The organism is Pradoshia sp., from assembly GCF_051873915.1.
Lineage (GTDB): Bacteria > Bacillota > Bacilli > Bacillales > Pradoshiaceae > Pradoshia.
In genome coordinates this window covers 1-41,730 of the sequence record NZ_JBJEFJ010000123.1, presented here as the reverse complement: position 1 = coordinate 41,730, position 41,730 = coordinate 1, and the positions used below count along the sequence as shown (strand labels likewise).

The following is a 41,730-nucleotide window of genomic DNA, read 5'->3' as shown; positions in this document are numbered from 1 at the left end:
GTTTTTTATTGTTTATGAGCAAGTATGTTTCAAATGGAATCATCAACCAATCTGGGTTTCAAATAGACGGTATGCCAAATGGAAACAAGATTGGCGCGAGATAAATAACCCCTAACAGCAGAATGAGCGAGAGCGATAGGAGGATAGAGAAAATCGATTGGGCAATTCTCCTTTTATTAGGGTTTTCAAAGGGAATTCCAATAACCCCTAAGATCAAGGTGACCAGCAGAAAAGGGATAAGGGAATAAATCCATGTCTGGCTGCTAAAGGCCGAGCCGAATATCATAAAGAAGATAAAGACGATAAAGGCGAGCAGTGTGAGGAGAAAGGACCATTGGTTGGCAAAGGTCTGAACCGCACTCTTTTTTTCTGATTTCATGTTCACCATTCCTTTGTGTAAATCTATAGACCATTATATAATGGTTCCGAATATTGGGAATGGGGTAAAAGTCTCTCCTTGCTGATTTATACATCTAGTATTAAAAACCATATGTGGGATTTATGGAAATAGATGAAGTGGTTGTTATTTACCTTGCATGAGGAAACACGTATAATAAATGGAAAGACGAAGAAATATGAGGGATTATTGATGAATGATAAAATGGATTTTATAGAGAATATTGGGTTAAATGAAAGGCTGAATCTTCACGAAATTCCAGAGATTGACCTTTATATGGATCAAGTCATTCAATTATTCGAGAATAAGTTTAAAGAAACAAAGCGGACTGATGATGAGAAGATTCTTACGAAAACGATGATTAATAATTATGCGAAGGCTAAAGTGTTCTTCCCAATCAAGAATAAGAAATACACGAAAAGGCACTTAATCTTGCTCAGTCTTATCTATCAGCTAAAAGGAAGCCTGTCCATCAATGAAATCAAAGGGATTCTTGACCCGCTCAATGAAAGAATTATGAAGGATGATCTCTCAATTGACTGGCTGTATGAGGCCTTCTTGAAGCAAACGGATAAGAATGCCGCCATTTTCACGGAAAGTATCGAAACAAGCATGAAGGAGCTTAAGGAGACAGCAGGAGCTAGTCAGGAGGAGGATGCGGAATATTTTGAGGAACTATTGGCCGTAGCATCGCTTGCTCATATGAGTCAATTGTATAAGCGGGCTGCTGAGAGCTTAGCCGCCAAGATTGAAGATAGACAGCCGAAAAAGGGGTAAATAAAAACCCCTTTTTCAGAAACCTGAATAAAGGGGATTGTCCGCGTTTTGTGTGTGAGTTGATGCGCTTTTGACAGCATCGGCTCTTTTTATTTGGATTTGATCTTTCCAGTCCATTTCTTGAAGCCGCCATCAAGCTGGTAAAGGTCGCGGTAGCCGTTTTTGTATAACATTTGAGCTGCTCTTGTGCTTCTCATACCACTTTGGCAGTATAAGTAGACAGGCTTGTCCTTGCGCAATTCCTTCATGCGCATCTTTAATTGAGTGGATGGAATGTTGCGGGCTCCCAAAATATGTCCGCCGTCAAATTCATTTTGTTCACGAACGTCAATCAGCTGGGCTTTCCGGTATCCAGCTTTGAACTCTTCTTGGGATAAGGTCTTAACCATTTTTTTTGTAGAGAAATAGCTGTAAATTGAATACGCAATGATCAGCACAGCCAGGCCAATCAGAATATATGTCGTTGGTGTCAATGAAATCCCCACTTTCTCGTTTGTTCCCTCATTTATTATACAGGGAGATATTTTGTCTGGCAAAATTTTTTTATGGCAATCCCTCTAAAAAGAATGCTTTAATCTTTACGACCCCTCCTTCGGACCGATATAATTTATATTCTGGCATTCGACATCAGTCTTCATCAAAAGGGGTTCATAAGCCAGAATAAGGACGAATATTGTAGAATGTAAGGCAAAAGTCCTAAATCCTAGTTATTGTTTGATTTTGTTCAAAATGGGTAGAAAAATGTTCATAATCGCAGATTCTCTTAAAATTCTGCCCATAGAGGAAGATTGACAATTCATTCGATAAATGCACAAATACAATATATAGTATGCGTTGAAAAAATAGGGACACAATATGTAGTTGAATTTCAAAAAGACGTATGATAACGTTATTTATATTAAAACAAACTGCATCAGAGAAAGAAAAACATTCATGAAGAATACTTAAGAGGTTGGGAGAGATCATATTGTATACTGCTGTTAATCATAAGCTGTCTGTAAATGTCGAAAGGTTGAATAAGGATATTGCCAATTTTCCACAGGTGTTTCCAATAACACCCGACATGAATAAGACTTATAAAGGTGTATCAAGACTTGTTATGATCGATCGCTATTCGTTTAAGGATACGGAGAAGCTTACGCTTGCCAATGGGGACTTCGTTGTCTTGACGATCAAGGAAGATCCAAAATTCCCAGCCCGCGGACTAGGATATATTCAAGAAATTGATTGGGAAAAGAAAACAGCCCATGTGCTTGTAGAAGAAGAATACAGAGCTTCGTTGGACAAGCATGATGAAATGAAAACAGGTTTGATTTGCAAGTCGCTTGATGTCATTGAAAAGCCGCTTGAGATTTACTATGAGCAAATCGCGAAACGCAATGCGCGCGGTTTGGCACAAGTGGAGAAGACAGAAGAGAAGCGTCAGGAATCCTTTGAGAGATTCTATCAGCAATTGGTTCAAACAAACTTTATCCCTGCTGGCCGTGTGCTGTATGGAGCTGGATCGGAGACAGAGGTGACATATTTTAACTGTTACGTTATGCCGTTCATCAAGGACAGCCGTGAGGGTATCTCTGAACACCGCAAGCAAGTTATGGAAATTATGAGCAGAGGCGGCGGAGTAGGTACAAACGGTTCTACCTTGCGTCCACGAAACACCCTTGCCCGTGGTGTTAACGGCAAATCCTCGGGAGCGGTTTCCTGGCTTGATGATATCGCGAAGCTGACTCATTTGGTCGAACAAGGCGGTTCACGTCGCGGTGCGCAAATGATTATGCTTGCTGACTGGCATCCCGATATTGTTGAGTTCATCATCTCTAAGATGCAAAATCCGAAAATCCTGCGCTTCTTGATGGAAGTATCAGAAGATGAGACGATTCAAAGGCTGGCTGCAGAGAAATTAAAATTCACACCTCTTTCCATTCAGGAACAAGCCATGTATCAGGGAATCGTGAACTATAAGACCATTCCAGGACTAGGCGGTTTCAGTGAAGCCATCATTCAAGAAGCAGAGGAAAAACTGGCGCACGGCGGCAATGACGCTGTCCATAATCCAGACTTCCTAACAGGTGCAAACATCTCTGTCTGCTTGACAAAGGAGTTCATGGATGCTGTTGAGAATGATGCTGAATATGAATTGCGCTTCCCTGATGTAGAATCCTACAGCCCAGAGGAAATGGAAATCTATAATAATGAATGGGCGGATTGCGGAGACGTACGGGAGTGGGAAAAACGCGGCTATGGTGTGCGTGTTTACCGTAAAGTGAGAGCGAAGGAATTATGGAATTTAATTAATATTTGTGCTACTTACTCTGCGGAGCCTGGTATTTTCTTTATCGATAATGCCAATGACATGACTAATGCAAAGAGCTATGGACAAAAGGTCGTTGCGACAAACCCATGCGGTGAGCAGCCTTTAGCTCCTTATTCCGTATGTAACCTGGCAGCCGTGAACTTAGCGGAAATGACAGATAAGGACGCAAAAACGGTCAATTTCGATAAGCTGAAGGAAACGGTTAAAGTCGGTGTTCGCATGCAGGATAATGTCATTGATGCGACTCCATATTTCCTTGAAGAGAATAAACGCCAAGCCTTGGGCGAAAGACGTGTCGGCCTTGGAGTTATGGGTCTTCATGATATGCTCATCTACTGTGAGAAAGAATACGGCTCAAAAGACGGCAATGAGCTTGTTGACCGTGTATTTGAAACAATTGCGACTGCAGCCTATGAGGAATCCATTGAACTCGCTAAGGAGAAGGGAAGCTTCCCATTCTTGGTTGGAGATACTGAGGAAGAAACAAAAGCATTGCGTGAAGCCTTTATTCAATCCGGCTTCATGAAGAAAATGCCGGAGCATATCCGTCAAGATATTCTCAAATATGGAATTCGCAACTCTCACCTGCTTACTGTTGCACCGACAGGAAGCACGGGAACGATGGTAGGAGTATCGACAGGACTTGAGCCATACTTCTCCTTCACTTACTTCAGAAGCGGACGACTCGGTAAATTCATTGAAGTAAAAGCGGATATCGTAGAGGACTACTTGGCGCGCAATCCTGAGGCAGATCCTCATAACCTTCCGGAATGGTTTGTATCTGCGATGGATCTCACTCCTGAGAAACATGCGGATGTACAGTGCATTATCCAGCGCTGGATCGACAGCTCCATCAGTAAGACGGTTAATGCTCCGAAGGGCTACTCTGTCGAACAGGTTGAGAAAGTGTACGAGCGTCTTTATAGAGGCGGAGCAAAAGGCGGTACCGTGTATGTGGACGGAAGCCGTGACACGCAAGTCTTGACTTTGAAGAAGGAAGAGAGTACCGAGACAGCTGAAATGCCAAAGGAAAGAACGGAACAGCATGTCGTGCTAGTTGACACCATCAATGCGCTTGAATCAACGAGCGTCACTATTGGAAGCGAAGTCGGCAACACTTGTCCGGTTTGCCGAAAAGGCAAGGTTGAGGAGCTTGGCGGCTGCAATACCTGCACGAACTGCGGCGCGCAGCTGAAATGCGGATTGTAATCCAATAAGGCTAAGGCAATGATTTCAAAAGGATGGCAAACTTTCTTGCCATCCTTTTTTTGTGTCTTGAACATACTACCTGTAAGGTAGGTGAGATGATTGAAACCATTCATTCCTCAACTGGTCTATTTTGAGCCTAAGGCTTTAGACTATCCATTAGGTCAAGAACTATGGGAGAAATTCCGGACAATGCCGAATGTTGAGATCCGCCAGACAACCTCCCATAATCAAATTAGGGACCTTCCTGGAGAAACGGAACTGCAGAAATATCGAATAGCCAAATCGACGATGGTGGTAGGCTTGAGGAAAACCTTGAAATTCGATACCTCCAAGCCATCAGCAGAATATGCTATCCCGCTTGCGACAGGCTGTATGGGTCATTGTCATTACTGTTATTTGCAGACGACACTTGGGAGCAAACCGTATATACGCGTGTATGTTAATCTGGAGGAGATTTTTGACAAAGCACTCACCTATATAGGTGAACGTGCACCAGAGATTACCCGCTTTGAGGCAGCCTGTACGTCAGACATTGTCGGTATTGATCATTTAACCCATTCATTGAAAAAGGCAATAAATTTTTTCGGGGAAACTGAGCTTGGACGCTTACGTTTTGTGACGAAATTTCATCATGTCGATCATTTGCTTGATGCACGGCATAATGGACATACGAGCTTCCGATTCTCCATTAATTCCCGCTATGTCATCAAGAATTTCGAACCGGGTACGTCCTCGTTTGATGAAAGGCTGGAGGCGGCCAGAAAGGTAGCAGCAGCCGGTTATCATTTAGGATTTATCGTAGCCCCCATCTATATGCATGATGAGTGGGAGGAGGGCTATGCGGAGCTGTTTGACCGGCTCAAAAAGGCGCTGGGGGAATATGCGGATCTTCCGCTTTATTTTGAACTCATCCAGCACCGTTTCACAAAGCCGGCCAAAAAGGTTATTGAGGCCAGATATCCGAAATCAAAACTTGAGATGGATGAAACGAAACGAAAATATAAATGGGGCAAGTACGGGATTGGAAAATATGTTTACCCGGATGATGAGGCTGCCCGTTTAAGAAGTCATATTGAAGAATCTATCCAAGCTCACTTTCCGCAGGCAGAAATTAAATACTTTACCTAAACCGTTCTAAAATGCACTCCTACTGCTTAAAGATGATAAGTAAGCGAGAACATCTTGGGAGGGAGTGCATCGGTTTGTACATAGATGGTGTTTTCTGCGGCGGGGGAATCAAAGGATTTGCCCTTATCGGTGCCGTGATGGAGCTGGAGCAGCAGGGATACACGTTTAAACGTGTAGCGGGAACAAGTGCAGGCTCCATTATTGCTGGATTTCTCGCGGCTGGATACAGTGGTGCTGAGATTAAGCTCTTAATGGAGGATGTTGAGCTCAGCCGGTTATTGGAATCGAAGAAACGGATCCAATTTCCTTTTGCCCGCTGGTTGAAATTATATTGGACGATGGGTTTATATAAAGGAGATGCCCTAGAGTGCTGGATCAAGGAAATTCTTGAGAAAAAAGGGATTCATACTTTCGGAGATCTTTCAGATAAGCAGCTGCGTATCATTGCCTCCGACCTATCAAATGGGCGTATGCTTATATTGCCTGATGATCTTGCTGCCTATAATATTGAACCGAAACAGTTCCCTGTCGCAAAAGCGATTCGGATGAGCTGCTCCATTCCCTTTTTCTTTGAGCCGATCAAGCTGAAAACAGTCGGGGAAAAATACATTGTCGTCGATGGCGGGGTGTTGAGTAATTTTCCGATGTGGTTATTTGATCAGGATAATATTAATCCTATCAGACCAGTACTTGGTCTTAATTTAGTTCATGAGAAGACAGAGAAGAGCAAAGAGGAAATCACGAATGCGATTGGTCTTTTTTCTTCTCTTTTTGAAACGATGCGTAATGCACATGATTCTCGTTATATCTCACGTAAGTTTGTCAAAAATATTATTTTTATCCCAGTGAAGGATGCAGGTTTTATTGAGTTCTCGCTGACAGATGAGCAAAGGACAGGACTGGTTGAAAGCGGACGGAGGGCTGCGGCTCAGTTCGTCAAACATTGGACGCATCGAATAAAGAAGAAAATGAATTAAGAAAAAAGGTTCAAGCACAATGCTTGAACCTTTTTAGCTTGTTTAAAACAGGGCGCGATTTTTTTTGCGGGCCTTTTTGCCTTCGATGACAGTCAACTGAATGTTTGATTTCTTTTTTGGCTTGTTAATTAAGGTTTCTTTTGAAATCACGGTTAGTCCATGTGTATTATGGTGCTTGCTTCTTTTGGGTTTCATCGTATCTTGTTTATGTTTCTTAGCTGAGATTCGGGCTGCCTTCCGGTATGCTTGACGCTCTTTGCCTGTTTTGCCTGAGCTACCTTTCAGCATGAATCGTTTGTACACAAGATAGATTACCCCAATGATTGCCGCTCCGATAAGCACACTTCGTATGAATGATGCAGCGTTGTACTGCAATGTATAAATCAAGCCCACTACCGCTAATCCCAGAAGAACATAAATGATGATAGTTGATTTGTTACGATTCATAGAAAGCACCTCCTTAAGAGCATCATTAGCGTATTTATGGGAATTTAAACAGCTATACCAATAAATTTTTCTCTTAATTTTAATTTACACAATTTTCTCTCCGTTCAAACCTTGTCCAGCCCTCTTTTCGGCTTCAAGCATGTTATTGAAGGAAATGATGGCGGTTTGAATCTGGTCATCATTCGGTTCCTTCGTTGTCAGAAGCTGCAGCCATAGACCTGGGTAGCCAAGAAAACGGAGCACTGGTACATCGCGCAGCTTATTGGTCAGCTGTAAAACCTCGAAGGAGAGGCCCAGAACAACCGGAATGAGAGCCAACCGGTTTAGAATCCGTGCATATAACGGATCGGTCGGGACGAACATATACAGGAACAATCCAACAACGACAGTAAAGAGAATGAAACTGCTGCCGCAGCGGTAATGAAGCCGGGATGCATGTCGTACGTTTTCAACAGTCAATTCCTTATTTGCCTCAAAGGCGTTAATGACTTTATGTTCAGCACCATGATATTGGAACACGCGCTTAACGAGAGGTGTCATGGAAACAAAGTATATATACAAAAGTAATAATGTTAATTTGAAGAATCCTTCTATTAATATTTGAGCTCCCTTTGCCGGTGCGACACCTTGGAAGATTGCCGCCAAGAATACGGGGATGAGGGTGAACAAAACTTTCCCAAGAATGAACGATAGAATGCCGACAGCTGCGACACCGAGAATCATGCCTAGCTTTGAGCTTTCCTCTTCCTGTACGATTTGGTCGTCATCCTTCGGGTCAACATCAAAGCGGTCAGTAGAAAAGGATAGATGCTTTGAGCCGACGGCGCTTGATTCGATAATAGCCACGATGCCTCTGAGAAAAGGGATTTTCTTAAGTTTTTGAATGGTTGGATGGCTCTTTCGCGGCATCGAAAAGGAATCGTATGTTCCATCCTTCCGTTTGATCGTTGTCACGGTGCAATGTTTGCCGCCGAACATGACTCCTTCTACGACAGCCTGCCCGCCGTAGACTGGTTTATTTTCCACTGTATTCACCACTCCATGTTATTTATAGTATGAATGTTTATCTTCTTATTTTACCGAATCTTGAGGGATATCTCTACTATTGGATTCATTCATCATGAAGTTTGCTTAAACGGTACATACTAGTCTATGAGGTGAAGATGAATGGAAGAGAATGTAACAGAAGTAAAAGAGCCATTAAGCTATGGAGCTACAGTGACAGCGATTGGTTTGTTCGCTGGTGTGTTTTGGGGGGCAATCTTTCAATTATTTGTGTATTTTAACTTTACGGAAATTGGCCCTGCCTTTGTGATACGGTCTTGGATTAAGGCTGATTTCGCCAAGGGATGGGTGGGTGTCATTCTCTCACTTGTTTGTCTATCCGTGATATCCTTGCTGTTTGCCTATTTGTATTCCGTTGTTTTTCGCAAAATATACTCCTACTGGCTTGGTGTTGGTTATGGTCTTGTTATTTGGGCATTGATTTTCCTTGTGTTAAGGCCTCTGTTCCCAGGCATGAAGACCGTAATGGAATTGTCCTTCCATACAATCCTTACAACCGTATGCTTATTTCTCCTTTATGGGCTATTCGTCGGTTACTCCATCAGTTTTGAGTATAACGAAAGACAGCTGGAAAAAAAGGGGCAGACAGAAAATAACGAAGCTCAGGTATAAATATATAGTGGTCCCTTTCCTGCATATGATAAAATGATTAATATCCATTAAAGGCTTACTTTAGCGGTTGGTCATACATATATACAGGGGCTTTAAGCCTGGCTCCGGAACAGGCAGCAGCTATTATATTAGATAAGGGAGAGAATGTATAATGGAAAAATTACAAAGATTTCGTGAAAATCTTGCCGCAGAAAAAATAGATGCCATGATTATCACAAATCCTTACAACCGAAGATATATCTCAAATTTCACAGGTACATCAGGCATAGTTGTCATTTCTGAAAAGGAAGCAAAATTTATTACAGACTTTCGTTATACGGAACAAGCGGCCAAGCAGGCGGTTGGATTTGAGATTGTTAAGCATACCGGTCCGATTGAGAATGAGGTGGCGGCACAGCTTAAAGCAATGGGCGCCAAGAAAGTTGGCTTTGAGCAGGATGACCTTACATTTGCCCTATACAAAACCTATGAAGGCGTGGTAGAGGGGGAGCTTGTTCCTTTATCCGGCTTTGTAGAAAAATTGCGCTTGATTAAGACTCCTGAAGAGATTAAGATATTAAAGGATGCGGCAGACATTGCAGATGCTGCCTTTGAGCATATTTTAGGGTTTATCCGTCCAGGTTTGACGGAAATGGAAGTTTCCAATGAGCTTGAATTCTTCATGCGTAAAGCGGGTGCTACCTCTTCTTCCTTTGATACAATTGTGGCTTCCGGCGCGCGTTCGGCGCTTCCGCATGGTGTCGCAAGTGATAAGGTGATTGAGAAGGGTGATTTTGTCACTCTGGATTACGGCGCACTCTACAAAGGGTATATATCTGATATTACCCGTACAGTTGCTGTTGGTGAACCAAGTGATGAGCTGAAGAAGATCTATGGGATAACGCTTGAAGCGCAGGTTTATGCGATGGAAAATATTAAACCTGGCTTAACAGGCAAACAAGCAGATGCACTTGCACGGGATATCATCGCCGCAAAAGGCTATGGTGAATATTTCGGACATTCCCTTGGTCATGGAATCGGCCTTGAAGTCCATGAAGGCCCTGGCTTGTCCTTTAAATCAGATATAGTCTTAGAGAAGGGCATGACCGTGACATGTGAACCAGGCATTTATTTACCGGGAGTCGGCGGCGTGCGAATCGAGGATGATTTATTGCTGACAGAAGGCGGCAATGAAAGATTGACCCATTCAACAAAAGAATTAATTATTTTATAAGGCAGTAGGAGGCTATTATCACATGATTTCTGTTAATGATTTCAAAACAGGCTTAACAATCGAAGTAGACGGCGGTATTTGGCAGGTTATCGAATTCCAGCACGTAAAACCAGGTAAAGGTGCGGCATTCGTGCGCTCTAAATTACGTAACCTTCGTACAGGCGCGATTCAAGAGAAAACATTCCGTGCCGGTGAAAAAGTATCGAAAGCGCATATCGACAACCGCAAAATGCAATACCTTTATGCAAGCGGCGATAACCATGTATTCATGGATAACGAAACATATGATCAAATCGAATTGCCTACTGCGCAAATCGAATATGAATTGAAATTCTTGAAAGAAAACATGGAAGTGTCCATCATGATGTTCCAAACAGAAACACTTGGCGTTCAGCTTCCAACAACTGTTACATTAGAAGTAACTGAAACTGAACCAGGCATCAAAGGGGATACAGCATCCGGCGGTACGAAGCCGGCAACTGTTGAAACCGGTCTTGTTGTTCAAGTTCCATTCTTCGTAAATGAAGGAGACAAGCTTATCATCAATACATCTGACGGTTCATACGTTTCCCGCGGATAATCGATTGTCTTATAAGAAAAAGCTGCAGAGCACGCCAATCATTCTTTTGGCAGCCTGCAGCTTTTTTTTGCACCCAGGAGAGCGCTCCTGGGTGTTTTTAGTACCTGGAACACTTGTCTAATCTTTTTCTGGGTTGAAGGGACATAAAATACTTGTCCATGAATACATTTTAAGTAAATGACACATATAGCGAGGGAGATGTATGGAAGGAGTATTGGAAATGCTGCCCAAGGCTATTCTCGCTGACATGACGGGAATGACCTTGAATGAAGAGGATGTGGAGGAAATCCGTATCCGTGTCGGAAGGCCGCTCGAAGTCATGGCAGGCAGACAGGTTCATTACGGGAGACGGCCCGTCGGACGGGAGGAGGCTGAGATCTTCATGAACAAAATCAGTCAATTTTCTTTCTATATGCTCGATGAAGAATTGAAGAGGGGCTATATCACCATTAAGGGAGGACATCGAATTGGCATCGCGGGGAAGGTGATTCTTGAAAATGGCAGTGTGAAGGGGATACGGGAGGTCACCTTTTTTAATATTCGAATTGCCAGACAGAAGAAAGGACTTTCAGAGGGGTGGATACCCTACTTGTACCAAGGGCGGTGGTTATCCACTTTAGTCATCGGTCCGCCTCAATCAGGAAAGACAACCTTTCTGCGAGATTTAGCCCGGATTGCCTCGACAGGAGATGAAAGGCACCGGATTTCGCCTAAGAAGGTTGGGATCATAGATGAACGTTCGGAAATAGCGGGATGTGTTCACGGGGTGCCGCAGATGGAATTCGGTATCCGAGTAGACGTGCTTGATGCCTGTCCAAAGGCGGAAGGAATGATGATGATGATTCGATCCATGAGTCCAGACATTCTCGTAGCAGATGAAATAGGAAGAAGAGAGGACAGAGATGCTGTCATGGAAGCGGTCAATGCAGGTACCGCTCTCTTTATCACAGCTCATGGTCATAGTTTAGAGGATATTCTGTCAAGACCCAGTATGAAAGCAATTATTACAGAGGCGCAGTTTGAACGGTTTATCGAACTTGCGCGGATAGACAAGCCGGGGTGTGTGGTCAAGGTCAGAGATGGAACAGGAAAAATCTTATATGACGGAGAAAGAGTGAGGACATGATTAAACTACTTGGTGCCGTGCTGATCGTTTTTTCAACCTCCTGGATAGGGTGGGATTTCTCGAAACGGCTGATTGCCCGACCTAAGCAAATACGGGATTTGAGGGCTGCATTGCAAATCTTGGAGGCAGAAATCATGTATGGTCACATGCCGCTAAGGGAAGCTGTTTTGAAATTGGCCAAGCAAATTCCCGAGCCGGTTGCAAGAGGCTTTACCTTGTTTGCAGATTACTTGAACGAAGAAAATCAGACGGTCACGAATGCCTGGCGTCAAAGTATCGAGGAAATGATGAAATGGACTGAGCTTGAGGATAAAGAGGCCGAAATCCTTCTTCAGTTTGGAGAGACTCTTGGAAAGCATGATCGGGATACGCAGCGGAAACAAATTCAACTGGCATTGACACATCTCGAGCGGGAGGAAATGCTGGCACTCGATAAACAAATGAAATACGACAAGATGGTGAAAAGTCTTGGTTTCTTCTCAGGTCTTTTAATTGCCATCCTATTGTTGTGATGAATAGGGGGAAATGAGCGGAATGGGCATCGATATTGATATTATTTTTAAAATTGCGGGTGTTGGACTGATTGTCGCTTTCATTCATACGATTCTCGATCAAGTCGGCAAGAAGGAGTATTCACAATGGGTAATCTTGGTCAGCTTTATTTATATTTTGTTCAATGTTGCCCAAGTTGTCGGGCAGCTGATTGACCGGATTAAATCCGTATTCCTATTTCAATAGAAGCTTGGGGTGATGAGCCATCGAAATGCTGCAAATAACCGGTGTAGCCCTGATTGGGGCGTTCCTTGCCATGATTATAAAGGAGCAAAAGCCAAATCTCGCCTTTTTGCTTGTTGTCTTTGTTGGAAGCTCAATCTTTTTATTCCTAGTCGACAAGATTTACGAAATCATCCAAATGGTTCAACAATTGGCCGTAAACGCCAATGTGAACATGGTGTATTTATCAACTGTACTGAAAATTATCGGAATTGCCTATATCGCGGAGTTTACGTCTCAAATCACGAAGGATGCCGGGATGGGGGCGATTGCCTCCAAGATTGAGCTCGCAGGAAAAATTCTTATCCTGACGATGGCAATCCCAATCTTGAGCGTAATTATCGAGAGCATCATCCAGATGATCCCGAATTAACTCCCGGATTGGGAAGCAATTAAAGGGGCTGAATATTTATATGAAGCATTTTTTGCGGACAAGCATTCTACTCTTCATTCTTCTATTTCTTTGCAGCTATAGCCAGCAAGTGTTGGCTGCCCCGGGAACAACGACCGTAAACACGCAGCAAGAGGAGGCGGTTGAAACATTCGGTGTGGAGGACATTCCGCTTGATGACTTAAAACAGTTTTGGGATTCGGTCTATGACCAATATGGCGGTTTTCTACCGGAATCTCAAAAAGGGAGTTTCTTCGATTTCATCAGCGGAGAAAAAAAATTCTCCTTTAAGGAGTGGCTTTCTGGAATCATTCAGTTTATCTTTCATGAGTTAATCGCGAATGGAAAGCTGCTTGGAACGCTCATTCTGCTGACGGTGTTCAGTGTCTTTCTCCAATCTTTGCAAAGTACCTTTGAGAAGACATCTGTCAGCAAGGTGGCAAACTCGATTGTTTTTATGGTTTTAATGATTATTGCACTGAACAGTTTCTATGTGGCAGTCAATTATGTCACCTCGACAATTTCACAGATTACCGATTTTCTGATTGCACTAGTGCCGCTACTATTAGCTCTGATTGCAAGCTCAGGCGGCGTCCTCTCTGCGGCCTTCTTTCATCCGATGCTCTTATTCCTCATGAACACGAGCGGTGCCCTGATTGAGTACATCGTCCTGCCGCTGCTCTTCCTCTCAACCTTACTGAGCATTGTCAGCATGCTGTCAGAGCATTATAAGGTGACCCAGCTGGCCGGACTGTTACGAACATGGAGCGTTGGTCTTTTAGGAATTTTCATGACTGTTTTTCTTGGTGTGATCTCGGTTCAAGGAATTTCAACAGCGGTTGCTGATGGAATCGGCCTGCGTACGGCTAAATTCCTGGCAGGAAATTTCATCCCGGTCATCGGGCGGATGTTCACGGACGCTGCGGATACAGTCATAGGGGCATCTCTGCTCTTAAAGAACACAGTCGGAATTGCTGGTGTGGTCATGCTTTTGATTATGGCTGCATTCCCTGCTTTGAAGATCCTGTTGATTGCTCTCGTTTATAAATTTGCCGCTGCCATCTTACAGCCTCTTGGGGCAGGTCCCATTATTAAATGCTTAGATGTGATTGGCAAGAATATCATTTATGTCTTTGCTGCATTGGCCATTGTCAGTCTTATGTTCTTTCTGACGGTCACGGTAATTGTTGCTGCTGGAAATGTCACAATGATGGTTCGATAGGAGGGAGCTGTCCATGTCTTTTTTGACAACATGGGTGACCAATATTATTGTTTTCATCTTATTCGCTGTTGTGCTGGACATGCTCCTTCCCAATTCATCGATGCAGAAGTACACCAAGCTTGTGGTTGGGTTATTGCTGACAGCCATCTTTTTAACCCCGATTCTTACCTTGCTTAAGCAGGACTTCACCAGTGATATTCAGCATAAAATCATGTCCAACGGGGTTTGGGGCAATCAGGAAATGGAAAATTCGCTGGAATCGAAGAAAAAAGAAATAGAAGAGACGCAGCAAGCATATATATTGGAACAGATGGCTGTCCAACTGAAAAGTGAAGCAGAAAAGGAGCTGACAGAAAGGAGTGGGTACGAAATCCAAGATGTGGAGATCCGGCTCATCAATCCTAAAGGGGAGATGAAGGAGGAAAACATCGAGTCCATTCATGTCACCCTCGTAGAACAGAGCAAGGAAGAGGCAGAGGGTGTACAACCTGTAGAGAAGGTTGACATTGACTTAGAAGAACAGCAATCGCTTATAACCGCACCTTCACCCCAGATACAGGAAATTTTGTCGGAGAAATGGGGAGTTAGCAGCAGCAAATTAATAATCGAAATCAATGAAGGGGGTGATGGTCTTTGAATAAAGAAAAACTGAACAAACTCAAAGGGATGTTTATGAAACAGGATGGAGACGGAAAGAAACCGCCATATCGGAATATTGCCATCCTGCTTCTGGCCGGCATCCTGCTGATGGTCAGCAGCCTGTTTATCAATCGGGGGGATGAGACAAAGGACAAGACCAACGCGGTGTTTGAGGCGGCCAGCAAGGAAGTGAAGGAGGACGCAGCTGAAACATTCGGCTCCGGCAATTCCAAGAAAACCGGCACGATTGCTTCTATTGAGAAAGCTTATGAAAGCGAGCTGAAGGACACCCTTGAGACGATGAATGGAGTTTCTAATGTATCCGTGATTGTCAATGTCGACTCGACGGAGGAAAAAGTGTATGAGAAAAATGCCGTATCCCAGCATCAAATCACGGAGGAAACTGACCGTGACGGGGGAGAAAGAAAGGTAGAGGATTTCTCAACCGATGAGAAGGTTGTCATCATCCGGGAAGGTGACAAGGAGGTCCCGCTTGTTCAGCAAACAAAAAAACCCACCATCAGGGGAGTACTGATTGTTGCCAAGGGAGCAGATAATATCAGCATAAAAAAGGAAATAGTAGAAGCTGTCACACGCGTGCTTGATGTACCAAGCCATCGTGTTGCTGTTAGTGCCAAAAAATAACGAAATAAGAGGAGGAACTATCCGTGTTGCTAAGAAAACAAACAGTATGGTTGTTGACAATGTTAAGTTTGGTGGCGGTCTTGAGTGTCTACTATATTACTTCTCCGCAGGAAACTACTGTGAATCAGGAAGCACAGGAGGAGACGGAAAACGGAAAAGGCGGGGATAGCGGCAATGCTGAACAATCCACTGTCGTATCTAATGAGGCAAGTGATTCTGCGTTTGAGGCGATGCGCATGGACTTGAATGATGAGCGCAGCAAGGAGAAGGAACAGCTGACTGAAAAGGTAGCATCAAGCGATCTGTCAGAGGAAGAGCGGGTAGACGCGCATGAGCAGATTGAGCAGCTGGATGAATTGTCGACAAAAGAGGATATGCTTGAATCAATGATTGTCGCCTTAGGATATAAGGATGCGTTAGTGAGAGCAGACAACAACCAAATCCAAATCACTGTTAAAGCAGAGAAGCCTAATGCTGAGGCTGCTAACAAAATCATTCAAATGGTCACTAAGGAAATCGGCAAGACAAATGCTGTTGCAGTAGAATTTCAGCCGGAAAAATAAATCAATAAAACAGTTGAATGAACAGGTGGAAAGGCCGATTTGGTTTTTCAATCTGTTTTTTCTTTTTGGGGTAAAGGTTTCGACCGGCTGTGTTGAAGGAGCGTATAACAAACCTTGCAGGGAATTAGAGTATGTACCCTCCCGCTCAATCTTGGCCGTTATTACGTAAATAATCTTTATTAAATCTTTTCGAATAAGCTAATATTGCCGCCTAACTGTTTTTCTGCGAAAGAGTAAGGTGGCTAGGCAGTCATGAGAGGGTGAAAAAAATTATAAAAGTGTAGAGTTATGTGTCAAAAGTATTTTTTGACATTGACTATTTATATAACAATATTTTTTAATGATAATCATTATATTTATATATAAAATTTTGGCAGTTTTAAAGCAGAGAAGTTCCTGGGCTGCTGATATCAGTCTTTTAACCGTTCACTTTTCTGCCAAAAAATATTATGATAGGCTTATATGGTATTTTTTACATATTCATGCTTTTATGAATTATTTTGTAAATAACTAGGAGGGCTGAATCTTGATGAAGGTACAGGAAATACGTGAAATCATTAGATTAATCGATCAAACAAGTATTGATGAATTTGTCTTTGAACAAGAGGGAACCAGACTTGAAATCAAAAGAGGGGCAAAGGAAAAACTTGAAGCCGCCTCAGCTCCTGTTCCAGAAGTTGTGAAAGCTCCAGCTGCCCAAGCAGAAATGCCTAAGCCTGCCGAAGCACCGGCAGCAAGCCCGGCGCCAATACAGTCAGGTGAAGCATCCGTGCCAGCGGCCAAGGATGAGACAAGCTATCATAAGATTACGTCCCCAATGGTTGGAACCTTTTACAAGGCCTCCTCACCTGATGATGATCCATTTGTGAAGGTTGGAGACCGAGTAGGGAACGAATCCGTTGTCTGCATCGTTGAAGCAATGAAATTATTTAATGAAATTGAAGCGGAAGTATCCGGTGAAATCAAGGAAATTCTTGTAGAGGACGGCCAATTGGTTGAATACGGACAGCCTTTATTCTTGGTAAAACCCGAATAGGAGGAACAAGATGATTAAAAAAGTTCTAATTGCCAATCGGGGCGAAATAGCGGTCCGAATTATTCGGGCATGTAAAGAAATGGACATTGAAACAGTTGCGGTTTATTCAGAGGCAGACAAGACAGCCTTGCATGTACAATTAGCGGATGAAGCTTACTGTATTGGTCCGACCACATCAAAAGACAGCTACTTAAATACAACAAACATTATAAGCCTGGCGAAGCTGACAGACTGTGATGCCATTCATCCGGGATACGGATTTTTGGCAGAAAACGCTGATTTCGCTGATATGTGTGAAGAGTGTCATTTAACCTTTATCGGTCCATCCTCTGAGGCCATTTCAAAAATGGGGACGAAGGATGTAGCCCGTGAGACAATGCGAGCGGCTGGTGTTCCAATCGTTCCCGGCTCAAGAGGGATTGTTGAGGACGAGGAGGCAGCTGTTAAAACAGCTGAGAGCATTGGCTATCCGGTCATCATTAAAGCGACAGCCGGCGGCGGCGGCAAAGGGATCCGGGTGGCGAAGGATGTGGATGAACTTCGGAAGGGTTATCGAATCACAAGGCAGGAGGCAGCAACAGCCTTCGGCAATCCGGGTGTATATTTAGAGAAATTCATTGAGGATTTCAGACATGTGGAAATCCAGGTACTTGGTGATCATTATGGCAATGTCATTCATCTTGGAGAGCGTGATTGCTCTATTCAAAGACGGCTCCAGAAATTGCTTGAGGAAACTCCTTCACCAGCCATTGACAGCGAGATGCGTGATGAAATGGGACAGGCAGCCGTCACTGCTGCGAAGGCTGTACAATATTCCGGTGCCGGTACGGTTGAATTCATTTATGATCATGTAAACCGTAAGTTTTATTTCATGGAGATGAATACGCGTATCCAGGTTGAGCATCCTGTAACAGAAATGGTGACAGGGATTGACTTAATCAAGGAGCAGATTCTTGTTGCATCTGGCGAGAAATTAACCATTCAGCAAGAAGATGTACAAATGAATGGATGGGCGATCGAATGCCGTATAAATGCGGAGAATCCGGAGAAGAAATTCATGCCGTCAGCAGGCATGGTGGATATGTATCTTCCTCCTGGAGGCTTTGGCGTCCGGGTTGATTCGGCAGTGTATACCGGTTATTCTATCCCGCCGTTTTACGATTCTATGGTCGCTAAATTAATCGTCCATGCACCATCAAGGGAAGAAGCAATCAAGAAAATGAAAAGAGCCTTGGATGAGTTTGTCGTAAAAGGTATTGATACGACAATCCCTTTTCATTTAAAATTATTAAATCATGATGTTTTTGTTTCTGGTGATTTTAATACGAAATTCCTTGAAACTTACGACGTGATGAACTCATAATAGAGTAGATGATTTGGAGGTGTTAGACATGAGTGAAAATCATGCATTGGAAATGGATGGATATGATGGCGGTTTAGGCAAGGTTGAAATTGCCCCTGAAGTCATTGAAGTAATTGCTGGTTTAGCTGCTTCAGAAGTGGAAGGAATCGCACAAATGAGAGGGAATTTCGCTTCAGGCGTTGTCGAAAAGCTAGGAAAGAAAAACCACGGAAAAGGCGTCAAGGTTGAGCTTAGTGAAGATGGCATTAAAATAGATGTGTATTGCCTGGTGAAATTCGGAATCTCCATCCCGAAAGTTGCGCAGGAAGCACAGGATAATATCCGCCAAACGTTACTTAATATGACTGCGCTCGATGCGAATGAAGTAAACATTCACATTGTCGGCGTACAATTTGAGACAGCAAAAGCTGAACCTGAAGTAGAAGAACAGCATTAAGAACATCCATAAGAGACCATGGCCCTTTTTATAGGGTCCTGGTCTCTTATTGTATGTATACGGATGAACGGAGGCGGGAATACTTCATGCGGAGATTCTGTCGTCCATGAGAAAAGAATTTGATGCAGCAATTTCCAAAAAGATGACCGCACACTACCTTTCAAGGGCTTGATGTGTTATTATCTTCATATATGAAATGAAGTGCGAGCAGATGCTTCGTATTTTTAGACAAAGGAGTAATAGTAATTCATGAAACGCAGAGAGGCAAGAGAAAAGGCTCTTCAAGCTCTTTTTCAAATAGATGTAGGGAAAGTCGAAAAAGAAACAGCGCTGGAGCATGTAATTGAAGAATCTGAAGCAGATTCTTATCTAATGGAATTGGTAGACGGCGCAACAGACCATGCAGCTGAGGTTGATCGGATGATTGAGTCGAACCTGGAGAACTGGAAGCTGGACCGTTTATCGAATATTGACCGTAATATCCTTCGATTGACAACATATGAGCTTCTATACAGCAAGGATGTTCCGCAAAATGCTGCCATCAATGAAGCTATTGAATTGGCTAAGCTGTTTGGTGATGACCAATCGCCGAAATTCGTGAACGCTGTTTTATCTAAGATTAAGAATTCTTTATAAAGCTTTGCTATAAATAGAGAGTGAATTAAGGGGGAGCAGGAGTCATGCCAGCAAACATATTAGACGGAAAAGCCATATCGGCCTCTATTAGAGAGGACATTGCCAAGGAGGTTGAAATACTGAAGGGCAAAGGGGTAACCCCGGGGCTTGCAGTTATATTAGTTGGAGATGACCAAGCTTCTCATACATATGTCAGGAACAAGGAAAAGGCTTGTGAACAGCTTGGGATGTACTCGGAGCTTATCAAGCTTCCTGCCTCTGTCACGGAAGAGGAATTGCTTGGTCGTTTACGTGAATTAAATGCTGATCCAAGGATAAACGGCATATTGGTTCAATTGCCATTGCCAAAGCACATTGATGAAAAGCTCGTCATCGAAACCATTGACCCTGCAAAGGATGTCGATGGCTTCCATCCTATTAATATTGGGCGCATGATGACGAAACAAGAAGCTCTTCTTCCGTGTACGCCATTTGGCATTCTGAAGATGGTAAAGGAAACGGGAATTGACATTAAAGGAAAGCATGTCGTTGTTATCGGCCGAAGCAATATTGTCGGTAAGCCGGTTGGACAGCTTTTCCTTAATGAGGATGCAACAGTTACCTACTGTCATTCCAGAACGAAGGATTTGAGAGCCTTCACCACTCAAGCGGATATATTGATCGCCGCTGTCGGGGTCGCAAAAATGGTTAAAGCGGAGGATGTCAAAGAGGGAGCAATCGTCATTGATGTCGGCATGAACCGGGATGAGGAAAATAAGCTTTGCGGGGATGTTGATTACACGGATGTCGCCCCTAAGGCCTCCTACATTACCCCTGTGCCAGGCGGTGTAGGACCAATGACCATCACGATGCTGATGTACAATACTGTTCAGGCAGCAAAGATGGTCCAAAAGCAATCATAAATTTCAATGTTACCTGAAAGCTGCCGGAAATTGCTATAATGAGATTTGCGGCAGCTTTTTTTCTATGGATGAATATTATGCCAAGGAGGCCATGCCAATGGACAAAAATCAATATTTAACAGTGGCCGCCCTCACGAAATACATTAAGCGCAAGTTTGATGCAGACCCTAATTTAGATAATATTTATTTGAAAGGGGAAATCTCAAACTTCAAAAGGCATTCAAGCGGACATATGTATCTAACGTTAAAGGATGAGAAATCACGCATTAATGCTGTCATGTTCGCTCAATCGGCAAGAGGGCTTGCCTTTGACCCTGAGAATGGGATGAAGGTGCTTTTGCGAGGAGAGGTCCGTGTATACGAGCCGACAGGCGGCTATCAAATGTACATAAAAGAAATGATGCCTGATGGAATTGGAGAATTATTTATCGCTTATGAGCAATTGAAGAAAAAGCTCGAGCAGGAAGGTCTTTTCGACATTCGGCATAAACAGCCAATTCCAGCATTTCCAGCGAGAATCGGAGTCATTACCTCCCCGACTGGAGCAGCGATAAGAGACATCATCACGACCCTAAAGAGGCGTTACCCAATTGGAGAGGTCCTCATTTTCCCTGCACTCGTCCAAGGACAACAGGCAGCGCCGTCCATCGTTAACGCCATTGAGACGGCGAATCAGCATCCAATTGATGTCTTGATTGTCGGGCGCGGAGGCGGGTCTATCGAGGAGCTATGGGCCTTTAATGAGGAACCTGTCGCCCGAGCCATCTTTAATTCACAGATTCCGGTTATCTCAGCTGTCGGACATGAAACAGATACGACGATCAGTGACTTCGTTGCTGACCTGAGGGCACCGACACCAACAGGGGCAGCGGAAATGGCTGCACCAAAGGTGAGTGATATCGCTGAGAGAATCAAGATGATGGAAGCAAAAATCAGCCGCTATACAACGCAACGTATTGAAAGTGAAAAGAAACGACTCGTGTCAATAGAAAAATCTTATGCCTTTAAATACCCGCATCTGCTGTATCAGCAAAAGATGGAACAGCTGGACCGAGTGACGGAGCGGATTGCACGCAACAGTACACTTTACTTTGAACGTAAAGGAGACAAGCTCGAGCACTTGGCGAAGATGATTGAACGTCATAATCCGCTGAGCACAATCTCGAAGAAATCAGCGGATATCATACAGCTGCAGGGCCGAATGACAAGGGCAGAGGCAGCCATTATTCGGCGTAAGCAGCAGGCATACTTAAACAGGGTGTCTCTCTTAAAGGCTGTGAGTCCGCTCAAGATTATGGAGAAAGGCTTCGGCCTTGTTTATAATGAGCAGGATGAACTGATTAAGACAAGGGATTCGGTGAAGGCCGGCGATCGATTGACCGTTGTCATCCAGGACGGAAAGCTGGATTGTACCGTTAATGAGATTAGGGAGAGTGATTCCAATGACTAAGGAACAGTCAAACATTACTTTTGAGGAAGCGATGGAAAAGCTTGAAAAAATCGTAGGGCGTTTAGAGGATGGAGAGGTGCCGCTGGAGGAATCCATTAATCTTTATAAAGAGGGAATGGAATTATCCAAATGGTGCCATGATAAGCTAAAGACCGCCGAGGAGCAGCTTACGCTTATCATGAAAGACGATGCGTTAAAACCATTCTCTATTGAAGAGGAGGAATAAGCGTGGCAGAGCTGCTGGAGGCCTTTTCTCGAGAATATAAGCGAAAGATTGAAGAGAGAATGAAGGGTATTGTCTCTGATTTGAATACGCCTGAAAACCTAAGGTCTGCCATGAATTATTCATTGGAGGCAGGAGGGAAAAGACTTCGCCCGCTGCTTGTTCTTGCTGTATTGCGTGCATTTGGGAAAAATCCGCTGATTGGTCTTGATACGGCCTGTGCGATTGAAATGATTCATACGTATTCATTAATACATGACGATTTGCCGAGCATGGATGACGACGACCTGCGCCGAGGTAAGCCGACTAATCATAAGGTGTATGGCGAGGCAACAGCGATCCTTGCTGGCGATGGATTACTCACCCTAGCTTTTGGGGTGATTGCTAACCAAGAGCAAGCTCGGCAGAACCCGGCCGTTGCCCTTGAATTGGTTGCTGAGCTTTCCAAGGCTGCGGGTGCAGAAGGAATGGTCGGCGGGCAGGTTGCTGATATGGAAGGTGAAATGAGGAACTTGAGTTTATCAGAGCTTGAATACATCCATGTACATAAAACTGGTAAACTGTTATCCTACAGCATTCTTGCAGGGGCCATTTTAGCTGGTGCAGATGATTGGGAGAAGGAGCATTTGCAGACGTATGCCCATCATCTTGGACTTGCCTTTCAAATCAGGGACGATATCCTCGATATCGAAGGAAGCGAAAGCAAGATTGGCAAGCCGGTGGGAAGTGATGAAACGAATCATAAGAGCACCTATCCTTCTCTCCTTTCCATGGAGGGGGCTAAGGAGAAGCTGGGTTTCCATGTTAATATGGCAAATGAAGCGCTCGGAAATACTAATTTCCAAGCCGGCATATTAGCTGAAATGCTGGAATTAGTTGCAAAAAGAGACCATTGATTGCCCATCGTTTCCACTGACATCCACTTACGTCCATTTAAGTTGTGTGCTATACTAATTGTACATTTCGAGTGGTGCAGTATTCTAGTCGGTCTACCGTTCTGGAGGGTGAGGCTAAAAATTCACTAGAGGGCACATCGATGAAGTTCGTTGGATTGGCTCGGAGCGCCCAGCTTTGGGTCGGTCCAGGGAGTAAGGAATTAGGGCGATCCACAATGGCATGTGGGCGATGACCCTGATTCCGCGGAGGCTTTATTCTCCTTTTGCAAGGGGGATATTGAAAAACCTGCATATCAGGAAACTGCGTGCAGCGTAGCCTGCCTTGAGTGAAGTATGAGGGGATTGCGTACTAGGCATATACATCAGTTGGCCATTGATATATTTGCTGGTCTGTCATGCATGAAATCTGCTTTGCAAAAGAGGCTAAGGAATTGGTTAAAGGCCGCCGGGGAAATCCCCTAGACTGTTCGTTCAATGACATATATAGAGGATTAAGGTGCGGACTAAGTGGCAATCCAGTCCAGCTTTCGGAGACGGGGCTGAGTTGGCTTTAAAGGGAAACCGCCGAGATGGCGACATTCGGCAGCTGATTGGGAAATCCTACTGGACCTAAGCCGTAAAATTAACTCTATTTATGGCCACTCGTTTCTATACGAAAAGAACAAAGCTTGCGCTTAGCAAGCTTTATTTTACATACAGGATGTGTCTTACTTACAACATGAAGGAAACTCTAAAGAAGACAGCGAAATGGACAATTACGATCTCAATCATTACATTTATATTAGCAGCTATCTTTACCGTGGCCTCTACGCTTTCCTTAAAGGGGGTAAGCTTTAGTGTTGGTCTTGCGATTGTACTTGTCATTGTACTAATTGGCATATTCTTTGATATGATTGGAATTGCAGCAACCGCCGCAGATGAAACGCCCTTTCATGCAATGGCATCGAAGCGGATTCACGGCGCGAAGCATTCCATTCGGATTATACGGAATGCAGACCGATTCGCGAGCTTTTGCAATGATGTGATTGGTGATATCTCTGGGATTGTAAGCGGGACAGCGGCTGCCCTCGTTATTACGCAGCTGGCTCTTCGTTTCCAATGGGGCGAAGCGTCTCCATCAGAGAGTATCAGTTCCATCGTTCTGACGAGTACGATCGCAGCATTAACCGTCGGAGGCAAAGCGATGGGAAAGACATTTGCCATCCAGCATTCTAAAGATATTATCTTTGGAGTCGGAAAAATGTTATCCTTTCTTGAGCGAAACTTCCAAATTGTTATAATAAAAGAAAATAGGGGCAAAACGACTCAAAAGAATACGAAACGAAAGTGAGTGATCCTGTTGGATCTATTGTCTATAAAGGACCCATCTTTTTTAAAGAAGATGACAAACGCAGAACTTGAAGCGTTGTCACAGGAAATAAGAACATTTTTGATTGAGCAGCTGTCAAAGACCGGCGGGCATATCGGCCCAAACCTAGGGGTAGTTGAACTTACCATTGCCTTGCATAAGGAGTTTAACAGCCCAAAGGATAAATTGTTATGGGATGTCGGCCACCAAAGCTATGTACACAAAATATTGACCGGACGCGCAAGCCAATTTGATACACTCCGTCAATACAAAGGACTGTGCGGCTTTCCAAAGATGAACGAAAGCAAGCATGATGTATGGGAAACAGGTCATAGCTCAACCTCCTTGTCGGCGGCGATGGGAATGGCCATTGCCCGGGATTTAAAAAAGGAGAAAAGCTATATTGTGCCTATTATCGGAGATGGTGCCCTGACAGGCGGCATGGCGCTTGAAGCCCTTAATCATATCGGCCATGAGAAAAAGGATATGATTGTGGTCCTAAATGATAATGAAATGTCTATCGCACCGAATGTCGGTGCCCTGCACTCCATTCTTGGCCGGATGAGAACAGCCGGGAAGTATAATTATGTCAAAGACGAACTGGAGCTTCTTCTTAAGAAAATCCCTGCAGTCGGCGGTAAGCTTGCAACTACAGCTGAACGCGTGAAGGATTCCCTTAAGTATCTCTTAGTGAGCGGAATGTTTTTCGAGGAGCTTGGGTTTACGTATCTCGGACCTGTTGATGGACATAACTTTGATGAATTATCTGAAAACCTAAAATATGCTAAAAAGACGAAAGGCCCTGTTTTGCTTCATGTGATTACGAAGAAGGGCAAAGGCTATGATCCTGCTGAAACGGATGCCGTAGGAACTTGGCATGGGACGGGTCCATATAAGATGGAAACTGGGGACATTATTAAGGAAGTCAATGCTCCTCCAGCTTGGAGTGCACTCGTCAGTGAAACTGTCAGACGGCTTGCACGCGAGGATGACCGTATAGTTGCCATTACACCGGCGATGCCGGTAGGCTCTAAGCTTCTTGGGTTTGCTAGTGAATTCCCGGATAGAATGTTTGATGTCGGCATTGCGGAGCAGCATGCCACCACCGTTGCAGCCGGGCTTGCGACTCAAGGGATGAAGCCATTTTTAGCCATCTATTCTACGTTCCTTCAGCGTGCCTATGACCAAATGCTGCATGACATTTGCCGCCAGAAATTAAATGTCTTTGTCGGGATCGATCGTGCCGGCCTTGTCGGTGCTGATGGAGAGACACATCAAGGGGTATTTGATATATCCTTCCTGCGTTCAATGCCGAATCTAGTGCTGATGATGCCTAAAGATGAGAATGAAGGGCAGCATATGGTTAATACAGCTATTAAATATAATGATGGTCCAATCGCGATGCGCTTCCCAAGAGGAAATGGTCTTGGTGTTGAGATGGATGAAGAATTAGAAATTATTCCAATCGGCACATGGGAAGTCCTTCGAGAAGGGAAGGATGCTGTTATTTTAACATTTGGAACGACTATTCCAATGGCGCTTGAAGCGGCAGAGGCAATGGCTCAGAAAGGCGTACAAGTTAAGGTCGTCAATGCTCGTTTCATCAAACCGCTTGATGCAGCTATGCTCTCTGAAATCTTGGCATCCAATCTTCCAATTCTCACTATTGAGGAGGCTGTCCTTGAAGGCGGGTTTGGCAGTGCCGTTTTAGAATTCGCTGAGGAGCACAGCTTTTCCCAAGCATATATTAAACGGATGGGAATTCCTGATGAATTTGTTGAACATGGCAGCGTAAGCAGGCTTCTTGCAGATATTCACTTGACTACAGAAGCTGCCATTGAACATTTAACGAAAATGACCTATAAAGAAACGAAAAAGGCGTATTAAAAATGAAAAAAGAACGAATTGATGTTTTATTAGTAGAAAGAGGCCTTGCTGAGACAAGGGAAAAGGCAAAAAGGGCAGTGATGGCAGGCTTGGTTTATTCCAATGAACTTCGGATGGATAAGCCTGGTGAAAAGATTGCCCAGGATGCCCCTCTTACCATAAAAGGACAGGTCATGCCCTATGTATCAAGGGGCGGATACAAGCTTGAAAAAGCCTTGTCCGAATTTGATTTATCCGTAAAGGATAAATTAATGATTGATATTGGCTCCTCCACTGGCGGATTCACCGATTGCGCCCTGCAAAATGGGGCCAAGAAATCCTATGCGGTGGATGTAGGATATAATCAGCTTGCCTGGAAGCTTCGCAATGACGAGCGTGTTATTGTCATGGAAAGAACGAATTTCCGTCATTCTGTTCCGGAGGACTTTACCGAGGGAATGCCTGAATTTGCCTCTATTGATGTTTCGTTTATTTCTTTGCGGCTAATCCTTCCAGCCTTAAAAAGGATATTAGTACCTGGGGGAGATGTTGTCTGCCTTGTGAAACCACAGTTTGAGGCAGGACGCGAGCAAGTAGGAAAGAAAGGAATTGTTCGTGACAAGAAGGTGCATTTGCAGGTTGTAGAGGATATGCGTGACTTTGTGGTAAGTGAGGGTTATATTCTGAAGGAGGCAACCTACAGTCCTATTACGGGTGGAGACGGGAATATTGAATTCTTATTCCATCTATACTGGCCGGGTGAAGACAAAGAGCTGACAGCCGATTTGCCTCATATAGACTTGGCTGAAGTCGTCGAGGAAGCTCATCAGACCTTAAAAGCAAAGAACGAAGAATCCTAATATAGAGATATCTATTCCCCCGCCGGCGTTTGTGCCGCGGGGGTTTGCTTTGTATACATCCTATGCATAAAAATACATGTACATTTACGACAAAATCCGCTAACATTAAGGGAGACGAAAGATCAACGTATAATGAGGGGTGTCAAAACCATGAATAAGGGACAAAGACATATAAAAATCCGCGATATCATTGCGAATAACAATATAGAGACACAGGATGATTTAGTTGATATTTTACGTGCTGAAGGGGTAAATGTAACCCAAGCAACCGTTTCAAGGGATATCAAGGAATTACATTTAGCGAAGGTACCTATGCAGGATGGGCGTTATAAATACAGTCTGCCTGCAGATCAGCGCTTCAACCCTTTGCAGAAATTAAAGCGGTCATTAATGGATGCCTTCGTTCGGATCGATTCTGCTAATAATCTGTTAGTTATGAAAACTTTGCCTGGCAATGCACAAGCTATTGGTGCGCTCATTGACAATTTGGATTGGGAAGAGATTCTTGGAACCATCTGTGGAGATGATACATGCTTAATTATTTGCCGGGAAAAGGAACAGGCAGATATTATAACAGAACGTTTCTTAGACATGTTGTAGAAAGTGGGATGAAAATATGTTATTGGAGCTATCCATTCGTAATTTCGCCATCATAGAGAAGCAGACTCTCGCTCTTCATCAAGGGCTGACAGTCCTGACAGGGGAAACTGGCGCAGGGAAGTCGATTATTATCGATGCCATTCAATTGTTAGTGGGAGGAAGAGGGTCAGCAGAGTTCATCCGTCACGGAGAAGACAAAGCAGAAATTGAAGGTTTTTTCCAATTACCTGACAATTCGCACCCGGCAATTTTAAAAGCACAGGAATTTGGCATTGAGTCAGAAGACAATGCAATCATCATTCAGCGTGCCATGTATATGTCCGGTAAAAGTATATGCCGTATAAACGGCAAGATGGTTACGATTTCAACGTTGAGAGAAATAGGGCGTAAGCTGATTGATATTCATGGCCAGCATGAGCATCAGGAGCTAATGGACCCCGATTATCACCTGCCGCTTCTTGATGAGTTCGGTGGACATGAAATCAATGAGGCTCTTGGGGAATATAAGCACCATTACAAGCAATACCATGAAACAAGACAATCGCTTAATAAACTGAGCGAAAATGAGCAAACGATGGCCCATCGGCTTGATTTGATCCAATTCCAATACAATGAGATAAAGAATGCGGGTCTTGAGCCTGATGAAGAAGACAGGCTGCTTGAAGAAAGGCAGAAGCTCAGCAATTTCGAGAGAGTCCATCAGAGCTTGAATAATGCTTATGGCTCCCTCAACAACGAGAATACCGGCCTTGACTGGGTTGGAAATGCGATGACAGAGCTCGAGAGAATTGAAAGCTTGGATGAAGAGTACCGGCAATTATCAGAAACAGTCAAGAATGCCTTTTATTTGTTGGAGGATGCGAAAAGCTCGGTTCGTACGCAGCTCGATATGCTTGAGTATGAACCGGAACGGCTGCATGATATAGAAGCCCGTTTGAATGAAATCAATCACCTGAAACGGAAATATGGCAATACAATTGATAAGATTCTTGAATATGGTGCGGCCATTGAAGAAGAAATAGACACGATATTAAACAGGGAAAGCCATATTGAGAAGCTGTCTAAACAGCTGGATTCTATAAAGAAGGAAGTACTGCTTGCTGGTGCTGAATTGACGGATAGAAGGAAGAAATACGCCATGTCCTTGACAGATGCCATTCATCAAGAGCTCAAGGAGCTATATATGGATAAAGCTGTATTTGATGTTCGATTCCTTGAACTGAAGGAATATGATGATTCCATTCATGAAAACGGATTGGATACAGTTGAATTTTATATATCCGCCAACCCGGGTGAACCTTTGAAGCCGCTTTCGAAAACTGCTTCAGGCGGGGAGCTTTCAAGAATTATGCTTGCCTTGAAGAATATTTTCTCCAAGCATCAAGGAATTACATCCATTATCTTTGATGAGGTGGATACAGGTGTCAGCGGGAGAGTTGCGCAGGCGATTGCTGAAAAGATCTATCGAGTCTCGAACGGTTCGCAGGTCCTTTGCATCAGCCATTTACCGCAGGTCGCCGCTATGGCTGATACTCATTTGTTCATTTCCAAGGAAATTATTGAAGGAAGAACGAAAACAAGCGTGAAACCTCTTGAGAAAGCGGAGCGTGTGGAAGAAATCGGCCGCATGATTTCTGGGAAGGAGCTCACATCCTTGACTGAGGAGCATGTCCGGGAAATGCTTGATCAGGCGGAACATATTAAAGCTGCTATGGTATAAGAAAAGCTTATGGCGGAGAAACTGAATAGATAGGAATAATCACGGAAAACTGATGAATCCCTTCATCAGTTTTTTGTTATTCATGATGTTATTCCTATCCAGAATGGGCAGCTTTTTATTTGCAGGGAAGGTTATAAAGAAGCCCTCTCCCGGAAAAATTAAAGACGTAGCCAAAGAAACGAGGAGTGTGGATGGATGAAAAGAATACCATTAAGAAAAACAGCTGGTATAATCCTCCTTGTTTCATTGTTAGCGATTTTCTTTAGCCACCCATTACAACAATACTTTGCAATTCCCACCAATGTAACCCTTTTTGAAGGACAAGAAAAAGCTTTAACGAAGAGTGATCTGCTGAAGGCAGAAGTGGTCTCTGCCAGCAACAGCGTGTCGATTGCAAAAGAGTCAGATGCATTAAGCATCCATGCAGCAAAAAGTGGATACGATCAAGTTGTCCTGAATATTGCAGGTATCCCAGTCAAGAAAATGAATATCGAGGTTTTGAAGGATTTTAAGGTCATTCCAGGAGGCCAATCGATTGGCGTGAAATTAAATACGCTTGGCGTGCTGGTCGTCGGACATCACCAAATAACAACTGAAAAGGGCGCTCTGTCCCCGGGCGAAATTGCCGGGATTAAGGTCGGAGATATCATTATGGCCATAAACGGACAGAAAATCACGAAAATGCAGGATGTAGCCCCGTTCGTCAACGGATATCGAGGATCTGCAGAACCTTTGGTTGTAGATATATTTCGTGATAATGAAAAGATTACCAGGAAGATTGAGCCTTTAAAAGATAAAAACGAGGAAGTATATAAGCTTGGTCTCTATATTCGCGATTCTGCGGCAGGAATCGGAACGATGACCTTCTATCACCCGGAAACAAGGAAATACGGAGCATTGGGACATGTCATCTCTGATATGGATACAAAGAAACCGATTGTGGTGAAGGATGGGCAGATTGTGAAATCTACCGTCACCTCGATCGAAAAGGGAAGCAACGGAAATCCAGGTGAAAAGCTGGCCCGGTTCGCGGCTGATCGTGAAGTGATTGGGAATATCACTCGTAATTCCCCATTCGGTATTTTCGGCCGTTTGACAAAGCAGATGGAAAACGGCATTAAGAACACACCACTTCCAATCGCTTTATCCAATGAGGTAGAAGAAGGTCCGGCAGAGATTTATACAGTTGTGGAAGGAAATAAGGTTGAAAAGTTCGGGATTGAAATTATCAGTACTATACCTCAAAAGTTTCCTGCAACAAAGGGCATGGTTCTGAAGGTGACAGACAAAAGATTATTGAGCAAGACCGGAGGAATCGTCCAAGGAATGAGCGGAAGTCCAATCATTCAAAAGGGAAAAGTTGTTGGAGCGGTTACGCATGTATTCGTCAATGACCCGACAAGCGGGTACGGGGTTCATATTGAATGGATGCTCAACGAAGCAGGTATAGATATTTATCAAAAGGACTCGAAAGCAGGTTGATTAAAACCTGCTTTTTTTTAGTCGAAACAGAGCGTTTTCACAGTGGATTCGACAAATTTGGATGGAAGTTTGTAAAAAGATGTGAAAAAGGTCGAAAAAAGGAGTAAACAAAAGAGAAACTTGTTTAAATCATTCTTTTTAAGCATTTTTTGATTTTTAGGTACTTTTTATATTGCAATGTCGAATATCTCGGTTAGAATAAAGTATAGAAATACTAGTAAATATAGGAAAATGAGTTTTGAGGAGGATATCTGGTTGAAAAAAATAAAAGTATGTATTGTTGATGATAATCGTGAACTTGTTGCTTTATTGGAAGAGTATATTAGTGAACAGCCGGATATGGAAGTGATCGGGGTAGCCCATAATGGCCAGGATTGCCTGAGTATGCTTGAACAAGTAAGTCCAGACGTGTTGGTCCTTGATATCATTATGCCCCATTTAGATGGTTTGGCTGTTTTGGAAAGAATAAAGGACTCTCAAAAAGGCACTTCTATTCCTAATGTCATCATGCTGACTGCTTTTGGCCAGGAGGACGTGACAAAAAAAGCGGTAGAGCTTGGTGCTTCCTATTTCATCCTGAAGCCATTTGATATGGAAAACCTCGTCAATCATATTAGGCAATCCGGTGAAAAAGGCGCTGGAATTGCACGTTCAAACAGCTATGCCCCGAGGCAGCCTGTAGAGTCGAAACCAATTAACTTAGATGCGAGTATCACTAGTATTATCCATGAGATTGGTGTACCGGCACATATCAAGGGCTATCTGTACTTAAGAGAAGCTATTTCTATGGTATACAATGATATCGAGCTGTTAGGGTCCATCACAAAGGTCCTCTATCCTGATATTGCCAAGAAATACAATACAACTGCAAGCCGGGTGGAACGGGCTATCCGTCATGCAATTGAAGTGGCATGGAGCAGGGGGAATATTGAATCCATCTCTTCATTATTTGGCTATACAGTCAGCATGACAAAGGCGAAACCCACCAATTCAGAATTCATTGCGATGGTGGCTGATAAACTCCGCCTTGAGCATAAAGCCTCATAAGCCGTTATGCCTCGCATTTATGATGAATAAATACTTAAAACGCTATCAAACTTTATGCAAAAGCACCATTACTGCCGAATTGTGATATTATGCGGTAATAATGGTGTTTTTTATTGTATGCTAGAGAGGAATGAACTAGAGAGAACGGAGGTTTTTTCGTGACACTTATATTTGGACATAGGGGATATGCGGCCCTCTATCCCGAGAATACTATGATATCGTTTAAGGAGGCTCTAAATGCAGGTGCGGACGGAATTGAGCTTGATGTGCAGCTGAGTCTGGACGGTGAATTAGTCGTGATTCATGATCCAACAGTTGACCGTACGACAGATGGAACGGGCTCTGTCCGTGAGTTATCGCTTGAAGAGTTAAGGAAACTAAATGCAGCGAATAATTCCAAGACAGTGGAATTTGCGGGAATCCCGACATTAAGAGAAGTGATGGAATGGCTGTCTGGAACGAATCTCCTCCTGAATATTGAATTGAAGAATGCAATCTATCCATATGAGGGGATGGAGGAGAAAGTGATTGAGCTGATACGAGAATTTGGTTTGGAGGATAGGGTCATTCTTTCTTCCTTCAATCATTACAGTCTTGTTTATTGCTACCGGCTTGCACCCGATATTGAGACGGCCCCTTTATACTCAGATGGACTTTATATGCCATGGGTGTATGCGGAATCGATTCGGGCAAAATCGATCCACCCAAAATTTCGCGCAGCACCTGATGGAATAATCAAGCAATGCCAGGAAGCAGGAATAGCGGTGAGACCTTATACGGTAAACCGAAAAGGGGATATGAAACGCTTATTTAAGGCAGGCTGCTCTGCTTTTATCACGGATGACCCCGACCTCGCCATCCAGCTGCGGAAGGATTATGAATGACATAGGGGTTTGGAGGAATGTCAGTTTACCGTTTATTTTGCGGGCTTTCTTTCTTCTTGCCTTCCTTGTCGATTCCGTTTCGGATATCGTCGGAAGGTTTAAAAAAAGAAATCTGATAAACCGACATACATAGCGAGTGAACCCCTTTCCGACATATAGAGGCTTGCATGGCCAAGAAATATGTAGGGAATATAGGTATAATGGACTATTTCTTTTTCGGGATGGACGAAAATAAAACCCGGCAATTGAGGCTCGACCTCTTTGCCGGGTTTATTTTTGGACAGGGCGTCTTTTGAAGCGATCCTGCACATTATTTCGTTTGCGATCTCGATAAAAAATAAATCCTCCAATAAAGGCTAAGCCGCCAGCAAACAAGAAAAAACCTACTAAAAATTGTACCCATAAAGCGGGTAAGAGAGGACTTAATTTCCCAAAAAGCATATCTCTCATCCACTTGATACCAAGTGCCGTGCAAAAGCCCGGAATCAATAAAAGGATAAACGCAACCGCACGCTGCATTTCATTTCACCCTCACCTAATGAAAGTATCTTACTTATTCATCTTTATAAAATTCGGAAGTTATGTCAAGTTTTTTCAGGATAAATATGGTAGTATTAATGTGAAAAAAATTGCATGCCGAGAGAAGCTTGGGGGGAGTACATGGAAAGAACAGTGCTGATTATCGGAGCAGGGAATGGAGGAACAGCTATTCTCAACTTCCTGCTGATGGCGAAGGATTACCGCGTAATCGGCGTCATTGATTCTAACCCGGATGCAGAAGGAATGAAGCTCGCACGCATATATCAGATTGAAACAGCAAGCAGCTGGTCTCGTTTGATTAAGCATCCGCCTGATATCATTTTTGAAGTAACAGGCAATGATAACGTCTATCAAGAAATTGCTCGTGAGAAGGAAGAAGAGACCATCCTAGTTCAGGGACGGGTTGCCTTTATTCTGGCAAACCTCATCCAGGAAAAAGAGGAATTAATGAAGAAATCCCAGGAAGAGGCATACTTGCGCGAGCTCGTTTTTAACATCTCGGATAATGGAATGATTGTGATCAATAAAGATGAACAAGTTGTTTTCTTTAATCAAGAAGCGGAGAATTTAACAGGAATAAAGGCAGAGAACGCCGTTGGATATTCTATACAAGCGGTTATGCCCGCCTCTTCTCTCCCTCGCATTATCCGAACAGCAATGACAGAGAGCAATCAGCGGGCAAGGCTTGATAATGGACGGGACATTCTTACGACAAGGATGCCCATCAAGAATGAACAAGGGGAGATCTTAGGCGCATTTGCCATTTTCAAAGGTATTACAGAAATGACCCGTCTTGCAGAAGAAATCACGAATTTAAAGCATATCCAAAAAATGCTTGAAGCAATCATTCATTCAAGCGATGATGCTATTTCTGTTGTCGATGAAAAGGGTGCAGGGCTCTTGATAAACCCAGCATATTCAAGGATTACCGGTCTCGAGGAATCAGATGTAATCGGCAAGCCTGCGACAGCAGACATCGTTGAAGGCGAGAGCATGCATATGCAGGTACTAAAAACCCAGAAGCCGGTTCGTGGAGCACGGATGAAGGTTGGTCCGGCTAAGCGGGATGTGATCGTTAATGTGGCGCCGATCATGGTAAACGGCGAGCTGAAGGGCAGTGTCGGGGTCATCCATGATTTATCCGAGATCCAGAACTTAACGAAGGAACTGCAGCGCGCTCGTCAAATGATTCGCAAGATTGAAGCAAAGTATACCTTTGACGATATCATTGGTGAATCAAAGGAAATGAGCCTATGCCTTGAACAAGCCAGGCTGTATGCGCGAACCTCTGCAACTGTCTTATTAAGAGGGGAATCGGGGACGGGCAAGGAATTATTTGCCCATGCAATCCATAATGCCAGCGATCGTAAATATAACCAATTTGTTCGTGTGAATTGTGCAGCAATCGCAGAATCCCTGCTTGAAAGCGAGTTGTTTGGCTATGAGGAGGGAGCCTTCTCCGGGGCTAAAAGAGGCGGAAAGAAAGGCTTTTTCGAGGAGGCTCATAAAGGGAGTATTTTCTTAGATGAGATTGGCGAACTAACTCCCGGTACACAGGCGAAATTACTCCGTGTACTTCAGGAAGGAGAAATCCTGCGCGTAGGTGGAACGAAACCGATTCAAATTGATGTACGGGTTATTGCTGCAACCAATGTCAATTTGGAGAAAGCCATTGCAAATGGGACATTTCGGGAGGATTTGTATTACCGAATAAACCGGATGCCCATCTATATACCGCCGCTGAGGGAAAGACCAAGGGATATAGCCCCTCTCAGCATTCATCTGCTTAAGAAGCTGAACGAAGAATATGGCCGTGATATTAAGACAATCAGCCCGGATGCCATTCAGGTTCTTGAAGGGTATAGCTGGCCAGGGAATGTACGGGAGCTGGAGAATATCCTGGGCAGAGCTATTATTTTCATGGATATGCATGAACGAATGCTTCAGAAAACCCATTTACCCTCTTTGTTTTTGAAAAATGAACAATATGAGGAACGTAATCAAGAACATATCCGATTGGAAAACTCAGTGAGTCTGGCTGAACAGCTGGCAAATGTTGAAAAAGAAATCATCCAAAGGACGTTAAAAGAGCTGCATGGCAATAAAACGGCGACTGCCCGGCAATTGGGTCTTTCCATACGAAACCTATACTATAAATTAACGAAATATAATTCAGAATAATTTTGCGTGCAAAAATTTTCATTTTTGAAATAAATTGCACGATTATTATATTATCTATATTCTTTTATTGAAGCATGATGGTTTTGGCATGATTCTTGCATTATTTATTATTGGCTTTCCGGAAAAGTAATATTTTCTCAAAATACAAAAAAGAGAACCGGAGTCTGCTAGACTTTGAAGAAGATGAGAGGGGAAATGACAGATGGAGCTTTTCAAATATATGGAGCAATATGATTATGAGCAATTATTATTTGTACAGGATAGGCAATCTGGATTGAAGGCGATCATCGCTATTCATGATACAACGCTAGGGCCAGCTCTTGGCGGCACAAGAATGTGGACATATGAATCAGAGGATGCAGCTATTGAGGATGCCCTGCGTCTTGCTAAAGGGATGACGTATAAGAATGCTGCTGCAGGCCTAAACCTTGGAGGAGGGAAAACCGTCATAATTGGCGATCCGCGCAAGGACAAGAACGAAGAAATGTTTCGTGCGTTCGGCCGTTATATCCAAGGGCTTAATGGTCGTTATATCACGGCTGAGGATGTAGGCACGACAGTAGCTGATATGGATATTATCCATGAAGAGACGGATTATGTTACAGGTATCTCTCCGGCATTTGGTTCATCTGGCAATCCATCTCCAGTAACGGCATTTGGTGTTTACCGCGGGATGAAAGCAGCCGCTAAGGAAGCGTTTGGTACAGACTCTCTTGAAGGAAAAGTCATCGCGGTCCAAGGTGTAGGCAATGTAGCCTTTAATTTATGCAAGCATCTGCATGAAGAGGGAGCTCAATTGATCGTAACCGACATCAACAAAGATAGCGTTCAAATGGCTGTAGAACAATTTGGTGCCAAAGCCGTTGACCCTAATGAGATTTATGGTGTTGACTGTGACATTTATGCTCCATGTGCACTAGGGGCAACGATTAATGATTACACAATTCCGCAATTAAAGGCGAAGGTCATTGCCGGTGCGGCCAATAATCAACTCAAAGAAACAAGACATGGCGATGCCATCCATGAGATGGGGATTGTTTATGCTCCAGATTATGTCATCAATGCCGGCGGAGTCATCAATGTAGCTGATGAGCTCTATGGCTACAATCAAGAGCGCGCATTAAAGAAGGTAGAGCTGATTTACAATAATATTGAACGAGTTATCGAAATTGCCAAACGTGACGGAATTCCAACCTATATGGCAGCAGACCGTATGGCTGAGGAGCGAATTGAAAAGCTCAAGAATTCAAGAAGCCAATTTCTCATGAATGGGCGTCATATTTTAAATCGTCGCCGCTAAAAGAGATGATAGTCCTTCATCTCTTGGAGGCTGTCAGGATTGAACATAGATAATGACGCCGCCAAATAGGCGGCGATTCATACAGGGAAGGGTGTCTTTTATGTCGACAGAGTATGATCTTGTTATCCTCGGTGGAGGAACAGGCGGATATGTTGCTGCTATTCGAGCCTCTCAGCTCGGTTTAAAAACGGCTATTGTCGAAGCAGGTAAACTTGGGGGAACATGTCTTCATGCCGGATGCATTCCTTCAAAGGCATTGCTGAGAAGTGCTGAGGTATATCAAACCGTAAGAAAGTCTGCAGACTTTGGTGTTCAGTCAGAAGGAGCAGCTCTCGACTTCAAAGCTGTACAAAAACGGAAGCAAAGCATTGTAGATAAACTGCATGCTGGTGTCCAATACTTAATCAAACAAGGAAAGATTGATCTTTATGAGGGGTATGGCCGTCTTTTAGGTCCTTCGATTTTCTCGCCAATGCCTGGTACGGTTTCCGTCGAAATGAATAATGGCGAGGAAAATGAAATCCTTATTCCGAAAAATGTCCTTCTTGCCACTGGATCGAGACCGAGGACGCTTGCTGGTCTGGCCATTGATGGCGAAACGGTAATAACCTCTGATGAGGCTTTAACACTTGATAAGCTACCATCATCCATGCTGATAATCGGCGGTGGAGTCATTGGTGTTGAATGGGCGTCCATGCTTCGTGATTTTGATGTGGATGTGACGATTGTCGAATATGCGGATCGAATTCTGCCTTTAGAGGACAAGGATTTATCCAAAGCAATGGAAAAGGCATTGAAGAAAAAAGGAATTAACATCATAACAGGGTCTAAAGTACTGCCTGAAACACTTTCAACCGAGAGTGGTCTGTCCATTTCAGCCCAGGAAAATGGAACTACTAAGGAGTATAAAGCAGAAAAAATGCTTGTGTCAGTTGGCCGTGATGCCAATACGAGTGGAATAGGGTTAGAGAATACCGATATCGAGATCAAGGGAGGATTCATATGTGTAAATGAATTCTTTCAAACGAAAGAATCCCATATTTATGCCATTGGTGATTGCATCGGCGGAATGCAGCTGGCCCATGTGGCAAGTCATGAGGGAATCAAGGCGGTGGAACATATGGCAGGCTTAAAGCCGGAGCCAATCCAATACGATTTCATCCCGCGCTGTATTTACAGCAGTCCAGAGGCAGCAAGCGTCGGTATTACGGAAGAGGAAGCAAAGAAGAGAGGTCATAAGGTGAAGGTCGGGAAATTCCCGTTTCAAGCTTTAGGCAAGGCATTGGTGTTTGGAGAAACGGAGGGATTTGCGAAAATCATCTCTGATGAAGAAACCGATGATCTTCTGGGCGTTCATATGATTGGACCTCATGTAACTGACATGATATCAGAAGCAGGTCTTGCGCTTGTCTTGAATGCAACAGCATGGGAGGTTGCTTCAAGCATACATCCGCACCCTTCCTTGTCAGAGGTAATTGGGGAGGCGGCCCTTGCGGTGGATGGTATGGCACTGCATTTGTAATAAAAGAGATTGATAGGGGGAATTTAGATGGCTGAGGCTAGACATGAATCGTTAGGATTATCCAATCAAACTGTATTAGATATGTATGAAACCATGCTTTTGGCAAGAAGACTAGACGAGCGTATGTGGTTATTAAATCGTTCAGGCAAGATTCCATTTGTTATCTCCTGTCAGGGGCAGGAGGCAGCTCAGGTCGGTGCTGCCTTTGCGCTGGACAGGAAAAAAGATTATGTTCTTCCTTACTATCGGGATATGGGGGTTGTCTTGACCTTTGGAATGACAGCCAAGCAGCTCATGCTGTCAGGATTTGCGAAGGCAGAGGATCCCAATTCAGGCGGCAGACAGATGCCTGGTCACTTTGGACAGAAGGAAAACCGAATTGTTACTGGGTCATCGCCTGTGACGACTCAAGTGCCGCATGCAGTCGGCATTGCGCTGGCAGGGAAGATGCAAAATAAAGATTTGGTGACATTTGTTACCTTCGGGGAAGGATCATCCAATCAAGGGGATTTCCATGAAGGGGCAAATTTTGCCGGGGTACATAAGCTGCCGGTCATCCTGATGTGTGAAAACAATCAATATGCCATCTCTGTGCCGGTTGAAAAGCAGCTCGCCTGCGAACGGGTATCCGACCGGGCGTCAGGCTATGGAATGCCTGGAGTAACAGTTAACGGTAATGACCCGCTTGAGGTATATAAAGCGGTAAAGGAAGCGGCAGACAGAGCAAGAAACGGCGGCGGCCCAAGCTTGATTGAGACCGTATCTTACCGGCTGACCCCCCATTCAAGCGATGATGATGATCGTTCCTACCGTGCTCCTGATGAAGTGGCAGAGGCAAAAACAAATGACCCAATCATCACATTTGGCGCTTATTTGAAGGAGAACGGAGTTTTGAATGATGAACTTGAGGGAGAAATCAATAAACGTGTAATGAAGCTTGTGAACGAAGCGACGGAATATGCGGAAAATGCACCTTATGCACAGGCAGAGACTGCAATGAATCATGTGTATGACGAAGGGAAGGGGGCGGTTTAATGCCGGTTATATCTTATATTGATGCCGTGACCATGGCTTTAAGAGAAGAAATGGAAAGAGACGAGAGGGTATTTGTTCTCGGTGAGGATGTAGGCAAAAAGGGAGGCGTCTTTAAGGCTACTGCTGGATTGTACGACCAATTCGGAGAGGCGCGTGTGCTTGACACGCCGCTTGCTGAATCGGCGATTGCTGGTGTCGGTATTGGTGCGGCCATGTATGGTATGCGCCCAGTCGCCGAGATGCAATTTGCTGATTTCATTATGCCGGCTGTGAACCAAATTATCTCTGAAGCAGCGAAAATACGCTATCGCTCCAATAATGACTGGCACTGTCCAATCGTGATAAGGGCCCCGTTTGGAGGAGGAGTTCATGGAGCGCTTTATCATTCGCAATCAGTTGAAGCCATCTTTGCCAATCAGCCGGGGCTGAAGGTTGTCATACCTTCCACACCATACGATACGAAGGGGCTTTTGAAGGCTGCCATCCGAGACGAGGACCCCGTGTTGTTTTTTGAGCATAAGCGAGCGTATCGCTTAATTAAAGGCGAGGTCCCGACAGATGATTATGTTTTGCCAATCGGAAAGGCAGACGTGAAACGAGAGGGCGAAGATATCACGGTCGTTACCTACGGGCTATGTGTCCATTTTGCTCTCCAAGCTGCAGAGAAGCTTGAAAAGGATGGTATCTCCGCTCATATTCTTGACCTTAGAACGGTCTATCCGCTTGATAAGGAAGCCATCATTGAAGCGGCAAGAAAAACCGGCAAGGTTCTATTGGTGACAGAGGATACAAAGGAAGGCAGCATCATGAGCGAGGTCTCGGCCATCATTGCGGAGCATTGCCTATTTGATTTGGATGCGCCGATTAAGAGACTGGCCGGGCCGGATGTTCCTGCGATGCCTTACGCACCAACAATGGAGAAATTCTTCATGGTGAACCCTGATAAAGTGGAAAAGGCAATGAAGGAATTGGCAGAATTCTAGACAACTAGGAGGGAGGAGTTAACAATGGCTATAGAAAAAATGAAAATGCCCCAGCTTGGGGAAAGTGTAACAGAGGGTACGATTTCTAACTGGCTAGTGAAGCCGGGCGACCATGTGGAGAAGTACGATCCAATAGCAGAGGTAATGACGGATAAAGTGAATGCTGAAGTACCTTCCTCGTTTACTGGAACCATCAAGGAATTGCTCATAGAAGAAGGGGAGACCGTGCCAGTCGGTGAGCTGATTTGCAGCATAGAAATAGAAACAGAAGGAACAGGAACTGATACAGAAGACAAACCGGAAACAGCTCCTGTGAAAGTGGAGAATCAAGAGGGAAAAGGGACCCCTTCAGAGGCGAAACCGCGTTTTTCACCTGCTGTGCTAAGACTTTCCGAAGAGCATAATATTGATTTGAAAACTCTCACAGGAACAGGTGCAGGGGGAAGAATTACTCGTAAGGATGTCTTGAATGCCGTTGAAAATGGTGTATCAAGGAAGATATCAGCTGAACCTGAGACAAAAGCGGAGGTATCAGCCCCTAAAGAACAAGAGCGAGAAACGGCTCAAAGAAAGGAAACGATTCAAACGGCCGCAAATGATACCATTATCCCGGTCACAGGTGTCCGTAAGGCCATTGCAAAGAATATGACTAGAACGAAGCAGGAGATACCTCATGCTTGGACAATGGTGGAAGCAGATGTCACCGGACTTGTATCTGCTCGTGATGCCTTGAAGAAAGCGTTTAAGGAGGGTGAGGGCTATAATCTGACGTATTTTGCCTTCTTCGTTAAAGCTGTGGCACAAGCACTTAAGGAGTTCCCAGAAATGAATTCAATGTGGGATGGAGACAGAATTATCCACAAGAAAGACATCAATTTATCGATTGCCGTGGCGACAGATGATGCATTGTATGTGCCGGTCATTAAGCATGCCGATGAGAAAACGATAAAAGGAATTGCCCGCGAGATTCATGAACTGGCTGGTAAGGTGCGTTCCGGAAAGCTATCCGTGAATGATATGCAGGGAGGAACATTCACCGTAAATAATACCGGTTCATTTGGTTCCATCCAATCCATGGGTATTATCAACTATCCGCAGGCAGCCATCCTTCAGGTGGAATCCATTGTGAAGCGGCCGGTTGTGATGGAAGGGAATATGATTGCTATTAGAGATATGGTTAATCTTTGTCTTTCCATCGACCATCGTATGCTTGATGGTTTAGTGGCCGGACGTTTCTTGGCAAGGATTAAAGAAATCCTTGAAGGAACAAGTGAAAAAACGGTTTCGATTTATTAATGATTTCTGCTGGAACTGGATGAGCCTTTCATCCAGTTCTTTTTA

General features: G+C 44.0%; 42 protein-coding genes. 37 read left to right on the top strand and 5 right to left on the bottom strand.

The features are described from left to right. Positions 1–58: 58 nt before the first annotated feature. Positions 59–379, bottom strand: coding sequence for a hypothetical protein (locus tag ACI35L_RS11310; protein WP_049670173.1), 321 nt, complete (start codon positions 377–379; stop codon positions 59–61). 132 nt (positions 380–511) lie between these two features. On the opposite strand from ACI35L_RS11310, the gene ACI35L_RS11305 reads away from it, so the two are divergent. After that, positions 512–1,174, top strand: coding sequence for a DUF1836 domain-containing protein (locus ACI35L_RS11305; RefSeq protein WP_231589484.1), 663 nt, complete (start codon positions 512–514; stop codon positions 1,172–1,174). An 89-nt stretch (positions 1,175–1,263) separates the two neighbouring features. Here the strand turns inward: ACI35L_RS11305 and ACI35L_RS11300 are convergent, their stop codons facing one another. Beyond that, entirely contained in the window at positions 1,264–1,563 is a 300-nt protein-coding gene (locus ACI35L_RS11300; RefSeq protein ID WP_082197241.1) for a rhodanese-like domain-containing protein, read from the bottom strand. Positions 1,564–2,141: 578 nt separating this feature from the next. Here ACI35L_RS11300 and ACI35L_RS11295 point away from each other — a divergent pair. The 3 genes from ACI35L_RS11295 (at position 2,142) to ACI35L_RS11285 (ending at position 6,802) form a co-directional block, all read left to right on the top strand. Then, on the top strand, positions 2,142–4,697 hold the full coding sequence (locus ACI35L_RS11295) for a vitamin B12-dependent ribonucleotide reductase (RefSeq protein ID WP_049670175.1): 2,556 nt from the start codon (positions 2,142–2,144) through the stop codon (positions 4,695–4,697). 99 nt (positions 4,698–4,796) lie between these two features. Then, on the top strand, positions 4,797–5,825 hold the full coding sequence (splB, locus tag ACI35L_RS11290; protein ID WP_439802916.1) for a spore photoproduct lyase: 1,029 nt from the start codon (positions 4,797–4,799) through the stop codon (positions 5,823–5,825). Between the two features lie 74 nt (positions 5,826–5,899). Further along, the gene (locus tag ACI35L_RS11285; RefSeq protein ID WP_049670177.1) at positions 5,900–6,802 is read left to right on the top strand and encodes a patatin-like phospholipase family protein; all 903 of its coding nucleotides are present in this window, start codon (positions 5,900–5,902) and stop codon (positions 6,800–6,802) included. A 42-nt stretch (positions 6,803–6,844) separates the two neighbouring features. On the opposite strand, the gene ACI35L_RS11280 is transcribed toward ACI35L_RS11285, so the two are convergent. Next, entirely contained in the window at positions 6,845–7,249 is a 405-nt protein-coding gene (locus ACI35L_RS11280) for an SA1362 family protein (RefSeq protein ID WP_049670178.1), read from the bottom strand. 84 nt (positions 7,250–7,333) lie between these two features. After that, positions 7,334–8,284, bottom strand: coding sequence for a DUF1385 domain-containing protein (locus ACI35L_RS11275; protein WP_439802915.1), 951 nt, complete (start codon positions 8,282–8,284; stop codon positions 7,334–7,336). A gap of 132 nt (positions 8,285–8,416) precedes the next feature. Here ACI35L_RS11275 and ACI35L_RS11270 point away from each other — a divergent pair, with 132 nt between their 5' ends. From ACI35L_RS11270 to ACI35L_RS11140, 27 genes are all read left to right on the top strand, one after another. Continuing rightward, positions 8,417–8,926 carry a YqhR family membrane protein gene (locus tag ACI35L_RS11270; RefSeq protein ID WP_049670179.1) on the top strand — a complete coding sequence of 170 codons (510 nt, stop codon included), beginning with the start codon at positions 8,417–8,419 and terminating at the stop codon, positions 8,924–8,926. Between the two features lie 151 nt (positions 8,927–9,077). After that, positions 9,078–10,139 carry a M24 family metallopeptidase gene (locus ACI35L_RS11265; RefSeq protein WP_049670180.1) on the top strand — a complete coding sequence of 354 codons (1,062 nt, stop codon included), beginning with the start codon at positions 9,078–9,080 and terminating at the stop codon, positions 10,137–10,139. A 22-nt stretch (positions 10,140–10,161) separates the two neighbouring features. Then, positions 10,162–10,719: an elongation factor P gene (gene efp, locus ACI35L_RS11260; protein ID WP_049670181.1), complete on the top strand. Its 558-nt coding sequence runs from the start codon at positions 10,162–10,164 to the stop codon at positions 10,717–10,719. 202 nt (positions 10,720–10,921) lie between these two features. Continuing rightward, positions 10,922–11,845 carry a stage III sporulation protein AA gene (gene spoIIIAA / locus ACI35L_RS11255; protein ID WP_049670182.1) on the top strand — a complete coding sequence of 308 codons (924 nt, stop codon included), beginning with the start codon at positions 10,922–10,924 and terminating at the stop codon, positions 11,843–11,845. Next, the gene (gene spoIIIAB / locus ACI35L_RS11250; protein ID WP_049670183.1) at positions 11,842–12,357 is read left to right on the top strand and encodes a stage III sporulation protein SpoIIIAB; all 516 of its coding nucleotides are present in this window, start codon (positions 11,842–11,844) and stop codon (positions 12,355–12,357) included. Before spoIIIAA ends, spoIIIAB begins: the two co-directional genes overlap by 4 nt. A gap of 22 nt (positions 12,358–12,379) precedes the next feature. Beyond that, positions 12,380–12,583 carry a stage III sporulation protein AC gene (spoIIIAC, locus tag ACI35L_RS11245; protein WP_049670184.1) on the top strand — a complete coding sequence of 68 codons (204 nt, stop codon included), beginning with the start codon at positions 12,380–12,382 and terminating at the stop codon, positions 12,581–12,583. 25 nt (positions 12,584–12,608) lie between these two features. Beyond that, positions 12,609–12,992, top strand: a complete 384-nt coding sequence (gene spoIIIAD / locus ACI35L_RS11240) for a stage III sporulation protein AD (protein WP_049670185.1) — start codon at positions 12,609–12,611, stop codon at positions 12,990–12,992. A gap of 40 nt (positions 12,993–13,032) precedes the next feature. Continuing rightward, on the top strand, positions 13,033–14,232 hold the full coding sequence (spoIIIAE, locus tag ACI35L_RS11235; protein WP_049670186.1) for a stage III sporulation protein AE: 1,200 nt from the start codon (positions 13,033–13,035) through the stop codon (positions 14,230–14,232). Positions 14,233–14,245: 13 nt separating this feature from the next. Continuing rightward, positions 14,246–14,869, top strand: a complete 624-nt coding sequence (spoIIIAF, locus tag ACI35L_RS11230) for a stage III sporulation protein AF (protein WP_049670187.1) — start codon at positions 14,246–14,248, stop codon at positions 14,867–14,869. A gap of 29 nt (positions 14,870–14,898) precedes the next feature. Continuing rightward, complete coding sequence (gene spoIIIAG, locus ACI35L_RS11225) at positions 14,899–15,516, top strand: stage III sporulation protein AG (protein WP_439802918.1); 618 nt, start codon at positions 14,899–14,901, stop codon at positions 15,514–15,516. Positions 15,517–15,539: 23 nt separating this feature from the next. Continuing rightward, positions 15,540–16,079: a SpoIIIAH-like family protein gene (locus tag ACI35L_RS11220; RefSeq protein WP_049670188.1), complete on the top strand. Its 540-nt coding sequence runs from the start codon at positions 15,540–15,542 to the stop codon at positions 16,077–16,079. Positions 16,080–16,608: 529 nt separating this feature from the next. Beyond that, positions 16,609–17,115 (top strand): acetyl-CoA carboxylase biotin carboxyl carrier protein, encoded by a 507-nt coding sequence (accB, locus tag ACI35L_RS11215; RefSeq protein ID WP_439802917.1) that lies wholly within the window; start codon positions 16,609–16,611, stop codon positions 17,113–17,115. Positions 17,116–17,125: 10 nt separating this feature from the next. Beyond that, positions 17,126–18,478, top strand: coding sequence for an acetyl-CoA carboxylase biotin carboxylase subunit (gene accC / locus ACI35L_RS11210; RefSeq protein ID WP_439802914.1), 1,353 nt, complete (start codon positions 17,126–17,128; stop codon positions 18,476–18,478). Positions 18,479–18,506: 28 nt separating this feature from the next. Beyond that, complete coding sequence (locus ACI35L_RS11205; RefSeq protein WP_049670190.1) at positions 18,507–18,914, top strand: Asp23/Gls24 family envelope stress response protein; 408 nt, start codon at positions 18,507–18,509, stop codon at positions 18,912–18,914. Positions 18,915–19,163: 249 nt separating this feature from the next. Then, a complete protein-coding gene (gene nusB, locus ACI35L_RS11200; protein ID WP_049670191.1) occupies positions 19,164–19,550 on the top strand; it encodes a transcription antitermination factor NusB in 387 nt (128 codons plus the stop codon). A 44-nt stretch (positions 19,551–19,594) separates the two neighbouring features. Further along, entirely contained in the window at positions 19,595–20,452 is an 858-nt protein-coding gene (folD, locus tag ACI35L_RS11195) for a bifunctional methylenetetrahydrofolate dehydrogenase/methenyltetrahydrofolate cyclohydrolase FolD (RefSeq protein ID WP_049670192.1), read from the top strand. A gap of 97 nt (positions 20,453–20,549) precedes the next feature. After that, positions 20,550–21,902, top strand: a complete 1,353-nt coding sequence (gene xseA / locus ACI35L_RS11190) for an exodeoxyribonuclease VII large subunit (protein ID WP_439802913.1) — start codon at positions 20,550–20,552, stop codon at positions 21,900–21,902. Beyond that, a complete protein-coding gene (gene xseB, locus ACI35L_RS11185) occupies positions 21,895–22,128 on the top strand; it encodes an exodeoxyribonuclease VII small subunit (protein WP_049670194.1) in 234 nt (77 codons plus the stop codon). Before xseA ends, xseB begins: the two co-directional genes overlap by 8 nt. A gap of 2 nt (positions 22,129–22,130) precedes the next feature. Beyond that, complete coding sequence (locus ACI35L_RS11180; protein ID WP_049670195.1) at positions 22,131–23,021, top strand: polyprenyl synthetase family protein; 891 nt, start codon at positions 22,131–22,133, stop codon at positions 23,019–23,021. Positions 23,022–23,739: 718 nt separating this feature from the next. Then, positions 23,740–24,351: a hypothetical protein gene (locus tag ACI35L_RS11175; protein WP_049670196.1), complete on the top strand. Its 612-nt coding sequence runs from the start codon at positions 23,740–23,742 to the stop codon at positions 24,349–24,351. A gap of 9 nt (positions 24,352–24,360) precedes the next feature. Then, the gene (gene dxs, locus ACI35L_RS11170; protein ID WP_049672816.1) at positions 24,361–26,256 is read left to right on the top strand and encodes a 1-deoxy-D-xylulose-5-phosphate synthase; all 1,896 of its coding nucleotides are present in this window, start codon (positions 24,361–24,363) and stop codon (positions 26,254–26,256) included. Positions 26,257–26,258: 2 nt separating this feature from the next. Further along, entirely contained in the window at positions 26,259–27,095 is an 837-nt protein-coding gene (locus tag ACI35L_RS11165) for a TlyA family RNA methyltransferase (RefSeq protein WP_049670197.1), read from the top strand. Positions 27,096–27,245: 150 nt separating this feature from the next. Continuing rightward, positions 27,246–27,695 (top strand): transcriptional regulator AhrC/ArgR, encoded by a 450-nt coding sequence (gene ahrC / locus ACI35L_RS11160; RefSeq protein ID WP_049670198.1) that lies wholly within the window; start codon positions 27,246–27,248, stop codon positions 27,693–27,695. 16 nt (positions 27,696–27,711) lie between these two features. Further along, a complete protein-coding gene (gene recN / locus ACI35L_RS11155) occupies positions 27,712–29,415 on the top strand; it encodes a DNA repair protein RecN (RefSeq protein WP_049670199.1) in 1,704 nt (567 codons plus the stop codon). 195 nt (positions 29,416–29,610) lie between these two features. Beyond that, on the top strand, positions 29,611–30,897 hold the full coding sequence (gene spoIVB, locus ACI35L_RS11150; RefSeq protein WP_439802912.1) for a SpoIVB peptidase: 1,287 nt from the start codon (positions 29,611–29,613) through the stop codon (positions 30,895–30,897). Between the two features lie 255 nt (positions 30,898–31,152). Beyond that, the gene (spo0A, locus tag ACI35L_RS11145; protein WP_049670201.1) at positions 31,153–31,944 is read left to right on the top strand and encodes a sporulation transcription factor Spo0A; all 792 of its coding nucleotides are present in this window, start codon (positions 31,153–31,155) and stop codon (positions 31,942–31,944) included. A 158-nt stretch (positions 31,945–32,102) separates the two neighbouring features. Then, positions 32,103–32,828 carry a glycerophosphodiester phosphodiesterase gene (locus ACI35L_RS11140; protein ID WP_049670202.1) on the top strand — a complete coding sequence of 242 codons (726 nt, stop codon included), beginning with the start codon at positions 32,103–32,105 and terminating at the stop codon, positions 32,826–32,828. A 270-nt stretch (positions 32,829–33,098) separates the two neighbouring features. Here the strand turns inward: ACI35L_RS11140 and ACI35L_RS11135 are convergent, their stop codons facing one another. Beyond that, positions 33,099–33,347, bottom strand: coding sequence for a DUF2627 domain-containing protein (locus ACI35L_RS11135; RefSeq protein ID WP_049670203.1), 249 nt, complete (start codon positions 33,345–33,347; stop codon positions 33,099–33,101). 141 nt (positions 33,348–33,488) lie between these two features. Here ACI35L_RS11135 and ACI35L_RS11130 point away from each other — a divergent pair, with 141 nt between their 5' ends. From ACI35L_RS11130 to ACI35L_RS11105, 6 genes are all read left to right on the top strand, one after another. Continuing rightward, the gene (locus ACI35L_RS11130; protein WP_049670204.1) at positions 33,489–35,549 is read left to right on the top strand and encodes a sigma 54-interacting transcriptional regulator; all 2,061 of its coding nucleotides are present in this window, start codon (positions 33,489–33,491) and stop codon (positions 35,547–35,549) included. A gap of 202 nt (positions 35,550–35,751) precedes the next feature. Next, positions 35,752–36,849, top strand: coding sequence for a branched-chain amino acid dehydrogenase (bcd, locus tag ACI35L_RS11125; RefSeq protein ID WP_049670205.1), 1,098 nt, complete (start codon positions 35,752–35,754; stop codon positions 36,847–36,849). Positions 36,850–36,949: 100 nt separating this feature from the next. Then, complete coding sequence (lpdA, locus tag ACI35L_RS11120) at positions 36,950–38,371, top strand: dihydrolipoyl dehydrogenase (RefSeq protein WP_049670206.1); 1,422 nt, start codon at positions 36,950–36,952, stop codon at positions 38,369–38,371. A gap of 27 nt (positions 38,372–38,398) precedes the next feature. Next, entirely contained in the window at positions 38,399–39,406 is a 1,008-nt protein-coding gene (locus ACI35L_RS11115; RefSeq protein WP_049670207.1) for a thiamine pyrophosphate-dependent dehydrogenase E1 component subunit alpha, read from the top strand. Beyond that, positions 39,406–40,389, top strand: coding sequence for an alpha-ketoacid dehydrogenase subunit beta (locus ACI35L_RS11110; protein WP_439802911.1), 984 nt, complete (start codon positions 39,406–39,408; stop codon positions 40,387–40,389). The genes ACI35L_RS11115 and ACI35L_RS11110 overlap by 1 nt, the downstream gene beginning before the upstream one ends. Positions 40,390–40,413: 24 nt before the next feature. Further along, positions 40,414–41,685 carry a dihydrolipoamide acetyltransferase family protein gene (locus ACI35L_RS11105; protein ID WP_439802910.1) on the top strand — a complete coding sequence of 424 codons (1,272 nt, stop codon included), beginning with the start codon at positions 40,414–40,416 and terminating at the stop codon, positions 41,683–41,685. Positions 41,686–41,730: the final 45 nt, after the last annotated feature.

Coding starts and splice junctions, on each gene's coding strand:
- spoIIIAB (WP_049670183.1), top strand. CDS start 11,842: ATGATTAAACTACTTGGTGCCGTGCTGATCGTTTTTTCAACCTCCTGG.
- ACI35L_RS11270 (WP_049670179.1), top strand. CDS start 8,417: ATGGAAGAGAATGTAACAGAAGTAAAAGAGCCATTAAGCTATGGAGCT.
- ACI35L_RS11280 (WP_049670178.1), bottom strand. CDS start 7,249: ATGAATCGTAACAAATCAACTATCATCATTTATGTTCTTCTGGGATTA.
- ACI35L_RS11175 (WP_049670196.1), top strand. CDS start 23,740: ATGAAGGAAACTCTAAAGAAGACAGCGAAATGGACAATTACGATCTCA.
- ACI35L_RS11305 (WP_231589484.1), top strand. CDS start 512: ATGAAGTGGTTGTTATTTACCTTGCATGAGGAAACACGTATAATAAAT.
- ahrC (WP_049670198.1), top strand. CDS start 27,246: ATGAATAAGGGACAAAGACATATAAAAATCCGCGATATCATTGCGAAT.
- ACI35L_RS11310 (WP_049670173.1), bottom strand. CDS start 379: ATGAAATCAGAAAAAAAGAGTGCGGTTCAGACCTTTGCCAACCAATGG.
- lpdA (WP_049670206.1), top strand. CDS start 36,950: ATGTCGACAGAGTATGATCTTGTTATCCTCGGTGGAGGAACAGGCGGA.
- spoIVB (WP_439802912.1), top strand. CDS start 29,611: ATGAAAAGAATACCATTAAGAAAAACAGCTGGTATAATCCTCCTTGTT.
- ACI35L_RS11205 (WP_049670190.1), top strand. CDS start 18,507: ATGAGTGAAAATCATGCATTGGAAATGGATGGATATGATGGCGGTTTA.
- bcd (WP_049670205.1), top strand. CDS start 35,752: ATGGAGCTTTTCAAATATATGGAGCAATATGATTATGAGCAATTATTA.
- ACI35L_RS11110 (WP_439802911.1), top strand. CDS start 39,406: ATGCCGGTTATATCTTATATTGATGCCGTGACCATGGCTTTAAGAGAA.
- spoIIIAC (WP_049670184.1), top strand. CDS start 12,380: ATGGGCATCGATATTGATATTATTTTTAAAATTGCGGGTGTTGGACTG.
- ACI35L_RS11165 (WP_049670197.1), top strand. CDS start 26,259: ATGAAAAAAGAACGAATTGATGTTTTATTAGTAGAAAGAGGCCTTGCT.
- recN (WP_049670199.1), top strand. CDS start 27,712: ATGTTATTGGAGCTATCCATTCGTAATTTCGCCATCATAGAGAAGCAG.
- xseA (WP_439802913.1), top strand. CDS start 20,550: ATGGACAAAAATCAATATTTAACAGTGGCCGCCCTCACGAAATACATT.
- ACI35L_RS11135 (WP_049670203.1), bottom strand. CDS start 33,347: ATGCAGCGTGCGGTTGCGTTTATCCTTTTATTGATTCCGGGCTTTTGC.
- ACI35L_RS11130 (WP_049670204.1), top strand. CDS start 33,489: ATGGAAAGAACAGTGCTGATTATCGGAGCAGGGAATGGAGGAACAGCT.
- nusB (WP_049670191.1), top strand. CDS start 19,164: ATGAAACGCAGAGAGGCAAGAGAAAAGGCTCTTCAAGCTCTTTTTCAA.
- xseB (WP_049670194.1), top strand. CDS start 21,895: ATGACTAAGGAACAGTCAAACATTACTTTTGAGGAAGCGATGGAAAAG.
- accB (WP_439802917.1), top strand. CDS start 16,609: ATGAAGGTACAGGAAATACGTGAAATCATTAGATTAATCGATCAAACA.
- spoIIIAG (WP_439802918.1), top strand. CDS start 14,899: ATGTTTATGAAACAGGATGGAGACGGAAAGAAACCGCCATATCGGAAT.
- ACI35L_RS11300 (WP_082197241.1), bottom strand. CDS start 1,563: ATGGTTAAGACCTTATCCCAAGAAGAGTTCAAAGCTGGATACCGGAAA.
- ACI35L_RS11115 (WP_049670207.1), top strand. CDS start 38,399: ATGGCTGAGGCTAGACATGAATCGTTAGGATTATCCAATCAAACTGTA.
- ACI35L_RS11265 (WP_049670180.1), top strand. CDS start 9,078: ATGGAAAAATTACAAAGATTTCGTGAAAATCTTGCCGCAGAAAAAATA.
- spoIIIAE (WP_049670186.1), top strand. CDS start 13,033: ATGAAGCATTTTTTGCGGACAAGCATTCTACTCTTCATTCTTCTATTT.
- accC (WP_439802914.1), top strand. CDS start 17,126: ATGATTAAAAAAGTTCTAATTGCCAATCGGGGCGAAATAGCGGTCCGA.
- spoIIIAA (WP_049670182.1), top strand. CDS start 10,922: ATGGAAGGAGTATTGGAAATGCTGCCCAAGGCTATTCTCGCTGACATG.
- ACI35L_RS11105 (WP_439802910.1), top strand. CDS start 40,414: ATGGCTATAGAAAAAATGAAAATGCCCCAGCTTGGGGAAAGTGTAACA.
- spoIIIAD (WP_049670185.1), top strand. CDS start 12,609: ATGCTGCAAATAACCGGTGTAGCCCTGATTGGGGCGTTCCTTGCCATG.
- folD (WP_049670192.1), top strand. CDS start 19,595: ATGCCAGCAAACATATTAGACGGAAAAGCCATATCGGCCTCTATTAGA.
- efp (WP_049670181.1), top strand. CDS start 10,162: ATGATTTCTGTTAATGATTTCAAAACAGGCTTAACAATCGAAGTAGAC.
- spoIIIAF (WP_049670187.1), top strand. CDS start 14,246: ATGTCTTTTTTGACAACATGGGTGACCAATATTATTGTTTTCATCTTA.